This window comes from Zoogloea sp. GDB6 (assembly GCF_056724105.1).
Genome location: NZ_CM161497.1, coordinates 4,139,133 through 4,194,982, shown reverse-complemented (window position 1 = coordinate 4,194,982; position 55,850 = coordinate 4,139,133). Strand labels below are relative to the sequence as shown.

Genomic DNA, 55,850 nt, shown 5'->3' with positions numbered 1-55,850 from the left:
AGGGCCAGGAAGGCCAGGGATGGATGATGGGTGATGAAGCCGACCGCGTAGGCCGGATTGAGGGCGGTCAGCACCGCCGGGTGGCGGCTGATCTCGAGGATGCCGAGCAGGCCAAGGGTGGCGAACCACCCGATCATGACCGGCCCGAAGAACATGCCGACGGTGCCGGTGCCGCGCTTCTGGATGAAGAACAGCACGGTCAGGATCACCAGCGTCAGTGGTATCACATAGCGGGTGAAGTCCGGCGAGACGATCTCCAGCCCTTCCACGGCAGACAACACCGAGATGGCCGGCGTGATCATGCTGTCGCCGTAGAACAGTGCCGCGGCGAAGATGCCGAGAAGGGATACGGCCCAGGTCACGCCGCGGTGGCGGGAGTTCTCGGTGATCAGCGACAGCAGCGCAAGGGAACCGCCTTCGCCACGGTTGTCGGCGCGCATGATCACGCTGACGTACTTGACGGTGACCAGCGCCATGATCGACCAGAACACCAGCGACAGCACGCCGAGGATGTTGTCCGGCGTGACCGGGATGGGGTGATGCCCGTTGAAGATTTCCTTGAGGGCATACAGCGGGCTGGTGCCGATGTCGCCGAAGACGACGCCGATGGCACTGATGACGATGGGGGCGAGGGGCTTTCGGGAGTGTTCGGAGGACACGGCCGGGCTCTTTCTTTTTTGTTGATCGGGAATGTGCTGCTTGCGGTCGCCGGTCCATTGTCCGGGTCTGGCTCCCGCCGATATTGACCTGTCGCAAGCTGGTGCTCGCGGGCGGGGCCTCATCCACGCGTGTGCGTGGGTGCAAGGCGGGCGACAGATTACACCGTACGCCGTCGTGTGGTGCCCCTGCTGCAGCGGGGGATCGACGGGCAAAGAAAAAGGTGTGCCCGCCGGCGGCGGACAGGTTGATGGCGGGGGCGGCTTCTTGACGGAGAAGGTGACGGAGAGCGAGGGATTCGCCCTCCGTCACAGGGGCTGCTCAGGGTTTGAGGGCCGGGTGCTTGAGGGCGTGGGCTGCTTCCATCAGATAGTGGCGGCCTTCTTCCTCGTCCCGTTGCAGACCCAGTTCGCCGTTGAGGTAGGCCATGGCCAGGGTCTGGCAGGCTTCCGGGTGGTCCTGCTCAGCGGCGGCGGTGTACAGGCGCACTGCTTCGGCGTCGTTGCTGGGAACGCCGTCGCCTTCCCGGTAGGCGTTGGCGAGGAGGAACTGGGCGGCGGCGATGCCGGCGTCGGCAGCCCGGCGCAGCCAGCGGGCCGCTTCGGCGTGATCCGTCTTCACCCCGTAGCCATCCCGCCACGCGATGCCCAGGTAATAGGCCGCGCCGGCATGGCCGGCCTTGCCGGCCGCCGAGAGCCAGGCGAAGGCGCGCGCCGCGTCGGTGGAAACCCCGGCGGCGCCGGCCGAGTACAGCTTGCCGAGCTGGAAGCGGGCCTCCACGTCGCCGTCCTCAGCGGCCCGGCGCAGCGACCGCAGCCCTTTCCCGTCCTGGTCGCCACGGCTCAGCAGGGCCAGGCCTAGCGTGCGGCGGGCGTCGGCCGTTCCACCTTCGGCCAGGTTTGTCAGGCGGGCCAGCGCAGCATCCTGCCGGCCAGGGCCGGCGAGGATCTGCAGCTGGGTCAGCTCCGCCGCCGTCGGGGCCGGCGCGCGGCTGGCCCAGGCGATGCCGCCCAGGGCCGCCGCCCCGGCCAGCAGGGCGGCGGCGAGGCGCCCTTGGCGGGGCTTACTTCGAAAGGTCAATCGCATACAGGGCGAGGCTCTTGCCGCTGCCGTCGTCGGCCTGCAGCTGGGTGATACCGGTCAGGCCGGCGGCCTGGGTGAGGGGCAGCTTGCCCGGCGCCGAATGGAAGATCACCTGGCCAGCGGTTGTCACCGGCGTGAAGCGCCAGCTGCGGTCCGAACCGTTGGCGGCGCGGGTGATCGTCTTCGCCGTCTTGATGTACTGGATCAGCACGTCGCGGTTGGCATCCGGCGACGCGTAGATGGTCTTGCTGCCGTCGAGGCCGGGGAAGCTGCCGCCGCCGCTGGCCCGGTAGTTGTTGGTGGCGACGATGAACTCCTTGGCCGGGTCGATGGCTACACCCTTGTACTTGAGGTTGACGATGCGGCTGCCGACCGGTTTGGTCACGTCGATCTCGTAGCGGATGTCGGCGCTGGTGAACATGTCGAAGTTGTAGCCGGGGAAGCTGCTGACCAGTTCCTGCTGGACGGTGCTCGCCGGGTCGATCTGGTTGAAGCGCTTGGCGGCGGTCTCCAGCCAGTTCTTGATGTCGGCGCCGGTGACCTTCACCGCGTAGATGGTGTTGGGGTACAGGTAGAGGTCCGCGGCGTTGTTGATGGCCAGGTTGCCCTGCTGCACGTCCGTGTAGTCGGTGCCGCCGGCGAAGCCGCTCTTGAATGGGGCGCTGACCGACAGCACCGGCAGCGCGGCGTACTGGGGCAGGTTGGCGGCCACGTATTTGGCCACGTAGTCGGCCTGGGCCTGGTTCACCAGCTCGATGGCGCCGGGATCGCCGACGTCGGCGAAGTAGCTGGACATCTCGAAGTCGGTGCTGCCGATCGGCGTCTTCACGTAGTCGATGGTGGCTTGGTGCTCGGTCGCGATGGCGGCGGCAACGGTCGGGTCGACGGCTACGTAGCTCTTGTCGGCGTTCTGCGTGGAGCGGGCCTGCACGATGGTCTTGGTCTTGTCGATGGTCCAGGTCTTGCCGTCGTAGGTGAGGTCGAACTTGATGACGCCCAGGTGCTTGCCCCAGTAGTTGGCCATCACCGTCGGCACGCCGTTCACGGTGCCACCTGCCTTGTCCACGCCGGGCAGGTTGAACTGGGCGACGGTACTGGTGGCGTTGGGGAAGATCTGGTGGGAGTGGCCGATCAGCATGGCGTCCACGCCGGCTACCTTGGACAGGTGGTAGCTGCCGTTCTCCATCGTCGGCGAGTAGGCGCTGTCGTCGAGGCCCCCGTGGGAGATGACCACCACCAGGTCGGCGCCCTTGGCGCGCATTTCGGGGATGTACTTCTCGGCGGCTTCCTTGACGCCGACCGTATACACCTTGCCGTCCAGCCAGCGCTTGTCCCAGCTCATGATGGTGGGGGGCGTGAAGCCGATGATGCCGACCTTGACGATGCCGGTCACCGGCTTGCCGTCCGGGCCGGTGGCGGTGACGGTCTTGTTGATGATGGTGTAGGGCTGGAACAGCGGGGCGTTGGTCTTGACGCTGTTCACGTTGGCCAGCACCTGCGGAAAGCTCGGGCCCTTGCAGGTCGGCTGGGCGGCCGGGTCGGCCAGGCCGTCCACGTTGAAGCGGTTGCCGGTGACCTGGCTCAGGAAGGGCAGGCCATAGTTGAACTCGTGGTTGCCGATGCCGCCGCCTTCGAAGCCGGCGGCGTTCATCACCTTGTAGATGGCCAGCGGCTGGCTGCAGGACACCGGGTTGACCAGCGCCTGGTAATCGGACAACGCGGTGCCCTGGATGGTGTCGCCGTTGTCGAGCAGCAGGGTGTTGGGGAATTCCTGGCGGGCCTGGGTGATCAGTGTGGCGGTGCGCTCGAAACCGAGGGATTTGTCTTCGGCGAGCTTGAAGTAGTCATAGCTGACCACGTTGGTGTGCAGATCGGTGGTTTCCAGCAGGGCCAGCGTGGCCTTGGTGCCGGTGGGTACATTCTGGCTGTCGTGGTTGCTGCTGCCGCAGCCGTGCAGGAACAGGCTGGCCAGCAGGCAGCCGGTGGCCACTTCGAGGCGGGAATAGGTCGTGGAAGACATGGAACACCAGGCGGGCGAAGGAAAGCCAGGGAGGATCGCCGCTGCTGGTTGCGGAAGCATGACGATATTCTTGCGTCCATGCGTAAAGGGAGTGAAGTCGGTGCCGTGGGGCAGGTTGCGTGGAGAGCGCAGGTTGCCCCACGGCTCGAAATGACGGGTGGCGCAATGCTGACGGTCTGCAATATGACTTCGCAATGTGCAAAAATGATAGCCCTTTCGGCCCATGGGCCATTTTTGGAGATTCCCATGGGATTGCGACTGAAGTTCAACCTGGTGCTACTGGCAGTGTTTCTGGCTGGATTCGGGGTGGCTGGCTACATTTCCCACGATCTGCTGTACCGCCACGCCCGCGAGCAGGTGCTCGGCGAGGCGCGGTTGGTCATGGAGGCGGCGCTGGCGATCCGCGGCTATACGGTTGGCCAGGTCAAGCCACACCTCACCCCGCTGATGGACAAGCAGTTCCTGCCGCAGACGGTGCCCGCCTATGCGGCCACCGAAACCCTCAACGAGCTGCACAAGAAGTACCCCAACTACGCCTACAAGGAAGCCACCCTCAATCCGACCAACCCGCGCGACCGGGCGGCGGACTGGGAGGCCGACCTCGTCAACACCTTCCGCAACACGCCGGACAGCAAGGAGATCACCGGCCAGCGCGACACCCCCACCGGCCCCGCGCTGTACGTGGCGCATCCGATCCGCATCGAGACGGCGGCCTGTCTGCCCTGTCACAGCTCGCCGGAGGCGGCGCCGTCGAGCATGATCAAGGTGTATGGCAGCGCCAACGGCTTCGGCTGGAAGCTCAACGAGGTGGTCGGCGCCCAGGTGGTGTCGGTGCCGATGTCGGTGCCGCTGGACAACGCCGCGCAGGCTTTCCGCACCTTCATGATGTCCCTGGCGGCGGTTTTCGTGGCGGTCTTCGCGGTGCTCAACCTGATGCTGTCGTGGCTGATCATCCGCCCGGTGTCGCGCATGTCGGACGCGGCGGACAAGATCAGCACCGGCGACTTCAACCAGCCGGAGTTCCCGGAGGGGGGGAGCGACGAAGTGTCGGTGTTGGCCAGTTCCTTCAACCGCATGCGTCGCAGCCTCGAGAAGGCGATGCAGATGATCGACGCCTGATTCGTCTCTCATCGTGAGCGACGAGAACCTTCCGTCCGGGCCAGGCCAGGATGACCTGCTAGCCCTGCCGTCCGGCTATGTCATCAACGAGTACCGCATCGAGCGGGTGCTCGGCGGGGGCGGCTTCGGGATTACCTACCTGGCCCGTGACACCCACCTGGACTGCCAGGTGGCGATCAAGGAGTACCTGCCCAAGGATCTCGCCGTGCGGCGTGACGGCCTTGCCGTACGGCCGCGCTCCAGCGAGGCGGCCAAGGGCTTCGAGTGGGGCCTGCAGCGCTTCCTGCTCGAGTCACGGGCGCTGGCCAGTTTCCACCATCCGGGCATCGTGCGGGTACTGCGTTATTTCCGCGGCAACGATACCGCCTACATGGTGATGGAATACGAGACCGGTCAGCCGCTGCAGCGCTGGCTGGTGGGGCGCCTGCCCCTCGACCGGGCGAGCCTGGTGCGCATCGTGCGGCCGCTGCTCGACGGGCTGGAGGCGATCCACGCGGCGGGTTTCCTGCACCGGGACATCAAGCCCGGCAACATCTACATCCGCGCCGACGGTTCGCCGGTGCTGCTCGATTTCGGATCGGCCCGCCGGCTGGAGCTGGATGGCATCGACCAGACCCTCACCGCGGTGGTGACGCCGGGCTTCGCGCCGGCCGAGCAGTACCATCGCCACGGCAAGCAGGGGCCGTGGACCGACCTCTATGCGCTGGCCGGCGTCATGTACTGGATGGTCACCGGCAAGCTGCCGATGGAGGCCTTCGCGCGCCTGCGCGAGGATGCCATGCCGAAGGCGGCTGACATCGGCAATGCGGATGCCTTCGGCGCCGGTATGCTGAAGGCCATCGACTGGGCGCTCAACCCGGATGAGGACAAGCGCCCGCGCCAGGTGGCGGATTTCCGTCGGGCCTGTCTGGCGCCGCCGACCGGCGGCGAGGCGTCCGAACCACCGGTGGAAGCGCCGCTGCCCCTCGGGCTGTCGGCGTCGGAGGCACGCACCTTCATCGGTGCGGTGCTGTTCGCCGATGTGGCCGTGGCGGCCAGCGACGAGGCGGCCCAGCGGGAAGGGCGCTCGCGCCTGGTGCAGATGCTCACCCAGGCCATCGCGCCGGTGCCGCCTACCACGCGGCTGGCGGTCAATACCAAGGAAGGCTGCGCGGTCTGCTACGTCGGTGATCCGGAGGATGCGCTGCGTACCGCGGTGCAGCTGGGGGATGCCGCGGCGGGCGCCGGGATCGGTGTGCATATGGGCATCAACCTCGGCCCGGTGCGGGTTGCGCCCGATCCCAACGGGCGCTCACGCATCCTCGGTGACGGCATCACCACGGCTTTCCGGGTGATGCGCTTCTCCAGCCCCGGCCAGGTGCTGGTGGCGCGGGCCTACTACGAGGTCATTTACCAGCTTAAGAAGAACGCTGGCGACTACTTCCGGCACATCGGCGTGCGCCGCGATCCCCAGGCCCGCGACCATGAGCTTTACGCCTACAGCGGGGTCAGCCTGCTCGCCAGCGCGCGTGTGGCCGACCTGTCGATCCGCCAGGCGGCGGTGGGGGGCGACCTGAGCCCGGTGGCCATCGAAGCGGCCGAGCGCATCCTGGCGCTGCACATCGGGCCGATGGCGAAGATCCTGGTCCGCAAGACCCTGCCGCGGGCCGAGAATCTGTCGGGGCTGCATGAGTTGCTGGCGGCGATGATTCCCGATCCGGCGCCGCGCAGCGCTTTTCTGTCCAGCGTGGTGGCGGCGTCCGGGGCCGTGTCGGGGGCCGCTTCGTCGCGCAGCGTGCTTGGCACGGCTGCGCGCAGCTCGGCCAGCGTGTCGGCGGCGGCCGGGGCGGTCAGCGTGATTCCAGAGGCCGATCTGGCCCGGGTCGAGCAGATCTTCGCCCGCTACATCGGGCCGATGGCCAGGGTGCTGGTGCGCCGCGAATCCCGCACTGCCAACAGCGTGGCAACCCTGTGCCGGGCGCTGGCCAGCCATATCGACAAGGATGCCGAGCGCCGGCGTTTCATGAGCGAGGCCGGCCCGGCGGATTGAGTCCCGGTTCGGCGTGGAGAACAGCATGGACGCACAACCGATTCGCCTGACTCCTGGCCAGGATTTGCGCCGCGCGCTGGAGTGCGCGCTGTTCGCCGAGGGCGGTTCGGCGGCCTTCGTGCTGGCGGGCATCGGCGGCCTGAGCGGTGCGCATCTGCGCCTGGCCGGCGCGGACGAGTTGTGGGCGCTGGAGGGCGACATCGAGCTGCTGAGCCTCAGTGGCTCCATCGCCGCCAACGGTTCCCACCTGCACGGGGCGGTGGCGACGGCCTCCGGCACCGTGATCGGCGGGCACCTGGGCTACGGCTGCGTCGTGCGCACGACCGCTGAAATCCTGCTGATGCGCCTGCCCGGCTGGGATTTCCAGCGCGAGCCCGACCTGCAGACTGGCTACGCCGAACTGGTAGTGCGCCAGCGGGCCTCAGACTTGGGCTGAGGCTTCGGTATTGCCGTTGGCCAGCGTGGCCACGGCGTCGGCGAGGGTCTTGATCGCGGCCATCGGCGGCGCAGCGCGCAGGTAGGCGACGCCGGTCTGTACATGGCTGATCTGGGGCGGTACTTCACGGATAGTCAGGTCGGCCCGGTGCTGAGACTGTTCCACCACCCGGCGTGGCAGCAGGGTCCACCCGAGCCCCACCGACACGCAGCCGAGGATGCCTTCCAGCGTGCCGAACTCCATCGCGTCGGCCACCGCGTGGCCGCTGGCCCGTTGCCAGGCCAGTGCGCGGGTGCGGTAGGCGCAGCCCTCGCGGAACAGGATCACCGGCTGCAGCACCGGGTCGGCGCCGGCTGCACAGACCTGCACCAGTTCCTCCATCACCAGCTCATCGAAGGCCAGGTCCGGATGGATCACCGGCCCGCCGATGAAGGCGCAGTCGAGCTTGTGGTCGAGCAGACGGTCGATCAGCGCGGCGCTGGTGTCGGTGCTGACCCGCAGTTCGACGCGCGGATGGCGGGCTCGCACGGCCTTCAGCGCGCGGGGCAGGTGCACCGCGGCGAAGGTTTCCATTGCGCCGATGCGCAGCTCGCCGGCGCTCTCGCCGACCTGGCGGACGGCGGCGCTGGTTTCCCGCTCGAGCAGCAGCATGCGGCGGGCGTAGTCGAGGAGCACCCGCCCCGACGGCGCCAGCTCCAGCCCGCGGCCCTTGCGGTGGAACAGCTCGGTGCCGAGCTCCTCCTCCAGCCGGCGGATGCGGCCCGTCACGTTGGACTGGACGGTGTTCAGCTTGCGGGAGGCGGCGAGGATGCCGCCTTCCTCGACCACTGCCTGAAAAGTACGCAGCGCGACGAGTTCCATATTCATATCTCCATAAGAGAATTGAGCGTTCTTAATAAATCATTTGATGAGATAGTTTAGCCTGTTTATCGTGTCCCCTCCAACCGTAAGGAGGCTGCTGCCATGAGCGAACACAGTTCTGCTGCCGAACGTTTCCGCGTGCTCGGTGCCGGCATCTTCAGCCTGGTGCTGGCGCTGGGCGTCGCCCGTTTCGCCTACACACCGCTGTTGCCGCTGATGCAGCAGCAGGCCGGGCTGGGCGTGGCCGAAGGGGGCCTGCTGGCGGCGGTCAATTACGCCGGCTACCTGAGCGGCGCGCTGCTCGCGTCGCTGATCGGCGATCTGGTCCTGAAGGACCGCCTGTACCGCATCGGCATGGTGTTGGCAGTGGCGAGTACCGCGGTGATGGGGCTGACCACCGATCCGTTGGTGTGGGCGCTGTCGCGCTTCGTTGCCGGCCTGGCCAGCGCGGCGGGCATGCTGTTCGGTACCGGGCTGATCCTCAACTGGCTGATCCGCCATAATCACCGCAGCGAGCTGGGCATCCATTTCGCTGGTATCGGCATCGGCATCACCGCCTGCGCAGCGGCGGTGGCGCTGATGAGCCAGTGGCTGGACTGGCGCCAGCAATGGTTGGCGCTGACCGTCTTCGGTGCCGTGCTGCTGGTGCCGGCCTTGCGCTGGCTGCCGTCGCCGGGGCGCAACCCGGCCAGCCACAGCGCCGCACAGATGGCGGACCGGCCGCCGACGGCGGGCTTCCTGCGCCTGTTCATGGCAGCCTATTTCTGCGCCGGCATCGGCTACGTGGTCAGCGCGACCTTCATCGTCGCCATCGTGGACCGTCTGCCGGGCCTCGCTGGCAAGGGTTCGCTGGTGTTCCTGGCGATAGGCGTGGCGGCCGCGCCGGCCTGCATCCTGTGGGATCTGGTGGCGCGCCGCACCGGCGAGCTGAACGCGCTGATCGGCGCGGCGCTGCTGCAGATCGTCGGCATCGTGCTGCCGGTCACGGTGGGCGGGTTGGCCGCGGCGCTCGTCGGGGCGCTGCTGTTCGGCGCCACCTTCATCGGCATGGTGAGCCTGGTGCTGACGATGGCCGGCCGCTACTACCCGACCCGTCCGGCCAAGATGATGGGCAAGATGACGCTCTCCTACGGCGCCGCGCAGATCCTCGGCCCGGCTGTTACCGGCTGGCTGGCTACAGCGGTCGGCAGCTATACGGCGGGTGTGTACCTGGCGGCGGCGGTGATGGCGGTGGGCACGTTGTTGCTGGTGCTGTTGCGCAGCCTCGAAAAGCGGGAGATGACCACCGCCGGCCTGCAGCCCTGTGCGCAGGGCTGAAGGTTGCGCCGTTACTGATCGCGCGCTCAAATGCAAAGGCCCTGCCGGACTCCGGCAGGGCCTTTTGGCAATGAACGGGCGGCGCGTTCGGCTTACTTGCCCGATTCGTTGTTGTTGCCGGTGGTGTTGTCGAGGCGCTTGGCCTCGTCCTCGCTGATGTATTCGAAGACCCGCACGACCTTCTGCACGCCGCTGGTGGTGCGCGCGACTTCGGTAGCGGCGCTACCCTCCCTCTGCGTGACGAGGCCCATCAGATAGACCGTGGAGGCTTCGGTCACCACCTTGACCTGTTGCACGCGGAAGTCCTTCTGGGGCACGAAGCGGGCTTTTACCTGAGAGCTGATGTAGCTGTCGTTGCTGCGCGCCGACAGGGTGCTGGTGGGGGCCACGCGCAACTCATTGACCACTTCCTTGACGTTCTCGACGGCGGCAGCAATGCGTCCGGCCTCGTCGCGGCTGGCCTCGTTGAAGGCTTCACCGGTCAGCAGCAGCTTGCGGTTGAAGGCGGTGACGTTGACGTGGACCTTGTCGCCGAGGGCATCTTCGATGCGCTTGACGCTCTTCCACTCGATGCTCTCGTCTTCCACGTAGGCACCGGAACTGCGCCGGTCGGAAACCATGGCAACAGCCATGCCGGTGCCACCGACGATGACCGGGATGCAACCCTGGGCTGCAGCCAGGGTACCGAGGACCAGTGCGGTCCAGGCCAGGGGCTTGCGGGCAAAGCTCATTCTTCCACTCCGAGGAAAAGGCAATCGATGCCGTCGCACAGGCAATGCAGGGTGACCAGGTGGACTTCCTGGATGCGCGCGGTGCGGTCGGCCGGGACGCACAGATGGATGTCGCCGGGGCCGAGAAGTTCAGCCATCTGGCCGCCGCCCTTGCCGGTGAGGGCTACCACGAGCATTTCGCGCTCATGGGCCGCGTGGATGGCCTCGATCACGTTGGGCGAGTTGCCGCTGGTGGAGATCGCCAGCAGTACGTCACCGGGCTGACCGAGGGCGCGCACCTGCTTGGAGAAGATCTGGTTGTAGTCGTAGTCGTTGGCGATGGAGGTCAGCGTCGAGCTGTCGGTGGTCAGCGCCAGGCCGGCCAGCGGCGGGCGTTCCATCTCGAAGCGGTTCAGCAGCTCGGCGGCGAAGTGCTGGGCGTCGGCGGCCGAACCGCCGTTGCCGCAGGCCAGGATCTTGCCGTTGTTCATCAGGCTGTGGGTCATCGTTTCGATGGCCGCGGCGATGGGCTCGGCCATGAACTCGAGGGCGGCCAGCTTGGTCTGGGCGCTGTCGGTAAATTGCTGCGCGATACGGGCGACGAGATCCATCTTTGACTCCGGGAAAGTTGGCCGCGATTCTAGCATTTGCGCCGGTCGGCCAGCCGGAAGCGAGAAATCCGCTTACAAACCGACCAGCACGTCCACGCGCAGCCGCTTCCAGGGATTGGGATCCTTCGCCAGCTTGCCGATGCGGCCGCCGATGGCGCTGCCGCGGTCCATCTCCTCGGCCACTGCCTGGTTCTCGGCGCGGGGCAGGTAGCCGAGTTTCTGGCCGCGCCATTCCACGCGCACCGCGAAGCGGTCGTGGGGGTTATCGGGTTCGCGGATCAGCGTCAGCGTATCGCCTTCGTGCATCTCGTCCCACAGGATCTTGCCGCCGTAGTACTGGAAGCCGGCCAGCGGCGAACTCTGCACGAGGATGCGGACCTGCTGCGCTGTCGCTGGCGGGAGCATGCCACAGCCGAGCAGCAGGGCCAGCAGGACGCGCTTAATACGCATCGAAAGCGCCCTGTATCCATTCGATGCCGTCGCTGTCGAGGCGTTCGAGCAGCACCGCGTCGAAGCGGCAGGGCTGGTTGGCGTAACGCCGGCCGGCACCGTTCAGCCAGTAGCGGGCGGCGAGGATCACGCGCTGGCGCTTGGCTGCGGTGATGCTCGCCGCTGCGCCGCCGAAGCGGCTGCTGCTGCGCAGGCGCACCTCGACGAAGACCACGCTGGTCCGGTCGATGGCGATCAGGTCCACCTCGCCGCCGCGGCAGCGCACGTTGCGGGCCAGGATCGTCAGCCCGTGTTTTTCCAGATGGGCAGCGGCCAGTGCTTCGGCCGCTGCGCCGCGGCGCAGGTGTTCGGCTTGCATCGGCGGGGTGGCACGCCCACAATCTGCGTCCCCCGCCTCCTGTCCCCAGTCCTGCCATGCATCCTGCCCTTTCCGACGCATCGTCCGCCTCTCCGCTGAATAAGACGCCGTCATTGTATGTGGTGGCCACGCCCTTGGGTAATCTGCAGGACATGAGCCTGCGTGCGCTGGCCGTACTGAAGGCGGTGGATGCGGTGGCCGCCGAGGATACCCGCCACAGCCAGCGCCTGCTCGATGCCTTCGACATCCGCACGCGGCTGGTCGCGCTGCACGAGCACAACGAGCAGGAGGCCGCGGGATTGGTGATCCGTATGCTGGAGGAGGGCAAGCAGGTGGCGCTGATCACCGACGCCGGCACGCCGGCGGTGTCCGACCCCGGCGCACGGGCGGTGGCGCGGGTGCAGGACGCCGGTTTCCCGGTGGTGCCGGTGCCCGGCGCCTGTGCGGCCATTGCGGCACTGTCGGCCTCCGGCCTCGCCGACGGGCATTTCCATTTCCATGGCTTCCTGCCGACCAAGTCGGCGGCCCGCAAGACGGCGCTGGACAGCCTGCGCGGCGTGCCGGGCACGCTGGTGTTCTACGAGGCGCCGCATCGCATCGCCGAGACGCTGGACGACCTGGCTGCGACGCTCGAGCCGACGCGCCAGATCGTCGTCGCCCGCGAACTGACCAAGATGTTCGAGCAGATCGTGCGCATGCCGCTGGCCGACGCGCCGGCCTGGCTGGCTGCCGACGCCAACCGCGCCCGCGGCGAGTTCGTGCTGCTGGTGTCGGCGGCGCCGGCCAGTGAAGGCTTGTCGCCGGAGGCCGAGCGGGTGCTCGGCCTGCTGCTCGCCGAGCTGCCGGTGAAGCAGGCGGCCAAGCTGGCCGCGGCGATCACCGGGGCGTCGAAGAACGCGCTGTACGAGCGGGCGCTGGAACTGCGCGACAGCTGAGCCGCTGGGCGCCCCCAAGGGGCAAGGAAACCTGGGGCGGCCCGACGTTTCCTTGCGAGGCGCTGCCTGGTTTTCAGCGCAGGTGCTGGCCGTCGCGGCCGAGCAGGGTGACTTCGACGCGCTGGGAGCCGATGCGGTTGCCCTGGCCAAAGCGCACGCGGAAGCCGCCGAGATCCATGTCCAGGCTTTCGAGGGCCTGCATCACCGTGGCCGGGGTTGGCGTGCCCTTGGTGCGGCGGATCGCCTCGATCAGCACGCGGGCGCCGACGTATTCCTCGAAGCTCGTGTAGGACGGCTCCTCGCCCGGCGCGAAGCGCTGCAGCGCGGCGTTGTAGTCCCGCGCGATGCGCGTCACGCCGCTGAACGGCGAGGGCATGACCTGGGTGATGCCGACGCCGCGCGCCGCGTCGCCGCCGGCCAGCTGGTGCAGCTCGCGGCCATTCACCACCGAGATGCTGAACAGCTGGGTGCCGGGGCTGACTGGCTGGTAGGCCTTCACGAAGGCGGCGGTCGGCCGGACCACGCCGATCATGATCACCGCCTGCGGTGAGCCGGCGGCGATGTCGCGCACGGCGGCGGCGACGTCCTCGGTGTTCTTCTCGTAACTGCCCTTGCTGACGATCTTCAGCTTGTGCTTCTCCAGCGCCCGCTCGACACCGGCCAGGCCGGCCTGGCCGAAGGGGTCGTTCTGGTAGAACACCGCGATGCGCTGCAGACCGGAGGCGACGAACTGGCGCACCATCGCCTCGGTCTCGTCGCCGTAGCTGGCGCGGATGTGGAAGATCCACGGGTTGTAGGGCGAGCGCAGCGGCTCGCCGCCGGTATAGGGGGCGATCAGCGCGATGTTGCCGTCGGCCAGCACGCCATGCTTGAGCAGTTCGGCGATGTTGCCGGTGCCGGCGTAGCCGATCAGCGCCACCGCCTTGTCGCGGTTGATCAGTTCGTGGGTCAGGCGCACGGTTTCGGCGGTCTGGTAGCCGTCGTCCTTGACCACGTGGGTGAGGGTACGGCCACCGACCCCGCCGGCCGCGTTGGCGGCATCGATGGCGATCCGCACGCCGAGCGCCATCGCCTTGCCGGTGCTGGCCAGCACGCCGCTGAGCGGCACGCTCTGGCCGATCACCACCGCTTCGGCCTGCGCCGGGCGGCTCGCCGAAAGACCCAGAATGAGCGCCAGCAGACATCCGCCGAGCAGCCCTCGTCTCCATGTGTTCAGCATCTTCATGCCTTTCTTATATGAAAATGGCGTGAGTATGGAGGGCGTTCGGGGCTTGGCTTATGACCTGCTGAGGGGTGGGCGAGTGACGAATTCCCCGCATTGGGTGCGGAGGGCTGGCGGTGTGACGGGGGCTGCCCGGCTCAGAAGCGCTGGCTGAAGCCGACGGTGAAGCTGCGCGGCGCGGTCAGCTGGCCGGCCTGCGGATCCAGCGGGTCGGTCTTGGCGTACTGGCTGACGGCCAGCTGCAGCAGTCCATAGATCTGGGTGTGCGGCGCGACGGCGTAGCTGAGGCCGGGGCTGAGGTAGAAGGCGTGGCCGCCCGACGCCGGGTTGGCGGCGGCGCCGCCGTCCCGCGGACGGTGCAGGGCATTGAGCTGCAGCAGGCCGGTAAGCCTCGGTGCCAGCTCGTAGTGGGTACCCAGGTCGAGCTTGACCTCGGTGCCCGGGCGGTAGTCGCTGCGGGTGGCCAGGGCGGTCTGCAGCTGGGCGCTGGCGAACCAGCCCCAGCCGGTGCCCGGCAGGGTCTGGAAGTAGTAGGCGCCGAGGATGGCGTCGGTGCTGCCGCTGCCCGGCTGGGCGGAACGCTCCAGTGCGTAAGGCGTGCCCGGATCGGCCGGGTCGGGGGGGCTCATGATCTTGTTGGTGGAGCCGGTCGGCAGCTTGAGGCCGAAGCGCAGGCCGACGCCGGAGAACGGGTTGCCCGGATCGAGGCGATAGCGGCCGACGACCCGCATGTCGCCGATCTCGTGGAAGCTGGCCGACTGGGTGAAGGGGCCGTCGAGCGACGAGTCGAAGGTGTGGCGGTGGTCGCGCATCACCACCGGCAGGCTGAGCGTGGCGCTCCAGCGCGCATTGAAAGTGTATTCGGCGTCGAGGTTGAGGAGCCGGTTGAGGCTGCGCTGGTTCTCGATCTCCTCGTCGCTGCCGCTGGGGGTGGCCGCTGCGATGCGGGAATGGCCGGCGCGCAGGGTGTTGGCCTTGGCGTAGGAGTAGCGCGCGTCGAGGCGTAGGCCGTCGGCGCTGGAGAGGCCCTGGGTATCCCAGTTGGTGTCCACCGTGCAGAAGGACGAGCCGCAGGAGGCATGGGCGGCAGGGGCCAGCACGGCGGCCAGCAGGGTGCAGAGGTATCTTTTCATGGGGCGCGCTCACGGTTGCCACGGCCGGCTGGCCAAGCAGAACGCGGCAGAGCTTAGCCGAGGGCGCCGGCCCGGCCCTGCGACACGATGTCGCAGCACCGGGCCGGTGTGGTGCCTCTCAAGGAAACGCCGGGCCGCCCCAGGTTTTCTTGTTCCCCGCGGGGGGAGGGCTGGGCTACGCCCAGCCCAGGGGGCTCAGCTGTCGCCGCCCTGCAGGCCGTACTTGCGGATCTTGTCGTGCAGCGTGGTCTTGGGGACGCGCAGGGCCTCGGCGCTGCGTGCCAGGCTGCCGCCCTGGCGGCGCAGCTCGGCGGCGATCAGGCTGCGCTCGAAGCTTTCCACCGATTCGGCCAGCGACGCCGGCGGTGCGTCGCCGGGGGCGCCGCCGAGGACGTCCTTGCCGACGCCGAGGACCACGCAGTCGGCCACGTTGCGTAGTTCGCGCACGTTGCCGGGCCAGGTATGGGCCATCAGGCGGCGCATCTGTTCGGGCGGTACGGTGGGCAGCGGACGTTCATGGCGGTGGGCGGCTTGCAGCAGGAAGTGTTCGAGCAGCAGCGGGATGTCCTCGCGGCGTTCGCGCAGCGGCGGCAGATCGATGGTGACCACGTTGAGGCGGTAGTAGAGGTCGGCGCGGAAGGTCTGGCGTTCGGCGCGTTCCTTGAGGTCGTCCTTGGTGGCGGCGACCACCCGGCAGTCCACCGGCTGCAGCTGGTTGGAGCCGAGGCGCTCCACGACGCGCTCCTGCAGCACGCGCAGCAGCTTGATCTGCACGCCCAGCGGCATGCTTTCCAGTTCGTCGAGGAAGAGGGTGCCCTTGTTGGCATACTCGATCTTGCCGATGCGGCGTTTCTGGGCGCCGGTGAAGGCACCGGCCTCGTGGCCGAAGAGTTCGCTGTCGAGCAGGTTGTCGGGCAGGCCGCCGCAGTTGAGGGCCACGAAGGGGCCGCTCTTGCGCGGCGAGAGTTCGTGCAGGCACTGGGCGATGAGCTCCTTGCCGGTGCCGGTCTCGCCGCGCACCAGTACGTCCACGCTGGTGCCGGCCACGTCGCTGATCAGTTGGCGCACCCGCGCCATCTGCGGCGAGCGGCCGATCAGCTTGGTCTCGATGCCGTCGCGTTGTGCCAGGCGGCGGCGCAGGTCGAGCACTTCGAGGGTCAGCCCGCGCTTGTCGAGGGCGCGGCGCACCACGTCCACCAGCAGTTCCGGCGAGAAGGGTTTCTGGATGAAGTCGTAGGCGCCGTTGCGCATGGCCTCGACGGCGAGGGTCACGTCGCCGTGGCCGGTGATGATGATCACCGGCAGGTCGGCGTCCATGGACTGGCAGCGGCGCAGCACTTCCATGCCGTCGGCCTTGGGCAGGCGCATGTCGGTGACGACGATGCCGGGAAAGCCGGCGGACAGGCGCGCCAGGCCTTCCTCGGCGGAGCCGACGCCTTCCACCGGGATGTCGGCGAGCATCATGGCCTGCTCGCAGCCGAGGCGTACGTCGGGGTCGTCTTCGATGATGAGTACGCGGAGTTCGGGGGTCATGACGGTTCTTTCGGAGCAGCGGGGAGTTGCAGGATGAAGCGGGCGCCACCTTCCGGGCGGTTCTCGGCGCGCAGGTCGCCGCCGAACTCGCGGACGATGTCGCGGGAAATGGCCAGACCGAGGCCCAGGCCCTCGCCGGCCGGCTTGGTGGTGAAGAAGGGTTCGAACAGCGCGGCGCCGTCGGGCAGGCCACAGCCGCTGTCGGCGATGACGAGTTCCAGGTCGCCGTCGTTGCGGGCCTGGGCCTCGATGATGAGTTCCTTGCGTTCGCTGTCGGCCATTGCGTCGCCGGCGTTGCGGATCAGGTTGATGAGTACCTGTTCGAGGCGGTTCTGGTCGCACCAGGCGATGGCCTGGCCGGGTTCGCAATGGTTGATGACGGTGACGCCGGCCTTGGTGAGGCGCTGATCGAGCAGGAACAGCGCGGCGCTGACCGCATGGGCCAGGTCGGTGGCGGCGGGCACCGCTGGCGACTTGCGGGCGAAGGTCTTCAGCGGGGTGATGATGCGCCCCATCTGGTCGGCCAGGCGGGCGATGATGGTCAGGTTCTGCTCGACGGTCGGCAGGTTGCCGCGCTTCATGAATTCGACGGCGTTGCCCGACAGGGTGCGCATGGCGCCCAGCGGCTGGGCCAGCTCGTGGGTGATGCCGGCAGCCAGCTGACCGAGCACCGCCAGCTTGGCGGCCTGCACCAGCTCGTCCTGGGCGGCGCGCAGGGTCTGCTCGGCCTGCTGGCGTTCGGCCACTTCCTTGCGCAGACGGGCGTTGGTGTCGGTCAGCGCGCGGGTGCGGCGGGCCACCTTGCTCTCGAGCTGGGCGTTGGCCTGTTCGAGCAGCTCCTTGGCCTCCAGCTTCTGGCGCACGATGCGCCGACGCTGGGCCAGCACGAGGAGCAGCAACAGCACGAAGCCGGTGGCCACCGCGGCCAGCGCGCCGTGGCCGAGGGCCTGGGTGCGCACCGGGCGCAGGTCGGAGAAGATCAGCAGGCGCCAGCCTACGTCCTGCAGGCCGCGCCCATGCACCAGGTAGCTGCCGGCGAAGCCGGGGTGCGGCTTGGAGCGGGCGCCTTGAATCGACATATGCACGACCTGGCCTTCCGGGCTCGAGTCCTCCTCGATGCGTACCGGGAAGTCGCCGATCGGCCCTTCGTTGTAGAGGCGGCTCATCTTGACGTCCACCCGGGTGTCGAGGGGGAGTGGCTTGAGGGCGGTGTAGCGCCATTCGGGTACGGAAGACAGGATCACCACGCCGTTGCCGTCGGCGATCAGGGCCGGCGCGCCCAGCAGTTCCCAGGCCTGGTCGAGCTGCCCGAGGCTGATCTTGATGACGGCCACACCAACCACCCGCTCACCGTCGCGGATCGGCGTGGACACGAAGTAGCCCGGTTCGCCGCGGGTGGTGCCGATGGCGAAGTGGCGCCCGACGCGTCCGGCAAGGCCTTCGGCGAAATAGCTGCGGAAGGACAGGTCTTCGCCGACGAAGTTCTCGCTCGGGTGGTTCCAGTTGCTGGAGGCGAGCACGATGCCGCGCTGATCCACCACGAAGATTGCGATGCTGCCGATGTGCTCGTTGAGCTGCTGCAGGAAGCGGTTGGCGGCGTGTACGCTGGCCGGGCTGCGGGGGCTGCGCATTACGTTGAGGACTTCCTCGTTGAGCTGGATGGTGGCCGGGATGTGGGCGTAGCGATTGACGATGCCGTCCACGGCGGCGGCGAACAGGTCCAGCCGATGGCCAGCGTCGGTGCGCAGGGTCTGCATGCCCTGGTATTCGCTGGCCCGGTAGCCACCGATACCGATCAGGCCGATGACCAGCAGGAAGGCGGCGACGATCAGCGGGTTCGGCGACACGGTGCGCGAAGGCGGCAGCTTCTGCTGAGGGGCCGGGGCCGGGGCCGGAGGTGAGTCGGTCATCGCGTGTCGGTGTGCTTCCGTGGGTGGGGGCGGAACGGGGGCTGGATTGGGGCCAGCGCCCGTCTGCCGGGGGCGGCGGCGGACGAACGGAGGCGTTCCTGCTCAAGGATACAACCCCCGCAGCGCCCTTGCCGCTATGGCGGGGGAGGCGTTGCTCCCCCGGGCGTCTTCGCTCAGTACTCCATGAACATCCGCTGCAGCTCCTTGCTGTCCTGGGTCTTGGTCAGAGCCACGGAGGCGAGGATGCGCGCCTTCTGCGGGTTGAGGTCGTGGGCGACGACCCAGTCGTACTTGTCGTCGGGCTGCTCGGCATTGCGCAGCACGAAGCCGCCGCCGACGACGCGGGACGAGCGGATGATCTGCACGCCTTTGCTGCGCAGTTCCTGCAGGGCCGGCACGACGGCGCTGCTGACCGACCCGTTGCCGGTGCCGGCGTGGATGACGGCGCGGGCACCGCCTTCGGCGAAGGCCCTGTAGGCGGTGGGTGTGGCGTTGCCGTAGCCGTAGGCGATGTCCACCGGGGCCAGCTTGTCGAGCTTGTCGATGTCGAACTCGGTGCCGGTGGTGTGGCGTTTGGCGGGGGCACGGAACCAGTAGGTCTTGCCCTCGACGATCATGCCCAGCGGACCCCACGGGCTCTTGAAGGCTTCGGTCTTGATGTTGACCGCCTTGCTCACGTCGCGGCCGGTGTGGATCTCGTCGTTCATGGTGACCAGCACACCCTTGCCGGCAGCGTCCTTGGCCGCGGCGACGGCGACCGCGTTGTAGAGGTTGAGCATGCCGTCGGCGGACATGGCGGTGCCAGGCCGCATGGAGCCGACCACCACCACCGGCTTGTCGGTCTTCAGCACCAAGTTCAGGAAGTAGGCGGTTTCTTCCAGGGTGTCGGTGCCGTGGGTGATCACGATGCCGTCCACGTCCGGCTGGCGGGCGAGGGCCGCGACGCGCTTGCCGAGGGTCAGCAGGTTGTCGTTGGTGAAGCTCTCGGAGGCGATCTGGAAGACCTGCTCGCCGCGGACCTCGGCGACGTTGGCGAGCTCAGGCACGCCGGCGATGAGCTTGTCCACCGGGACCTTGGCGGCCTGGTAGGTGGCGCTGTTGGCGACGCTGGCGCCGGCGCCGGCAATGGTGCCGCCGGTGGCGAGGATCACCACATGCGGTTTGCCGTCGGCGTAGGCGGCGGGAAAGGCGCCGGCCAGGCTGGCGGCGAGGACGGACGACAGGACGAACGAGCGGGTGAGCAGACGGGTCATGGTGGGTCTCCTGGGGATGAGGGTTTGGGCGATCAGAAGTTGTGGCGGATGCCGGCGGCGATCGAGCGGTTGTCCAGCCCGGCGGCGGTGCCGAGGAAGCTGTACGCGCCGCCTCCACCGACGGTTTGCGCGCGGTCGTTGTCGATCCGGGTGTAATAAGCGTAGAGCTTGCTGCGCTTGGACAGGTTGTAGTTGTAGGCCACGGTGTATTGCTTGCCGGCGGTGTCGTGGGTGCCGCTGTAGTCGCCGGCCACGCCGACGTTGAGGTGGAATTCGTGGGCGCCCACCGGGGCCATCAGGGCGACCCGGTAGTAGTTGCGGCTGACCGTGTCGGTGAGGGTGTCGCGCCGGGAGCGTTCAAACAGCGCGCCGAGTACGAGGGGGCCGAAGTTGTAGCTGCCGCCGGCAGTGATCGCGCGGTCGTTGTTGAGGCGGACGGCGTCGCTGCCATCCAGGTCCTTGGTGTTCTGGGCGGACACGTAGGTGATGGCGGCGTGCAGGGGACCTTGGTCGTAGCTGCCGACCAGGCCGAGGTGGTGGGGCGTGCGCTTGGTGCCGGTGGTTACGGGGGCCTCGTCCAGCAGCGCGTAGTCGGCCTCGAAGGTGAAGCCGGCGATGGTCGGGCTGGTGTACCACACGGTGTTGTTCATGCGCCCACCCGCGGCGGTGGAGTTGCCGCTGACGGCCGGCGACAGCAGCGCATCGGCGGAATAGCCCGAGTCGTGGTTGTGCATGCTGATGTAGTCGTAGAGCGCGTAGTACGCCGGGCCGAGGGTGCGCCCGAGGCGCAGCGTGCCCTGGGGCGTGCGCAGGCCGACGAAGCTGTCGCGGCTGGCCAGGGACGTGGAGTCGCTGCCGTCGACGCGGATACGGCTTTCGACCTGGAAGAGCGCGGCCATGCCGCCGCCCAGTTCTTCGGTGCCGCGAAAGCCGATCCGTGAGGCGTTGTCATTGACGACGTTGTGGGCCGGGCCCTGTTCCGCCTTGACGTTTTCGAAGGTGGCGTTGATGCGTCCATAGAACACCACGCCGGAGTCGGCGTGGGCATTCAGCGCGGCGAGGCCTGCAAGCGTGGCCAGGGTGATGCGGGTCGTTTTCTTCATTTTTCTGGATTCAGGTGCGGGGTGGGCGGCGGGGCTCATTCAAAAGCCTTGTCGTTGGGGGCCTGGTAAAGCTTCTGCATGGCGTCGGAGAGCGGGAAGTTGAGGTTCAGGCCCTTGGGCGGGATGGGCTGGGTGAACCACTTCTTGTAGATGGCTTCGGCCTCGCCGGAAGTCATGGCCTTGGCGAGGGCGGCGTCGACGACCTTCTTGAAGCCGGGGTCGTCCTTCCTGAGCATGCAGCCGTAGGCCTCGAAGCTCTGCGGCGTGCCGGTGACGACCCAGTCGGCGGGGTGCTTGGCCTTGGCCATTTCGCCGTAGAGGAGGGCGTCGTCCATCATGAAGGCGACGGCGCGGCCGGTCTCGAGGGTGAGGAAGGCCTCGCCGTGGTCCTTGGCGGAGATGATGTTCATGCCGAGCTTCTTGTCCTCGTTCATCTTGCGGATGAGGCGCTCGGAGGTGGTGCCGGCGGTGGTGACGACGTTCTTGCCTGCGAGATTGGGGAAGTCCTTGATGCCGGACTCCTTCTTGGTGAGCAGGCGGGTGCCGATGATGAAGATGGTGTCGGAGAAGGCGACCTGGCGGGCGCGCTCGGCGTTATGGGTGGTGGAGCCGCACTCGATGTCGATGGTGCCGTTCTGGATGAGGGGGATGCGGTTCTGGGAGGTGACGGGGGTGAGCTTGACCTGCAGGGCGGGCAGCTTGAGGTTGGCCTTGACCGCGTCGACGACCTTGAGCATCAGCTCCTGGCTGTAGCCGACGACCTGCTGCTTGTCGTCGTAGTAGGAGAAGGGGATGGACGACTCCCGGTGGCCCAGGGAGATCGTTCCGCTGTCCTTGATCTTCTTGAGTGTCGGCGATTCCTGGGCGACGGCGGACTGGGCGAGTCCGCCGGCGAGCAGGCAGGTCAGGACTAACTTCGGTGGGGCGTGCATGGTCGGTGTCTCCAATGTTCTGTTTTATTGGCGCAGCAGCGCCGCGCTGACCTCTCTTTGCACGGGCTGTGCCAGCCGTCCGACCATGCAGGAGGCGTTGCAAGTGATTGATTCGAAATGGCATGGTGATACCGAACGGCGTGGATGCGTTCGGTTTTCCGGATGAAGCCTGAATGGGAGGTCGGAAATCCGGATGAGCCGGAGGTAGACAGGAAGGGCGGCGATGGAGATTAGTTTTGCTATTGAGAACCATTCGCGTTAATGCTAATGTCCGGACTGTTTCCCTCAACCCCGGCCCGGGCCGGCTCACGAAAGGTATCCGTCATGCGTTCCACCCTGTTCGCCCTCACCATCGCCCTGTTGCCGGCTGCCGCCTTTGCCGGTGCCAAGTGCGAGCCGCATCCCAAGTCCGAATGGATTCCCGAGGCAGAGGCGAAGGCACGCCTGGAGGCCCAGTACGAGGTCCGCAAGTTCAAGATCGACGGCTCCTGCTATGAGATCTATGGCAAGAACAAGGAAGGCAAGAAGGTCGAGATCTACTTCGACACCAAGACCCTGGCCATCGTGAAGGCCGAGATCGAGCAGTAAGTGCATCGCGAAGCGCGCCCACGCCCCGTGTGGGATCGCCTCGTCCGCCTGACCCACTGGGGCGTGGCGGGGCTGGTGCTGTTCAACTCCTTCAACGAGAGCGGAGAGGTTCACCGGCTTGCCGGCTACGTGGCGGTGGCGCTGGTGCTGCTGCGTCTCGTGCATGGGCTGCTGGCAGGAGGCGGTTCGACCGCAGCCCTGCCGTTGCCCGGCTGGCGGGCGATCCGCACGCACCTGGCCGATCTGCTGCACGGCAAAGGCCATGCCGGCATCGGCCACAATCCGGTCGGGCAGTGGATGGCCTACCTGTTGTGGGCGCTGATCATCGCCCTCGGCGTGACCGGCTGGATGGCCCGTCTGGACGCCTTCTGGGGCGACGACTGGCTGATCGAGCTCCACGAGGGGCTGGCCGGCGGGCTGCTGGGCTGCGTGGCGGTGCATCTGGCCGGCGTGGTAGTGATGAGCATCGTGCAGCGGGAGAACCTGGCCCGGGTCATGGTCACCGGGCGCAAGGGTGGCTGAAGCTGCAGGCGGCCGGGGTGCGCTGCTAAAATGGTGAATTAGTCATCTGCCGACGGAAATTCGCCATGCCGAACCTGACCCTCACCCGCCCCGACGACTGGCACCTGCACGTGCGCGACGGCGCCGCTCTGGCCGTGGTGGTGCCCGACACCGCCCGCCGCTTCGGCCGGGCGCTGATCATGCCCAACCTGAAGCCGCCGGTGACCAGCGTGGAGCAGGCCGCGGCCTACCGGGAGCGCATCCTCGCCGCGGTGCCGGCCGGCCTCAAGTTTGCGCCGCTGATGACGTTGTACCTCACTGACAGCCTTAAACCCGAAGAGATCGACAGGGCCGCCGCCAGCGGCTTCATCCCGGCCGCCAAGCTCTATCCGGCCGGCGCGACGACCAACTCGGACGCGGGCGTCACCGACATCGCCAAGGTCTACCCCGTGCTCGAACGGATGGCCGAGGCGGGCATTGTTCTCTGTGTTCATGGCGAGGTGACCCATGCTGACGTTGATATCTTTGATCGCGAGCGCGTCTTTATCGATCGCGTACTGGCGCCGCTTGCAGCGCGCTACCCGACCCTGCGCATCGTCTTCGAGCACATCACGACGGCCGACGCGGCGCAGTTTGTAACCGAGGCGGGCCCCAACGTGGGGGCGACCATCACCGCCCACCACCTGCTGCTCAACCGCAACGCGATCTTTGCCGGTGGCATCCGGCCGCATCACTATTGCCTGCCGGTTCTCAAGCGCGAGACCCATCGGGAGGCGCTGGTCAAGGTCGCCACGTCGGGCAGCAACAAGTTCTTCCTCGGCACCGACTCGGCGCCGCACGCCAAGAGCACCAAGGAGTCCGCTTGCGGGTGTGCGGGCTGCTACACCGCCCATGCCGGCATCGAGCTGTATGCCGAAGCCTTCGAACAGGCCGGTGCGCTGGACAAGCTGGAAGCCTTCGCCAGCTTCAACGGCCCCGATTTCTACCGCCTGCCGCGCAACACCGACACGATCACGCTGAGCAAGGAAAGCTGGGACGTGCCGGCCGGCCTCGACTATCTGCCGAGCGACCCGCTGGTGCCGCTGCGCGGTGGCGAGCAGATCCACTGGAAACTTCTCTGAGTTTCTCGACACGACGATGCGCGCGACCTCTGCCCTCAAGACGCTGCTGATCCTCGCCGCCGTTCCGCTGCTGTCCGCCTGCGAGAACGACGGCATCGCCTTCCTCATCGATGGCAAGGACCACTCCATCTCCCTGCTGCGTGAGCAGCGCTGGTTTTGGAGCGACGAGGTGGCCCAGTCCATCGTCGTGTCGCGCATGCCGCAGTGCATGCGCCGCTACGAGATCAAGCCGGGCGTCGCCGGCTCCGTGAAGATGGAAGTCTACGAAGCCGGCGACTACCTGTGGGCCCTCAAGCAGGGCAAAAACTGGTATCTGGCCGGCACCGAGAAGTGCCAGTTCCAGCGCTGGGACGAGCATCCGGAAGAGCCGCCAGGGCGGCTCGTCGGCACCTTCACGCGCAAGAACGACACGCTGGAGTTCATCGAGGCCGAGGCGGAGGCCGCGTCCAAGCCGATCAAGCCGTCTGCCGAATGAGCGCCGGTGCCGACCACGCACCGGCGGCGCTGGCTCACCGTCCGCTTTTCGATGGCATCTCCCCGCTGCTGATGCGTTTCCCGGCGCCGGAACTGCCCGGCCTGGCCGAACTCGACGTCTTGTATGCCGAGACCACCGCCGGCGCGGACGTCCGCCGCCTGCGCTTCGTGCCACCAGTGGCGGGCGCCGCTTACGAAGCTCACATCGCCCGCCACGACGCCGTGCCGACGCGGCCCGCCGACTGGCACGACTTCTTCAATGCGCTGGCCTGGTGCGTGTGGCCGCGAACCAAGTCCATCTGCAACCGGCTGCATCTGCAGGCTATCGAGGCGAATGCTGCGGCGGGCCTCAGCGGCCGTGGCCCGCTGCGCGACGCGCTGACCCAGTTCGACGAATGCGGCGTGCTGGTGGTCGGCTGTGATGCGGAAATCCTGCACCTGCTGGCAGCCCATGAATGGGAGGAGGCGTTGTGGACGCGCCGCTCGCGCCTCGTGGAGAGCACCCGCTTCCTCGTCTTCGGCCACGCCAGCTGGGATCAGCTCCGCGCGCCTTTCAGTGGGTTGTGCGCCAAGGCCATCTACCGCCAGGTGGATGAAGTCTGGTTTGCGCTGCCGGCTGCGCAGCGTCAGGCCGAAGCCGACGCCTGGCTGGCCGACCATCTCGCCGGCAGTGCCGCCGAATTGGCGCCGCGCACGCTGAGGCCCTTACCCTTGCTGGGTATCCCAGGCGTGACGCCGGCCAGCGAAAGCGCGGATTATTATCGCGATCGACGGCAGTTCCGTCCTCTCGCCCAGGAAGAGCGAGGCCGTGATCGACATGCTGATGCCTTGCCTCCGCTGGCGCGAAGGATGAGGCTGGATTCAGAATTTTCATCAAGGAAGTGAACATGCTCCAGAAGAACCCCGCCTTCCCCGGTGTGGCCGGGCCGGTCGTCGTGATCGTCATGGACGGTTACGGCCTGCCCAAGAATGACGCCGGCAGTGCTATTGCCGCTGCCCGCAAGCCGACCCTCGACCGCCTGTTCGCCGAGTATCCGAACATCTCCCTGCGCGCCCACGGTACCGCCGTCGGCATGCCGTCGGACGACGACATGGGCAACTCGGAAGTCGGCCACAACGCCATCGGCGCCGGCCAGGTGTATGCGCAGGGCGCGGCGCTGGTGGCCAACGCGATCGCCGACGGTGCGATCTGGGCCGGTGACGCGTGGAAGGAGATCGTCGCGGGCGCCAAGGCCGGCGCGAACGGGAAGGAGGGCACGATCCACTTCATCGGCCTGTTCTCCGACGGCAACGTGCACAGCCACATCGACCACCTGAAGGCGATGGTCGTGCAGGCCAAGGCCGAAGGCGTGAAGACCGTGCGCATCCACGCCCTCATCGATGGCCGCGACGTGCCCGAGACCAGCGCGCTGGAATACGTGGTGCCCTTTGAGGCCTTCCTGGCCGAGATCAGCGCCGACGGCTTCGACGCCCGCATCGCCTCCGGCGGCGGCCGCCAGTACATCACCATGGACCGCTACGACGCCAACTGGCCGATGGTGGACAAGGGCTGGAAGACCCACGTGCTTGGCGAAGGCACCCAGTTCGCCAACGCCACCGCAGCCATCAACGGCCTGCGCGAGCGCCACCCGGGCACCATCGACCAGGATCTGCCGGAGTTCGTCATCGCCGACGGCGGCAAGCCCATCGGCACCATCGAGGATGGCGATTCGGTCGTCTTCTACAACTTCCGCGGCGACCGGGCCATCGAGATCACCCGCGCCTTCGTCGAGGACGACTTCGACAAGTTCGACCGCGTGCGCCACCCCAAGGTCACCTACGCCGGCATGCTCCAGTACGACGGCGACCTGCAGCTGCCGAAGCGCTTCCTGGTGGCCCCGCCGGCCATCAAGGACACCTCCGGCGAATGGTTCAGCAAGGCCGGCCTGGCCCAGTTCGCGTGCTCCGAGACGCAGAAGTTCGGCCACGTGACCTACTTCTGGAACGGCAACCGCTCCGGCAAGTTCGAAGGCGAAACCTGGCAGGAAGTCCCCAGCGACGTGGTGCCCTTCGAGCAGCGTCCGTGGATGAAGGCCGCGGAGATCACCGACGCGCTGATCGCCGCGCTGCAGTCCGGCCAGTACAAGATCCTGCGCTGCAACTACGCCAACGGCGACATGGTCGGCCACACCGGCAATTTCCAGGCTGCGGCGATTGCCATCGAGGCCGTCAACCTGGCCCTGTCGCGCCTGCTGCCGGCCATCGACGCCGCCGGTGGCGTTGCGTTGATCACCGCCGACCACGGCAACGCCGACGAGATGTTCGAGCTGGACAAGAAGACCAAGCTGCCGGCCCAGAACGCGGACGGCTCCTTCAAGGCCAAGACCGCGCACACCCTCAACCCGGTGCCGCTGATCCTCTACGACAACGTCAGCGGCGGCAAGCTGGGCCTCAAGCAGACCCCGACCGCCGGCCTGTCGAGCATCGCCGCCACCGTCGCCAACCTGCTCGGGCTGGAAAAGCACGCCAAGTGGGACGAGGGCGTGCTGGAGGTGAAGTAAAGGTTTCATCCCGTGGGGGCGGTGCATTTGCCCCCACGGGCGCTTTGTCCCGACGGCCTGCCGCGGTGCCCGCCTGAGTTGCGGGTACGGCGGCAGGCCGCGTGCCATCAGGGCACGATCACGTAGTCGGGGTTGGCGATCGCGAAGACGGCCTGGCGGTCGGCGGCGGGTGGGTAGATCCACTGGGTAGTGATGTCCCGCTTCAGGTTCTTGGCGTCCTGCCGCGTCAGGCTGATCTGGCGATCCCAGCCTTCGGTGTACAGCGCGCCCCAGGCTCCGAGATCCAGGCAGGTCACGTACTTGGGTTGGCTGTAGGCGTGCAGCGGCAGGCCGAGCAGTTCGGCGGCGGCGTTGTGGCCGGCGACCCGCCCAAGGCTCAGCGCGTGCTGGCAGGACATGAGCGCCACGTTGCCCTGATCGTCCGTGGCCGCATGGGCGACGTCGCCGGTGACGAACACGTCGGCCGCCTTGCCGGCGCGCAGGTAGGGATCGACGTGGACGCGGCCCTGGGCGTCGTGCTCACCGGGAATCTGCGCGGCGAGCGGATTGGCGCGGGCGCCGGCGGTCCACACCACGGTGGCGGCTTCGATGCGTTGCCCTGCCGAGGTCGTGATCCCGCCCACGTCGATGGCTGCAACTGCGACGCCGGTGACGATCTCGACGCCGCACTCGGCCAGCGCCGCCTCGATGACCGGTCGCGGCACCGGGCCCAGGTCCGGGCCGATGCCTGGTGCCTGTTCGACCACCACGACGCGAACGTCGGCTTCCGTGCCCAGAATCCCGCGCAGGCGCTGCGGCATCTCCGCCGCCGTCTCGATGCCGGTGAGACCGCCGCCAACAACGACCACCGTATTGCGCGCCGCTGTTGCGGGGCGTGTCGCCAGGGCGGCGAGGTGCGCCGCGAGGGTCTTGGCGTTGGCCAGCTGGTCCACATTGAAGCTGAACTCCGCGATGCCGGGGATCGGGGGCTGGAACAGCGTGCTGCCGGTGGCAAGGACGAACTTGTCGTAATGCAGGGTGCTGCGCTCGCCATCGCCGCTCACGACCTCGACTTCATGACGGTCGCTGCGGATCGACGTGACCCGTCCGGCAATATGGCGGACGCCCGTCGCCGCGAACAGCGCCAGCAGGTCCGGATCGATGTTCTCGATAACGGCTTCGTAAAGGCGCGGGCGGACGACCAGCGTCGGGCTCGGCGAAACGACCACCACCTCGACATCCGTCCTGCTGACCAGCTCGACCGCACGGGCCGCCGACAGCGCTGCCCACAAACCGGCAAAGCCGGAACCCGCGATGACAATTTGCTGCGTCATTCCATGTACTCCTAGCAAACGCCGGACGTAGAGGGGCCTTGCGCAGGGGCGCAATAATTCGCTCGGCACATCCGGCAGGGGCCGAGGGCGATTGACCTAAGGGGAGGGCGGCGCGGGCGGAATGCCGCGCCGCGAAGTATCAGACAGGCGGTTTGGGCTTGCGGCCGGGCTTGCGGCTGCCGGCGCGCTCGCTGGTCCAGTCATGGACCTCGACGAAGAACTCGCCGGGCGCCTTGCGGCTGAAGCTGGCCGCGACTTCGGCGAGGGTGTGGGTTGCCAGTTCGTCGCGCATCGCCTTTTCCGCCTGCAGCATGATCCGATGGATGCCGCACACGCCGCTGGTCGCCCAGTCGGGCGGCGTTTCGCCGAACACCGCGCAGCGGCTGCGGATCTCCTGGCAATCGAAGAGCGGTTTGTCGCCTTCGATGGCATCGACGATCTGCAGGAAGTTGATCTCCTCCGGCGGCCGGGCCAGGCGGTAGCCGCCCCGCACGCCCTCGCTGGCGGCGACGATGCCGGCCTTTTCGAGCTTGGGAAAGATCTTGGCGACGAAGCTCGGCGAGATGCCCTGCAGCTCGGCCAGATCGCGGCTGCTCAACGCAGTGTCCCCCGAGCCGACGAGCCACAGGAGGCAGTGAATGCCGTATTCGACGCTAACGGTTAGATGTGCCATAACACAGACTATATTTGTCTTTGTTTAAGATGGCAAGAAAAACGTGGATTTTGTTTGTCTGAGTAAAGCGTCGGAAACGCTGAAAGCCGTGCTCATGGTGGGGTGAGTGAATGTTGGTGAAGTGCTCCGGAGCATGGACGTCGGCTATCGGGAAAGCGACCTGTACATCATCCTTGGGCTACGCGTTCCGCCCTGGCCGTCACGATGCCCTGCTGAGCGGCCCATAGCCCGACATCTTCGCGGCGAATGGCCGCGGCCATCAGGCCGGGAAAGTGGTTTGGCGTGCAGGCGAACGAGGGCACACCGAGGGCTGCCAGTTTGGCTGCCAGGTGACGGTCGTAGCTTGGCGCACCTTCGTCGCTGAGAGCCAGAAGCGTGATGACCTGGACGCCGGACTGGACGAGTTCGCTGGCCCGTTGCAAGAGGTTTTGCTCGACACCGCCCTCGTAGAGATCGGAAATCAACACCATGATGGTATTGCGTGGATCGCGGACCAGCGATTGGCAGTAGCCGACGGCCCGGTTGATGTCTGTGCCGCCGCCGAGTTGTACGCCGAACAGGACGTCGATCGGATCACTGAGTTGTTCGGTGAGATCAACGACGGCGGTGTCGAAGACCACCATATGCGTCCGGACGGCCGGCAGGGAGGCCATGACCGCGCCGAAAATGCTCGAATAAACGACGGATGCGGCCATGGACCCGCTCTGGTCGATACACAGGATGACCTCGCGTTGGGTACGCCGAGCCTTTCGGCCGTAGCCGACCAGGTTCTCCGGGACGATGCTGCGATAGGCTTCCTGCCAGTGCCTGAGGTTGGCGCGGATTGTGCGATTCCAATCGATTTCGGCATGCCGTGGACGACGGTTGCGGACTGCTCGGTTGAGGGCGCCCGTGACGGCGCTACGCATCGGCTCTTCGAGCTTATCCATGAGTGCGTCGACTACTTTCCTGACCACGGAGCGCGCTGTGTCCCGTGTCTTGCTCGGGATGATGCCGCGCAGTGACATCAGGGTGGCGACCAGATGTACGTCGGGTTGTACTGCGTCCAGCATTTCCGGCTGGAAGAGCATGCTCTTGAGGTCCAGGCGTTCCAAGGCGTCCTTCTGCATGACCTGCACGACCGAGGCTGGAAAATAACGACGGATGTCGCCCAACCAGCGGGCAACATGCGGCGAGGACGCACCGCTGCCGCCGCGCAGGCCACCCGGTTCGTCGGCGTCGTAAAGCGCGTGCAGCGCGTCGTCGATGCGCAGGTCATCGCCGGTCAGTAGGTCGTTGCAGGCGGTCTCGGCCGGTTTTCCAAGAACCAGGCGCCAGCGACGCTTGCGGGCGTCATCGGTGTGCGCAATGTGACTCATGCTTGGATTCCCAGAAGTTGGTGCAATAAGGGCAAGACCTGTTCAGCGCGGGCCGTATCCCAATCCGACGGGCTTGCCAGGGGCGAGGCGACTGTCGAACGGTTGACCCGTTCGCCGAGTTGCCGCCGTTCGGGTGTGCTGAACGCAGCAAAGGCGCGACGCAGCAGGGGCAATTCACGGATGAAGTCGTCTTCCCCCAGGCTGCCGAGCCAGCCATCAACCATGGCCCACAGCTGTGGATCGTGGAGCAGAACCATGCCGCTCTGGTTGAGGAAACCTTCGAGCCAAGCAGCAGCCGGTCCTGGGTCGTTGCCGACCGATAGGGCTTGGCTCATGCGCAGTGAAGTTTGTTCCAGGCTGGTGAGTTGCTCGTCGAAGAGCAGGCGGTTGGCAAGGCCGCAGATCAGCCCGTGGCAACTGCCGAGTTCGGAGAGCCTGTGCAGGGATTGTTGCCATTCTTCCTGAAGGTTATGGCGGGCGAGCAGGCCCAGCGCTTGATGTAGCGTAATAATGTGCGTGCGCATCGCTTGGGCGGCTTCATCGTCGAGGGTCGAGCAGGCGCCTGGCAGGCCGATGGCGGCGCGCGGTACGAGACTGTCGAGCAGGTGCTCAACCATGCCTGCATCGGTCTGACGGACATTGCCGTAGCGAGCGATATTGGCCAGGGACGGCACGGCAGCCATCAATTGCAGTATGTCGCTGGTGATCGCTGCATGGTTTTCCAGGGCTTGGGATACAGGAGCGACGGCTTCGTTCAGATCAGCCAGCAGGACTTGGTTCACCAGTTCGGAGAGTTCGGGCAGGCTGCCCGCCGTCCGGGCCCGATCCGTTGCCCGAGCAATGGCAGCCTGGCGCACGCTGTTGCCCCAGCGGCTGGCATTGATCACGGAAATAACCAGATCCGGCGCCCACTGGATAGTCCATAACTCGTGGAAGCTGCCCTTGGCATTGCGCCCGGTTCTGCTCAGGGAGCCCCAGTCGATGTCGAGAAGCCTGAGGCGATGCAGCAGGTGGCTACGAGCCAGATCGTTCTCCTGGCGCAGGTCGAGATCAATCGTCTTTTGCGTCGCTTCCGTTTTCAGGCGCAGGCTCTTCTGTTGCTGTTGCAGATCTCGTTGCAAAGGAACTGCCGGGGTCGTTTCCGGGGTATGACCGAGGTGGTCGCCGACGGTCATTTTTCGCCGGATAAGTTGCATCGGCACTTCATCGCCCATGCAGACGACGGTTCGCAAGGCCTCGTCGAGTTCGTCGAGACCCGGCTGCGGGCGGTCGCGCAGGGCGGCCAAGGCATCGGCCAGGCGGACGGTTTCGATGATGTGCGCTGAGGAGCAGTCCAGCCCGCTTTCGCGGAAAAGTCGGGCTGCGCGGGTCAGCCAGCCGACGGCCCGATCCTCCCTCGTGCTTTGCCAGAGGTGCTCGTACCAGCCGGGTGAAGCGACGCCTGCACCATAGCCGCTGGTGAAACTGAGGTTGTGGTAGGACCAGGGTACCCAGGTACTCGCGACCTTGATTTTCGGCAAGCCCTTGAGCAAATCGTTGTCGGCCCTGGCAGGGGGCATTTCGCTCAGGGCTGGTACGTGCCAGGCGCCGCAGACCACGGCAATACGCTGGAAACCTTCTTTCTGGGCCTGGCGCAGACATTTCCGCATGTGTGCCTCGCGCAGGGCTTCACGCCGTTCGACAGAAGCCGGGGAGGTGCGGGGGGGCGCTTCGTTGCGCATGCAGCTCATGGCTTCGCCAATGGCCGCAAACAATTCCAGGCTGTCTCCGCGTTCCTCGACCAGGTGATTCCACCAGGCTTCGCCATCGTCGTAGCCGGCGGCGCGGCCTAGCCAGTCGAGGGGATCACCGCTTGGCCCTGACGTGTCCACGGCGACTTCTGGGCCGTTTTCCACCCCGGCTTCGTCTTCCGGCAGTGCCGGTGCTTCTACCGCAACGTCGGGCGTCTGGCCGTCGTCCTCGTCAGCGGCTGGACGGTTCAATGCGAAGCGGTGCGCTGCCGGCAGATCGATGAAGCGAGCCGGGATCTGCCGTTCCAGTGCAAAGCGTAGGGCATTCCATTCCGGAGAGAAGGCAGCGAAGGGATAGAAGGCGGCTTCACGTGCATCGTCAGGGTTGTAGACGAGCAGCGCGACCGGCGGCACCAAGCCATCGGCCTGCATGAACGCCAGCATCTCCTCGCCATCGGGGGGGCCTTCGACGAGCAGGCAATCCGGTTGCAGTTCCTCGAGGGCACGTATCAGGCTGCGGGCGCAACCCGGCCCGTGGTGGCGAATGCCGAACAGGTGAAAAGGTGTTGCGGGTGAATCAGCCATGTGCGTAGCGCCTAGTCCAGTTCCCGGCAGGCGCGGTAGAGGTCTTTCCAGTCGCTGCGTTCCTTCATGACCGTCTCCTGGTATTCCCGCCAGACCACCGTATCCTGCACCGGATCCTTGACGATGGCGCCGACCAGGCTGGAGGCGATGTCGCCGGCGCGCAGCACGCCGTCACCGAAGTGGCCAGCCAGGGCCATGCCACTGTTGATTACGGAAATCGCTTCAGCCGTGCTCAGGGTGGCGCTCGAACTCTTCAGTTTGGTTCTGCCGTCTTCAGTCTGGCCGTTGCGCAGCTCTCGGAAAATCTGCACGACCCGGCGTACCTCCTTGAGGGCCGGAGGCTCGCTAGGTAGTTGCAGGGCTCGTCCGAGCTCGGCAACCCGCTTGCTGACAATGCTGACTTCTTCTTCGTCGCTGGCCGGTACCGGCAGGATGACCGTATTGAAGCGCCGTTTCAGCGCACTGGAGAGTTCATTGATGCCCTTGTCGCGATTATTGGCCGTCGCAATGACGTTGAAGCCGTGTATCGCCTGAGTCTCGATGCCGAGTTCAGGAACGGGCAGTGATTTTTCCGAAAGGATGGTGATCAGCGTGTCCTGCACGTCCGCAGGAATCCGGGTCAGCTCCTCGATACGTGCGGTTTTACCCTGCTCCATGGCGCGCATCAGTGGGCTGGCGACCAGCGCAGTCTTGGATGGCCCCTTGGCCAGCAACTCGGCATAGTTCCAGCCGTAGCGCAGTTGCTCCTCGCTGGTGCCTGCCGTGCCCTGGATGAGCAGGGTCGAATCGCCACTGACGGCGGCCGCCAGGTGCTCCGACACCCAGGACTTGGCGGTACCCGGCACACCGAAGAGGAGCAGGGCACGATCAGTGGCCAGCGTGGCGATGGCTGTTTCCATCAGGCGTCGGTTGCCGATGTACTTGGCGCTGACCTGAAAGCCGTTGGCGAGCGTGCTGCCCATCAGGTATTCGGCCACCGCCCATGGCGAAAGTGCCCAGTTTTCCGGCCGCTCGCGGTTGTCCGCCTTTTTCAGTTCCTCGAGTTCCTCGGCGAATTGTTGCTCGGCATGCTGGCGTAGGACGTGGCTCATGGTGATTTTCGCTATCTGAGAATTTGATGAAGGGTCTTGCGTTGTTCGACGATGGCCAGGAGCCTTGCCAAGGTCTTGCTGAAATACTCGATTTCCGGGCGGCCGACTGGCCAGCCTTCGCAGGCCGCGGCAAAACAGGCCGGAGGAATCAGGCTGGCCAGTTCGGGGAGAGCCTGGCTGATTTCGTAAACACCGCCGCCGGCATTGACTGGCAGCTCCACAAGTCGCTTGATCTCGACCAGGATGCGGTGGGAAAAGCTCTCTGACAGCCCCTCCTGGTAGCGCGCAAAGTCATTTACCAGTTGAGCCAGTAGTCCGCTGCGGGAACAGCCTTGCGATGTGCTTTCGAGCAGTCTTAGCCAGTGCTGTTCACGCGCTGGCGCCGGCAGAAAAGCGAGTACTTTGAAAAGATCGATCCTCAGTCCCGAACCATCAGTCTGGGTCACGAACTCGGCGGCCCAGTCTGCTTCGGGATTCCGCAGCAAGGCGTCGTACCAGGCGCGCAGGATGGCCTCGCTCCAGTCCGTGCTATTTGCCCATTCGATCAGACCGCCCGGCGACAGGCCGGTTGTTTTCGTCCACCAGGCGAGGGGTACGCAGCGGGCGATCTGGTACAGCCACCAAGCCCTTTCGCCCAAGCTCTCGTTCTTGGCCCGGTTTTCTTCAAGTGCATCGCTCTTCCAGTCGCTGGAGAAACCGGCCGGGGCCTCGAGGGGGAACACGGAGCCAGGCAGGGGGGCTTGGCCGAGACAGGCTGCCATTCGTTCAGTCATGCGCCGACTGAAACGGCTGTCGGGCAGCGCGGCCAGAAGGTTGGCTGCCCGTTGGCGCACTTCCTTGCTGCGGTCGGCCAGCAGGCTTTCAAGGAAGTCCTCGTCCTGCAAGCCCAGGCCCGCGCTCATCGTTTCCAACAGGCTGGCCCGCTCTCGTGCATCAAGTTGCGAAAAGCCGTCCTGCAGCAAGCTGCGCGCCTGCCCAGGATCGCTTTGCCGCAACCTGCCGAGCAGATGCTTCCGCTGGTCCTGGCTGCCGTTTTCCCACAGGGCCGGGTCGGTAGCCGGGGCAGCTTCACCCGCGGCGTAGGCCCACTCCGGATTGAGACCGGCCAGCCACTGGCCCCGTTGGCCGATTACGGGGAGAAGTGCCGGGCGCAATTCGTGGCTTTTTTGGCCCAGGGTCAGGGCATGCGGCAACAGGCTGGGGGCTAGGCAGTAGCCTTTGTCCGCCAAGCGGAAAAAAGCCTCGCAGCGCAATGTGTCAGGACCGTTGACGAGGATCTGCTGCAGGGCCGACAGGAGCTGTGGATCATCGACAAGCGCTAATCGTTCCTCCGGGCAGAGGGGGGAGGGGTTCCCTCCGCGACAGGGGGGACGTAGCCGGCTGCTGAACACAGTGCCAGGCTACCTGCGCAACGCAGAACGCGGATCTCCATGTCCTCACCTTGCGGGCAGGCTGCTTTGAGCAAGGTGCCGATGTTGCCAGGGGGCTCCGGGAGGTCCGGTGGGCGACGGCCGCTACCCAGCAGGACCTGGCTGGCAAGCTCGTGTAGTAGTTTCATGCGCTCTCCAGTTCCTCTCGCCAGACCAGTTTCCCTTGCCAGGCGGCAAGTGGGCGCAGGAGCTCTCCATCCCATTCGCCGAAAACGGTGAGTGGAGCCCCGCCGCTGGCCGCCAGCAATTGCCAGCCATCTTCGTGGCGTAGTTTCAGGGGGAGACGGCGTTGTTCGGCGCAGTGTAGTGACCAGCCCTGGGGACTGAAGTAGGGCACGCCGTCATCGATCAACATGGGGTGCGGTGATTGCCAGGGATTGGCGGCAATGCCTCCGGCCAGTACGTCCAGTGCGGCAGCAAGTTGACCAGTCGGCGGGGCGCTGTTGGGCAGCAGTTGGGGGGCGCCGGTGTTTAGTGCGCGCAGGGGCTGATTGCTTGGGAAGAAAGCCAGTTCCCCGTGCAGGCTGCTGGCGGTAATGTAATTTTGTTCGAAGCGTCGCCCGCCATGCGCAAAGTCGAGCAGCAGGGCCATGCGTCGTGACAGCCGGCCGAGCAGCCAGACACGGCGCAACCACAGGTTGCCTTCCTCGTCGAAGGCTTGGCCGACAATTTGCCAGTCGTCGCGTAGTCGCTCGCCGTCGGCCAACACGCTGTCCCGGTCGATGCTGATGCCGAGGGCACTGCGGATATCCTGCTGAATGGCTGGTGGCAGGTTGTCGAGGCGGCGAAAGGCATCGATCAGTACGCGTAGCTGGCCCAGTCCGCCCAGGACGTGTCCCGGCCAGGCTTCATTCCGGCCAACCTGGGCGCCGATCCGGCGTAGGCGGGAGGCGAGGCCCGGCAATTGGGCATCGATCATGCGCCGTGCCAGCTCGTCCCAGATTGCCGCCTGCCCCGGCAACTGCGCCAAGCCCTGGCGAAGTCGGTCGTTGAGCCAGCGTTCCAGCTCTTCCAGGCCGCCGGTCATGCGTTGGTGGCGGGCCTCCTCGCGACGGGCTGTGGTTTGCGGGTCAGGTGCTGCGTTGCGTTTCTCGACGATCTTGGCTTCCTGCTTTTCTGCCCGCTGCTGGCGCGAGGCCAGCCAGTCGGCGACCCAGGCGGGGGCCGTGGCCGCCGAGAAGCTGGTCGGGTTCTGCGCGAGGAGGAGCAATAGCGCCAAGCCATGTTTGCAGGGGAATTTGCGACTTGGGCAGGAACAACGAAAAGCCGGGCCGGATTTGTCGACCTGCACCTGATAAGGTTTGCTGCCGCTGCCCTGGCATTCGCCCCAGATCGCCTGCTCATCGTATTCAAGACGCGGCCATTTGCCCGGAATGACCAAACCCTTGGCTGCTTTGGCCGAAGCTTCGTCGGGCGAAAGCTCCAGAACTTCACCAGCGCTCAACGCTATCATTGAATGCTCATTGTTATGACGTCGGTGAATTTTAGGTTAATGGAATTCCCTGGGGCAAGTTCGACCCGAGTACTGCTCCGCGGCATCCCGCGTGAATTGGCATGCCGGCAACGAGCCAGATCCACTGAACGGTTGGCTCCACAGCGGACAGGCTGCTTTGGGCAACGCGCCTGTTTATCTCATAGGGTGGTCGATGATAATGTCATTGGATTCGGTGCCCGTCGCGCTGTTCCGATGACGGTCAGGCTGACGGGCACCGTTCCTCGGATCGCCTTGCGGCGATTGTTCCGGTGACCTGCCCATGCCTTTTCCCGTTGCGCTGCGTTGTGCGCTTGAACGACACGCGATGTCCCTCTCCCGGACGTGCCAGCGTGTCCGGCCGCCTGTTTTTGTCCTAGCGATCCTGCTGCTGGCACTGCTGTTGGGGTGGGCGTGGCGTGCGCAGCATCCCGTCGAGTACCGGGCCGTTGTACGGGTCAGGCTGCCGGTCGTGGCCGATCACCGCCAGCAGCAGCTCAGCGATCCCGCCGAGGAGCTTGCCGGCCAGGCCTTGCTGCACAAGGTGGCGGTGCGCCTGGGTCAGGGCGGCGGTGGGGTTCCGGACGTGTCCGGTTTGCAGGCGCTGCTGCGGGTCGAGATATTGCAGGCGAGCGGCATCATCGTGCTGCAGGCCACGGGCACCGACCCCGTGTATCTGACCGCCGTGCTCAATACCGTGCTGGATGTGTACCGGGAAGAAGGCCAGGCGGTGACGCGCATCCGGGCGGTGGCGGGGGCGCTGGAAGCGGCGGGGGCTGAGTTGAGCGAGGCCGAGGCGCGTCTGCAGGAGATCCGGGCCGCGCTGGCCTCGGGCAGGCGCGATGCATTGGGGGCGGATGACGCGCGGCTGACGCTGATTGCCGACCGGGTGGCCGAGCTGCGCGGCGAGATCCGCGATATGGAGCGGAGCTTCGCGCCGCCGCTGATCCGGCGCAATCCGCAGTTGCGGAAGCTGAACGGGCGCATTGCGGTGATGGAGCGGCAGATCAAGACGCAGCGCAGGGCGATCCAGCGCAATGCCGTGCAGGCCGCACAGCGTGAGGTGGGGCATGGTCGTGCCGAGCTGGAACGGCTGAAGACCGAGCTGATGACCTGGCGCGCCGAGTTGCTGACGGTGGTCGATGAGCTTGAGGTGTCGGCTGTGTCGGCGCCGCCCGAGCGGGGGCAGACGGCGTGGGTGGTGTTGGCCATGGCAGGCGGCTTGACCGCCATGGCCCTGGGCAGCTGCCGGCTCGCCCGGCGCCGCCGCGATCCCGTGCTGTTGCCGGGCTGACGCTGCCGCCGGAGGCGTTAACGAGAAAGGGGGCCGCAGCCCCCTTTCGATCCCTGCTCAGGGCAAGGCTTACTGGTTCTTGAATTCCGGCTTGCGCTTCTCGACGAAGGCGGCCATGCCTTCCTTCTGGTCGTCCAGCGCGAAGGCGGAATGGAACACGCGGCGCTCGAACAGCAGGCCTTCGTTGAGGCTGCTCTCGAAGGAACGGTTCACCGATTCCTTGATCATCATGACCACCGGCAGGGAGTAGCCGGCAATGGTCTCGGCGGCCTTGAGGGCCTCGTCGACCAGCTGGTCGGCGGGGATCACGCGGGCGACGAGGCCGGACTTCTCAGCTTCGACGGCGTCCATCATGCGGGCGGTCAGGCACAGGTCCATGGCCTTGCCCTTGCCGACGGCGCGGGGCAGGCGCTGGGTGCCGCCGGCGCCCGGCAGGATGCCCAGCTTGACTTCGGGCTGGCCGAACTTGGCGGTGTCGGCGGCGAAGATCATGTCGCAGCTCATCGCCAGTTCGCAGCCGCCGCCGAGGGCAAAGCCGGCCACCGCGGCGATGATCGGCTTGCGGCAGGTCTTCACGCGTTCCCAGTTGCGGGTGATGTAGTCGCCCTTGTAGGCGTCCATGTAGCTGAAGTTGGCCATCATCGTGATGTCGGCGCCGGCGGCAAAGGCCTTTTCGGAGCCGGTGATGACGATACAGCCGATGTTCTCGTCGGCCTCGAAGCCGTTGAGGGCCACGCCCAGTTCGTCCACCAGCGCGTCATTGAGGGCGTTGAGGGCCTTCGGACGGTTGAGGGTGATCAGGCCGACCTTGCCACGGGTCTCGACGAGAATGTTCTGATATTCCACTTGGTTCTCCTGTTGTCGCTGTTTTATTAGAGTGCCCCCGCCGTGCGCAGCCCGTCGATCTCCGCCGGGGTGAACCCCCAGTCGGCGAGCACGTCCTCACCGGCGCCATCGACGACCGGCGGACGGGGCTGCGCGGGAATGCTGCGGCTGAAGCGTGGGGCCGGGGCCGGCTGCACGACGCCGCCGACCTCGATGAAAGTGCCGCGAGCCCGATTGTGCGGGTGTTCGGGCGCTTCGTCCATGTCCAGAACGGGCGCCACGCAGGCATCGCTGCCTTCCAGCAGCGCACACCAGGCGTCGCGGCTGCGGCTTGCCAGATGGGTGGCGAGGCGCGTCTTGAGTTCCGGCCAGCGGCTGCGCTCCCATTGCTGGCTGAAGTCCGGGTCGTCGATGCCGGCCTTGTGCAGGAACAGCGCGTAGAACTGGGGTTCGATGGGGCCGATGGAAATGTACTTGCCGTCGGCGCAGCGGTAGGTGTCGTAGAAGGGCGCGCCGCCGTCGAGCAGGTTGGTGCCGCGCTGCTGCGACCACTGGCCCATGGACTTGAGGGTGTACATCATGCTCATCAGCAGCGCCGAACCGTCGGTCATCGCCGCGTCCACCACCTGGCCGTGGCCGGAGTTGCGTGCCTCGGTCAGCGCGGCGAGCACGCCGACCACCAGCAGCATCGCGCCGCCGCCGCAGTCGGCCACCAGGTTGAGGGGCACGACCGGCTTGCCACCGGCCTCGCCGATGGCATGCAGCGCGCCGGACAGGGACAGGTAGTTGATGTCGTGGCCGGCGCTCTGGGACAGGGGCCCGAATTGCCCCCAGCCGGTCATGCGTCCGTAGACGAGGCGCGGATTGGTGGCCAGGCTCTCGTCGGGGCCGAGGCCGAGACGCTCCATCACGCCGGGGCGGAAGCCTTCGATCAGGATGTCGGCGCCGGCGACGAGGCGCCGTGCGGCGTCGAGGCCCTCGGTCTTCTTGAGGTCGAGGCGCACGACGCGGCGGCTGCGGTTGAGGATGTCGCGCTGCGGATCGAAGATCTCGAAGCCGGGCTTGGCATTGGGCGGCGGTTTGCGTTCGATGCGTACCACCTCGGCGCCCAGGTCGGCGAGGATCATGGCACCCATCGGGGCCGGGCCGAGGGCGGCGAATTCGACGATTTTTACGCCGTGGAGAGGACCCATGCGTGTCTCCTTCCTGATTGGTTCTGGTGCAGGCATGCGCGGGAACGTGCGCTGCAATCGCAACGCGGCCCCCGAAATCGAGAGGCGGAACGCAACCGTAATCGAGTACGGGAGCGCTCCGCCCGCGCGAGAGCGGGGGCCGTGGCGGGTTAAGGCCTGGCTTTATTCAGCGGCGATGCTGCGGCCGATGACCAGGCGCTGGATGTCGTTGGCGCCTTCGTAGATCTGGCAGATGCGCACGTCGCGGTAGATCCGCTCGACCGGGAAGTCGCTGGTGTAGCCAACACCGCCGTGGATCTGGATGGCGTCGGAGGCGATCTTCTCGGCGGCTTCGGAGGCGAACATCTTGGCCATCGAGGCTTCCTTCAGGCAGGGCTTGCCGGCGTCCTTCAACTGGGCGGCGCGCCACACCATCAGGCGGGCGGCGTCGAGCAGGGTGTTCATGTCGGCCAGTTTGAAGTTGACCGCCTGGTGCTCGATGATCGGCACGCCGAAGGTGACGCGCTCCTTGGCGTAGCGAATGGCGGCCTCGAAGGCGGCGCGGGCCATGCCGATGCTCTGGGCTGCGATGCCGATGCGGCCGGCTTCCAGGTTGGAGAGGGCGATCTTGTAGCCTTCGCCTTCCTTGCCGAGCAGGGCGCTGGCCGGCACGCGGCAGTTCTCGAGGATGATCTGCACGGTATCGGAGGCGTGCTGGCCCATCTTGTCTTCGGTGCGGCCGACGATGAAGCCGGGCGTGGCGGTCGGCACCAGGAAGCAGGAGATGCCCTTCTTGCCGGCGGCCTTGTCGGTGACGGCGAAGACGATGGCCATCTGGGCATGCTTGCCGGTGGTGATGAACTGCTTGACGCCGTTCAGCACGAAGTCGTCGCCGTCACGGTCGGCACGGGTGGTGATGGCCGCCGCGTCGGAGCCGGTGTGCGGCTCGGTGAGGCAGAAGCAGCCGAGCTTCTCGCCGCGGGCCAGCGGCTTCAGCCATTCTTCCTTTTGCGCATCGGTGCCGTACTTCTGGGTGATGCCGCAGGCCAGGGAGTTCTGCACCGAGACGACGGTGGAGGTGGCGCCGTCGCCGGCGGCGATCTCTTCCAGCGTCAGCACCAGGCTCATGTAGTCCATGCCGGCGCCGCCCCATTCCTCGGGTACCACCATGCCCAGCGCGCCGAGTTCGCCGAGTTCCTTGAGGGCCTGGGCGGGGAAGGTGTGGTGCTTGTCCCATTCGGCGGCGAAGGGAGCGAGGCGCTCCTGCGCAAAGGCACGCATGGAGTCGCGGATCATTTCCTGTTCTTGGGTGAGGATCATCGTGTGTGTCCTTTCCTTACAGCATCTCGACGGCCAGGGCGGTCGCTTCGCCGCCGCCGATGCACAGGCTGGCAATGCCGCGCTTGCCGCCGGTCTTCTTCAGTGCGCCAAGGAGGGTGGCGATGATGCGGGCGCCTGAGGCGCCGATCGGGTGGCCGAGGGCGCAGGCGCCGCCATGGATGTTGACCTTGGCGTGGTCCAGCTTCAGATCGTGGATGGCTGCCATGGTGACGACGGCGAAGGCTTCGTTGATCTCCCACAGATCCACGTCGGCGGTGGTCCAGCCGGTCTTGGCGAGCAGCTTCTGCATGGCGCCGACCGGGGCGGTGGCGAACAGGTTGGGCTGGTGGGCGTGGGTGCTGTGGCCGACGATCTTGGCGATGGGCTTGAGGCCCTTGGCGGCGGCGGTCGATGCGCGCATCAGCACCAGCGCGGCGGCGCCGTCGGAGATGGAGCTGGAGTTGGCCGGGGTCACGGTGCCGTCCTTGCGGAAGGCCGGCTTCAGGCTGGGGATCTTCTCGATGTTGGCCTTCGGCGGCTGCTCGTCGCTGGTGATGGTCACGTCGCCCTTGCGGCCGGCAACGGTCACCGGGGTGATTTCCCACTCGAAGGAGCCGTCCTTGATGGCGGCCTGGGCGCGGGTCGTCGAGGCGATGGCGTAGGCGTCTTGCGCTTCGCGGGTGAAGCCGTAGTTGCCGGCGCAGTCCTCGGCGAAGGTGCCCATCAGGCGGCCCTTCTCGTAGGCGTCTTCAAGGCCGTCGAGGAACATGTGATCCATCACCTGGCCGTGGCCGAGGCGGTAGCCGCCGCGGGCCTTGGGCAGCAGGTAGGGGGCGTTGGTCATGGACTCCATGCCGCCGGCGATCATCACCTCGTTGGTGCCGGCCAGCAGCAGGTCGTGGGCGAGCATGGTGGCCTTCATGCCGGAGCCGCACATCTTGTTGACGGTGGTACAGCCGGTGGACAGCGGCAGGCCGGCGCCCAGCGCAGCCTGGCGGGCCGGGGCCTGGCCCTGGCCAGCGGGCAGCACGCAGCCGAAGATCACTTCTTCGACGGCTTCGGCGGAGATGCCGGCGCGCTCGACGGCGGCCTTGATGGCTGCGCTGCCGAGCTGGGCAGCGGTGAGGCTGGCGAAGTCGCCCTGGAAGCCACCCATCGGGGTACGGGCGGCGGAGACGATGACGATCGGGTCGTTGGTGCTCATGGTGTGCCTTTCGCGAATTCGGTGAGGGGGACTTACTTGGCGGCCATGCGGATGGCGCCGTCGAGGCGGATTACTTCGCCGTTCAGGTAGCTGTTGCTGAAGATGTGCTCCACCAGCGCGGCGTACTCGGCCGGCTTGCCCATGCGGGAGGGGAATGGAACCATCTTGCCGAGGGCTTCTTGCACGTCGGCGGGCATGCCGAGCAGCATCGGGGTTTCCATGATGCCGGGGGCGATGGTCATCACGCGGATGCCGGTGCGCGACAGCTCGCGGGCGATCGGCAGGGTCATGGCGACCACGCCGCCCTTGGAGGCGGCGTAGGCAGCCTGGCCGAGCTGGCCGTCGAAGGCGGCCACCGACGCGGTGCTGACGATCACGCCACGCTCGCCGCCGGCGTTGGGTTCGTTCTTGCTCATGATCTCCGCGGCGAGGCGGGTCATGTTGAAGGTGCCGATCAGGTTGATGTTGATGGTGCGGGCGAAGGACTCCAGCTTGTGGGCGCCTTCCTTGCCGACGACCTTCTCGGCCGGGGCGATGCCGGCACAGTTCACCAGGCCACGCAGGGTGCCCAGCTCGACGGCGGCGGCGAAGGCGGCCTTGGCGCTGTCCTCGCCGGTCACGTCGGTGGCGACGAAGCGCGCGTTGGCGCCCAGTTCGAGGGCCTTGGCTTCGCCGGCTTCCTTGTTCACATCGGCCAGCACGACCTTGCCGCCCTTGGCGACGATCATCTGCGCGGTCGCTGCACCCAGGCCCGAGCCGCCGCCGGTCACCACGAATACGTTGTTCTGGATATCCATCTATCTCTCTCCTCGTTGCTGTCGGCTGAAGGGTCCGCCGGGGCGGACACGATGTGGGGCGCAGTCTAGGCACAAGCCCCGCCGGCTTCCATGCCTAAAACGCTCAATGTGGATGATAGAATTTGCCACATCGAAGGGGCGCAAAGCCCCGTGTGGCGCGGCGAGGCGCGGTTCCGGCAAGCCGTCGGCGGTGTGCTTCCGGGGCTGCGTCCCGACCCCTTTCCTTGTTCCTGTTTCCGGCCGGATGTCCATGAGCGAACCCACGTCCGACAAGGGCACGATCTCCATCGGCTTCGTCCATGAAGCGCTGGTGGAAGTTCGCGCGCGCGGCATCGACGCGGACGCGCTGCTGAACCAGGCCGGCATCTCGCCGGAGCTCCTCAACGCGCCGCAGGCTCGGGTGTCGTCGGAGCATTTCGCGGTGCTATGGCATCTCATCGCCCAGTCGATGGACGACGAGTTCTTCGGCATGGACTCCCATCGCATGAAGGCTGGCAGCTTCACGCTGCTGTGTCACAGCGTGATCCATTGCGACACGCTGGAGCGGGCGCTGCGCCGGGCACTGCGCTTCTTCCGGCTGCTCCTCGACGACCTGGAAGGCGTGCTGGTGCGCGATGGCGAGACGGCCCGCGTCGAGATCATCGATCGCCAGGCCGAGCCGCGGCGGGCCTTTGCCTACGGCACCTTCCTGATCATCCTGCACGGCCTGGCCTGCTGGCTGATCGGGCGGCGCATCCCGTTGGGCCATGCGCGCTTCCGTTGCCTGGAGCCGGACTTCAGCGCCGAATGGCGGGTGCTGTTCTCGCCGGACCTGCGCTTCGGCGACGCATGCACCGAGATCGCCTTTCCGGCCGAATTCCTTGACATGCCCACCGTGCAGAGCGAGCGCACGATGAAGCTGTTCCTGCGCAGTGCGCCGGCCAACTTCCTGGTCAAGTATCGCAACAGCGAAGGGCTGGTGGCGCGTATCCGGCGCCGCTTGCGGCGGATGCCGCCGGATGCGTGGCCGGACTTCGAGACCCTCGCCCAGCAACTGCATTTTTCGGTGTCCACGCTGCGCCGGCACTTGCTCGACGAAGGCCAGTCCTATCAGTCGATCAAGGACGACCTGCGCCTTGACCTGGCGATCAGCCAGCTCAGCCATTCGGACAAATCGGTGCTCGACATCGCGCTGGAGCTGGGCTTCGCCGAGGCCAGCGCCTTTCACCGGGCGTTCAAGAAGTGGACCGGCGCACGGCCGGGCGAATACCGGCGCGCGCTCGCCGGACACTAGCGGAAAGGGAGCATCCCGATGACGGCCGAAACCTCACCCTCCAGGCCGGCACGTCGTTTCCGCTGGCCGCTGCACATCCATATTTCGACACTGTTCTTCGTGCTGGTGCTGCTCGCTGGCGGCAGCATCGCCTGGCTGTCCTACACGCGTAGCGCGCAGATGCTGGAGCGGGCCGCCGGCGATCTGCTGGGGCGTATTTCGCAGCAGACCGTAGGCGATACGGAGAGCCTGTTGCAGCCTGTCAATGCCAGCCTGCGCCTGCTGGCCCTGCAGCCGCTGGTGCGGGCCGGCACGCTGGCCGAGCGGCGCGAGAGCCTGGCTGTCCTGCAGGAGGCGCTGCTGGCCACGCCATCGGTGAGCTCCTTCTACGTCGGCTACGCAACGGGCGATTTCTTTCTGCTGATGCGTTTCACCAGCGACGAGGACCGACGCCAGCTCGGCGCGCCGCGGGAGGCGGCTTACGTGATCCAGAGCATCACTGGACAGGACGGGCGCTTCATCTTCCTCGACAATCAACTGGCCGAGCTGAAGTTGCGGGAGCGCCCCGAATATCCGCGCAATTACGATCCGCGCCGGCGCGGCTGGTTCACGCAGGCCATGGGCAGCCGCGACTCGATACTGACCGCGCCTTACCTGTTCGCAGCCACCGGCAAGCTCGGCGTGACGCTGGCACGCCGTGCCGAGTCTGGCCGCGCGGTGGTGGGGGCTGACATCCGCCTGGCCACGCTGGACGACACGCTGCGTCGCCAGCGCATTACGCCGGGCTCCCATCTGGTGCTGTTCGATGAGGACAAGCGGGTCATCGCCTACTCGGAGCTGGGCTGGCAGCCCCGTGCAGTCGGCGGCGTCGTCGAGCGGCCGCTGCTGTCGGCGCTGGATGGCGGCGGGTTGGCGGGGCTGGCGGCCCGCTTGCCGGCGCTCGACGGGGCTGGCGAGATGCCGTTGACCGCCTTCGAGTCTGGTGGGCGCAACTGGCACGGGGCGGTGGCGCGCCTTTCCATGCAGGGTGGGCGGCCGATTTATCTCGGCGTGGCGATCCCCGACGAAGAGTTGTTGGTCGAGGCGCGGGCCATTCGTGATAGCTCCATTGTGGCGACCTTGATCGTCGTGCTGCTGGCTTTGCCGCTGACCTACTGGACGGCCCGTCTGGTGGCACGGCCAATCCGCGAACTGGCCGTGGAGACGGCGGCGATCCGCCGTTTCGACTTCGCCGGGGCGGTGAAGACCTGCTCGGTAGTGCGTGAGGTGGACGATCTGGCAGCGGATCTGGGGGCGATGAAGGGCGCGGTCCGGCGCTTCCTCGACATCGCGTCGCTGATCGCCGAGGAGTCCGACTTCGACCGTCTGCTGCCGCGCCTGGTGGACGAGACGCTGGCGGTGGTCGGCGCACGGGCCGGGGTGCTCTACTTGGCGCGGGACGGTGACGGCGGTGACGGCCTGGATGCGGTGGCCTTGCGCGGCGCCGATGGCAATAGTCTGCCGATGCCCTTTGCGCCGCCGGGGGAGGCGATGGCCGAACTGGTGGCCCGGGGGGCCCGCTCTGCGGTCGGAGAGCTACGTTCCGGGCACGGTGCCGGGCGTAGTTGCACTGGTTTGTGTGAAGCCATCGGCGAGCACACGCTGGCCTATCTGGCGGTGCCGCTGCTGGACCGCAAGCAGCAGCGCCTGGGTTTGCTGGTGCTGTGGTTCCGGCAGGCGCCGGACCCGGAGCTGGTGCATTTCGTGGAGGCGCTGTCCGGTTCGGCGGCGGTGTCCGTCGAGACCCGGGGCCTGATCCACGCCCAGAAGCAGATGTTCGAATCCTTCGTCCGCCTGCTGGCCGGCGCCATCGACGCCAAGAGCCCTTACACCGGTGGCCACTGCGCGCGGGTGCCGGAGCTGTCGAAGATGCTGGCGCGGGCGGCCTGTGCGGCGACCGACGGGCCGTACCGCGACTTCTGCCTCAACGACGAGGAGTGGGAGGCGGTGCACATCGCGGCCTGGCTGCACGATTGCGGCAAGGTGACCACACCGGAATACGTGGTGGACAAGGCCACCAAGCTGGAGACGATCTACGACCGCATCCACGAGGTGCGAATGCGTTTCGAGGTGCTCAAGCGCGATGCGGAGGTGGCTTGCTGGCGGGCTATCGCCGATGGGGCAGATGCCGTCGAAGCCCGGGCACGGCTGACCGAAGCGTGGGCCCAGCTCGACGAGGAGTTCGCCTTCGTGGCGTCGTGCAATGAGGGCGGCGAGGCGATGGCGCCGGAGCGCGTCGGGCGCCTGCGCCAGATCGCCGGGCGGACCTGGTTGCGTACCCTCGATGATCGGCTCGGCGTTTCCGAGGACGAGCGGTGTCGCAAGCCGGTCACAATCCTGCCGGTGCAGGAGGCGCTGCTGGCCGACAAACCCGAGCATCGTATCGAGCGCCGGCCGGAGGAGCGCATTGCGGCGGACAACCCGTGGGGTTTTCGCATGGCGGTGCCGGAACTGCTCTACAACCGTGGCGAACTGGCCAACCTGTCGGTGGCGCGGGGCACCCTCACCGAGGAGGACCGCTACAAGATCAACGAACACATCGTGCAAACCATCCGCATGCTCGCCGCGCTGCCTTTCCCACGCCATCTGAAGGCGGTGCCGGAACTCGCCGGCGGGCACCACGAGAAGATGGACGGCACCGGCTACCCGCGCGGCCTGCGCCGGGACGAGATGAGCCCGGTGGCGCGGATGATCGCGATCGCCGACATCTTCGAGGCGCTGACCGCGGTGGACCGCCCCTACAAGCGCGGCAAGCGCCTGTCGGAGGCGATGGCGATCATGGCGCGCATGCGCGACGCGGCGCACATCGACGCGGAACTGTTCGCACTGTTCGTGCAGGCGGGGGTGTATCGGGACTACGCGCTGAGCTTCATGCAGCCCGAGTGCATCGACGAGGTCGACGAGGCGGTGCTGCTGGCGCAGGGCTGAGGCGGCGGGGCGTACTGCGGGAGAGCGGAGGAAGGGGGCCCGGCAGCGGATCGCGCCGCCGGGCGGGGTGTGGTACGGACGAAGATCAGTTCGTCAGGTTGGCGGCTGCCAGGGCGGTCAACCAGCCGCTGGCCACGACGCCGGCCGGGAACAGCAGGCGCATGCGGGTCGGGAAGGGATAGCTCTCGACCCAACGATAGAACACGGATCCGCCGGCGATGCTGACGGACAGTGCGACCAGCAGGCCAGCTGCATTGATGACCGGATTGGTCGGGAAGAAGTAGGTGATGGTGGCATTGACCAGCAGGCACAGCGGGAAATGCACCAGGAACACCGAATAGGAAATGCGGCTCAGGCGGGCCAGTGGGGCCGGCAGCGGCATGGTGTGCAGTACGTGGGTCCACCGGGCCAGGCCGAGAAAGACCGCGACGGTGCCGGCAATCGCGATACGACCGCGGAAGTCCACGCTCAGCGCAGCGATGGCCAACAGTGCCAGCAGGGCCAGCCAGCGGCCGGCGCGTTCGCGGCCGGAGGCCCACCAGGCCAGGATGCCCATGCCGAAGGCGCCGAAGAAGTAGAAGGCGCTCTCGTCCCACCAGGCGTCCCGGTTGAAGTAGAACAGGGACGCGATGGTCATGCCGCCGATCAGCAGCGGCGCGGCGGCGCGCAGGGCCGGCTGGCGGTGGGCCAGCTGGGTCGGCAGCCACAGCAGCAGGATGCCCAGCGCGAAGAGCTGGAAGTCGATGGCCACGTACCACACGCCGGCCGACAGGGCTTCCTGGTCGAGCAGATCATGCAGCAGCAGTACGTGGGCCAGCAGGCGGGGCAGGTCGGGGGCCGAGGAGATGGAGTGGTGGTCCATCACCAGGCCGGCCAGCGCCGAACAGCAGATGGCGATCAGCAGCGCGGCGGAATAGGGAACGACGAGGCGGGTATAGCGCTGCAGCAGCGCGTACAACGGCACGATCGGCGTCGGCAGCCCGGCGGGGGCGAACTTGGATGCGAACAGGAAACCGGAGACGACCAGGAAGATCTGCACCGCCATGCGGGCATAGACGTCCAGGCCTTCGATCAACGTCGGCATGAGGGGTTTGGCCACATCGGCCATCGGCCCGTAGAAGGCCAGGTGGTGCAGCACGATCAATACACAGGCGATGGCCTTGAGGGCATCTATCGCCGGCATTCTTAGAGCTTCACTGCGCATGGGTTCGCGTGTCCTCCGGAAGGCAGGAATCGATGCTCAACATGCGGGCACGAGCGGGCTCGGTGGCCTGCTCGGGCGGACAGGATCTGCGGGAAGAAAAGGTGGCCGATGCAGTTCCGGCAAAGTGTGCCGGATGCTCGACGAAGCTGGGACAGAAACAGATCAATCCGGAAAATCGCCGGTTGGGGCGATGTTGCTCGGCGTGTTGAACGCTAAGCCGTAATTATACGGACCGTACGGCGGGGTGTGGTCAAAATTCGCCCAAAATGGGCATATCCTGAAAGATATGCCCATTCGTCCGGCGGGAGGCGCGGGCGCGCCCCCGGTGGGCTTACGGCTTGTAGGCTTCGACGGCGATGGTCAGCTTGACCTCGTCGCCCACGTAGGGCGCGTACTTGCCGGCGTTGAACTCGGTGCGCTTGATGGTGGCGGTGGCGTTGGCGCCACAGGCCGGCTTCTTCAGCATCGGGTGGTCCATGCAGTGGAAGGAGGTGACGGTCAGGGTCACCGGCTTGGTGATGCCTTTGACGGTCAGGTTGCCTTCGATGGTGGCCGGCTTGTCACCGTCGAAGTTCACCTTGGTGGACTTGTAGGTGATGGTCGGGTACTTGGCGGTGTCGAAGAAGTCTTCGCCCTGGATGTGCTGGTTGAACAGCGGGTAGCCCGTATCCACCGAGGTGGTGTCGATGGTCACGTTGACGGAGCCGGTCTTGGTGGCCTTGTCCAGCGTGATTGTGCCGCTGGTCTTGTCGAAGCGCGACAGCTGGGTGGAGTAGCCGAAGTGGCTGTACTCGAAGCGCGGGTAGGTGTGGGTGCCTTCGATGGTGTAGGTTTCCGGCGCGGCGAAGGCGGCGGACGACAGGGCGGCGGCGATGGCCAGGGTGACGAGTTTCTTCATGCTGAATCTCCGTTTTACGTTGAGGTTTGGGGTTGGGGATTGTTGGGGATTACTTCTTGGCCACGGCCACCGGGGCAGCCACGACGTGGAACTTGATCTCGATTTCGTTGGCGACGGCGCTGACATCGGACCACGGGCCTTCGCCGATGTTGAAGTCCATGCGCTTGAGCACGAAGGCGCCGTCGAAGACGCCGTTGGCGCCGTCCTGCTTGAAGGTGAAGGGGGCGGTGACATCGCGGGTCTGGCCCTTGATGGTCATCTTGCCGACGGCCTCGAAGCGGTTGCCGCCGAGGGCCTTGACGCCGGTGGACACGAACTTGGCGGTCGGGAAGGCCTTGACGTTGAACCACTGCTTACCGACCACTTCGTCGTTGGCGTCCTTGGAGCCGGCGTCGATGCTGGCCAGGTCGATCTCCAGCGTGGTGCTGGCGGCGGTCGGCTTGGCCGGGTCGAAGGCCAGCTGGGCGGTGAACTTCTTGAAGCTGCCGGGCACCGGCACGCCCATCTGCTTGGACGTGAAGGCGAGGCTGCTCTTGGCGGTATCCACCTGCTTGAACTCGGCGGCGTGGGCGGCGCCGGCCAGCAGCAGGGCGGCGGCGGACAGGGCGATGTGATTGATCTTCATGGTGTCTCTCCTTGTATTGGGGGGCGGCTTACTTGCCGAAGGGCAGCATGCGGCGCAGCGTGCTGTCCTTGTCGATGATGTGGTGCTTGAGGGCGCCGGCCAGGTGCAGGCCGACCAGGGTGATCAGCGACCAGCTGAGGACTTCGTGCATCTCCTCGAGCAGCTCACCCAGCTCCTTGTCCTTGCCGATCAGGTCGGGGATCGGCAGCACGCCGAAATACACCACCTGGAAGCCCTTGGCCGAGCTCATCAGCCAGCCCGACAGCGGTACCAGGAACATCAGCAGGTACAGCAGGTGATGGGTGCCCTCGGCGATCTTGTGCTGCCAGGCCGGCATCGGCAGCGGTGCCGGCGGGCGGTGGGTGAGGCGCCACAGGATGCGCGGCACGAACAGCAGCAGCACCGTCATGCCGATCCACTTGTGATACGAGTACAGCTTGAGCTTGGTGGGCGACAGGGTCAGCTCATGCATGTAGAGACCCAGCGGGAAGGCCGCCAGGATCAGGATGGCGATCAGCCAGTGGGCCGCGATGGCGGGGCCGGTATAGCGTTCGGTGGGTTTGTTCATTCTTATTGCTCCGTGCGGAAAGGGGACGCACTGCCTGTTTGCCACAGGTAAGCGTCCATCGCCAGACCGCCGTAGGTGTATTCCGGTTCCAGGCGGAGGGGGATTTCGTCCTTTTCTGCGGCGCCGAGGGCGACGAACAACGGCAGCAGGTGCTCCTCGCTGGGATGGGCATCGGCGCCATGAGGGGCGACGCGGCGGTAGTCCAGCAGGGTCGGGCGGTCGTCGCGGGACAGGGCTTCGCCGAGCCAGTCGGAGAAGATCCGCGCCTGCGGGACGGGCTGGCTGTTGGTGCCCCAGGTGAGCCAGCCGAAGTTGTGGGTCACGGCGCCGGAGGCGAGGATCAGCACGCCTTCGTCGCGCAGCGGACGCAGCGCGACGCCGAGGCGGCGGTGCCAGTCGGTGCCGGCGTAGGGCTGCAGCGCGAGCTGGACGACCGGGATGTCGGCTTGCGGGTACATGGCTTTCAGCGGAATCCAGGCGCCGTGGTCGAGGCCGCGGTCGGGCACTTCTTCGATCGGCAGGCCGGCGCCGGCGAGGAGTTCGCAGACCCGCGCGGCCACATCCGGCGCGCCGGGGGCCGGGTATTCCATCGCGTACAGGGCCGGCGGAAAACCGCCGAAGTCGTGGATGGTCTCCGGTGTCGCGGCGGTGCTGACGGTCGGCTGGCGGGCCGCCCAGTGGGCGGAGATCACCAGTACCGCGCGGGGCCGCGGCAGGTCCGCGCCGAGGCGTTCCCACAGGTGGACCGTGGCACCTGGGTTGAGCAGCACGTCGGGCGCGCCGTGGGACACGAAGAGGACGGGTTGGCGGGCGGTCATGAGGTGCTCCTCGGGGTGAAGTATTCGTGGATCATGCAGTCGAGGGACTTGGGCGGGTGGCCGACCAAGGCCGCGAAATCATTGCTGGTGCGCGCAAAGCGCCCCTCGGCGACGGCACGGAACAGGCTGCCGAGGGCGCTGGCCTGCCATGCCGGCAGGCCGGCCTGCTGCTGGGCGGCGACGTAATCGGCCTCGGCGATCGCCGTGTAGCGCAGCGGCCGGCCGCCGACCCGGGCGATCTTGCCGGCGATTGCCGCGTAGCCGCTGGCGACCTGGCCGGTGAGTTCATACACATGTTTCTCCAGGCGCGGGGCAAGGGCGGCGGCGGCCATGGCCTGGGCCAGCTCGTCGCGGGACACCAGGCTGACGATCCCTTCGCCGGCCGGCAGCGCCAGGATGCCGTCGTTCAGCGCCGGTCCGGCCAGTTGGGGCAGGTCGTCGGCGTACAGCGTGTTGCGCAGCACCGTGTGGGCGAGGCCGCTGTCGGCCAGGGCATTTTCGGCCTCCCGGTGCACCGCGGCACATTCGGCTGGCGAATCGGCGGCCACGTCCAGCAGGCTGACGTAGAAGACGTGCTGCACGCCGGCGTCGCGGGCGGCGGCGATGGCCTGGCGATGGCGGGCGATGCGCTGCGGCCGCGGGCCGTCGGTGGTGATCAGGATCAGCCGCTCGATGCCGGCGAAAGCGTCGGCGAGCGTGGCCGGCTGGTCGAAGTCCCCGTGGCGGATCTCCACGCCGCGGCTCGCCAGGTCGGCGGCCCGGGCGGGCTCGCGGACGCTCACCGCCAGCCGGCCGGTCACGGGGGCCGGGGAGCGGGCGATGAGGTGCTGGACGATGCGCCGGCCGAATCGGCCATTGGCGCCGCTGACGAGGATCACGGCAGTTCTCTCTTGTTGGTTGTTGGTTTGTGGAGCGAACTTTATGCTTCCGATTGGAACGGAAATAGCCTTTAATGGTGAAATGTTTGTTGCCTGATTTGAAACAATGGATCGTCTGCATGCCATGGAGGTGTTCGTCCGCGTGGCCGAGGCCGGCAGCTTTACGGCCGCCGCCGATCACCTGGGCCTGGCCCGTTCGGCGGTAACGCGCCAGATCGCTGCGCTGGAGGCCCACCTGGGCGTCAAGCTGATCGCCCGCAGCACGCGCAGCCTCAAGCTCACCTCGGCGGGGCTGGCCTACTTGGAACGCAGCCGGGAGATCCTCGATCTGGTCGGCGTCGCCGAGAGCGACCTGGCCGGTGGCGACCGCCGCCCGCGCGGGCCGATCCGCGTCAGCGTGCCGATGAGCTTCGGGGTACGCCATCTGGTGCCGCTGGTCGCCGATTTCGCGACCACTTATCCGGAGGTCAGCCTGGACATGGACTTCGACGACCGCCAGGTGAACCTCATCGAGAGCGGCCTGGACCTGGCCATCCGCATCACCACGCAGCTCGACCCGACCCAGGTGGCGCGGCGCCTGTCGGTGGCGCGGATGGTCACACTGGCCTCGCCGGCCTACCTGGAGCGGCACGGCTGCCCCCAGAAGCCGGAGGATCTGCTGGCCCACCAGTGCCTCGGTTACACCGGCACCGCCAAGGTCAGCTGGCCTTATCTGGTGGACGAGGAGTTGATCTGGGTGCCGGTGCGCTGCCGCCTGCAGGCCAACAGCGGCGATGCGCTGGTGGACATGGCCCAGCGCGGCCTCGGCATCTGCCGGCAGCCGAGCTTCATCGCCGCGCCCGCGATCCAGGCCGGTTTGCTGACGCGCATCCTGGCGGACTTCCCGGGGCCCGAGCTGGGGATCTATGCGGTCTTCCCGAGTAACCGCTATGTACCCAGCCGGGTACGTGCGCTGGCGGACTACCTTGCCGAGCGCATCGGCCCCGTGCCGTACTGGGACCAAAGCCTGCCGTAAGCGTCAAGCGCACGCGGATTGCCGCTCTCGGGAACTCTGCTATAACACCATCATGACCGGCCCCGACAGAGAGAATACGCATCCGCTTCAGGGGCGCTAGCGCCCATCCGCGGCCACCATGAGCGCCGGCCATGCTCCCTTCAGGGAAGGAGACGCATCCATGAAGCGCGCATATGTGGCCGCGTTTGCGGCTGTCGTGGCTGTTCTCGGTGGTTCTTATCTGGCATCCCGCGCCCCGGTTTTAGAGACCGGCTGGCCGCAGGCCCATGCGGACAATCCGGCTGCCGCAGCGCCGGCCGCGCCGGTTGCCGCCGTAGCCCCGCAACCCGATGCGGGCAGCGTGGATCAGGATGCGCCGTACCGGGAATCCTGTGCCCGCGAGGGGCTCAACGAGTCCGAATGCGTCGGTCGCCTGATCTGGTTCAAGGCCACAGCCGGCAACGACCGCTTCCACACCTATACCTTCCAGCAGCGCATTGGCGTGCTGGTGGACTGGTTCCGGGTGCTGCGCTCAGACCAGCGCGACGATCGCTTCTGGGCCTGGGGCATCATCAACGATCCTGCCTGTTGCAAGCCCGGCGATCCCAACTGTCCGGCCAAGTCGATGGAAGAGACTTACGGTTTCGACTGGTGTCCCGGCGACGACGTCCTGCTCAAGCATGTCGGCAAGGCGGATTACGTGGACCCGGCCTGCGGCCTGAAGGACGCCGCCCTCGACCCGGATGACCCGCACACCAAGGGGGGCACTCTCGACCAGCGCCACAGCGCCTGCGACCTGAAGTTCGGCACTTCGACTGGCGCGCTGGGCATCCGCAAGTTTCCCAACCCGCGCTTCGATGCGGCCAAGTGGAAGGCCGTCAACGGTGGCGTCGGCAGCTGGGCCGGCTTCGACCGCAAGATGGATGCGACCACCGGCATCGAGTCCGACAGCCGGGTCAGCAAGCTGGCCGATGCGTCCGTCGAGCCGCCCTTCCTGATCGGCACCTCCTGCGGCTCCTGTCATATCGCCTTCGATCCGCTCAACCCGCCGGCCGACCCGGCTCATCCGAAGTGGGAGAACATCAAGGGCCTGATCGGCAACCAGTACACCCGCATGTCCGAACTGCTCGGCTCGGGCATGCCCAAGTCGGCGCTCGAATACCAGATGTTCGCCCACGCCCGGCCTGGGGTGACGGACACCTCGGCGATCTCCCACGACCAGGTTAACAACCCGGGCACCATCAATGCGCTGATCAATGTGGCCCAGCGTCCGGTGTTCAAGGGCGACACCGTCACCAAGTGGCGCAAGGTGGCCGACTGCGGCGTGGAGAAGGATGAGTCCAAGTGCTGGTGTGAGCCCGGCCGGCAGGGCAAATGCTGGCAGTTCTCGACGCGCAAGGACGACACGACCACCGTACACCTGGGCGGACAGAAGGTCGTGCTGCCCGGCGTGCATCACATTCTGAAAGGCGGGGAAGACTCCATCGGTGCACTGGAGGCGATCCAGCGGGTGTATTTCAATATCGGTTCCTGCTCGGAGCAGTGCTGGGTCAATCACTTCAGCGACATGCGCCAGGTGGACCCCGAGCAGCGCGGTTTTGGCCAGACGCCCTTCAACATCGGCCAGTGCCGGCGCGATTGCCCGAACTTCCGGGCGGTGGAGGACCGTCTGCAGAACGTGTTGGACTTCTTCACGTCGGCCGAGTCGGATGAAATGGATCTCTTCGCGGCCCGCGCCAACGCACGCAAGCTGAAGAGCCCAGGCGCCGCCTATACCCGCGCCGACCTGACGGCCGACCTTGAAAAGGAGTTCGGCAAGGGCGCTGTGGCCCGCGGCCAGACGGTGTTCGCCGAGAACTGCGCACGCTGCCACTCCAGCATTCCCGAGGCGGACGGTGGGCCGTTCAAGAGCCGGGATTTCGCGGCGACCAACGACGCCCACCCGCGCAAGGTGCGCGCCGATTTCCTCGGTAACGACCAGGCTACGCCGGTGACCGAAGTCGGCACCTTCCCGTGCCGCGCGCTGCATTCCAACCATATGGCCGGCCATCTCTACCAGGAATACGCGTCGGAAACCCTGCGTGGCCGGCCCTCGGTGGCCGACCTGCCCCAGCGGGAAGACCTCAAGAACGGCGGGCGCGGCTACATGCGCAACATCTCGCTGGTGAATGTGTGGGCCACTGCGCCCTTCATGCACAACAACGCCATCGGGCCCGAGGTGTGCGGCAATCCGGCCAACAAGGACAACGACTTCCACCGCGCCCGTTATGCGGGGCCGGACAACAAACTGCTGGCCGAGCAGCCCGCCTGCGTGCGCTACGACCCCAGCGTGGAAGGGCGCTTCGATCTCTACAGGCGCTCCATGTTCGAGCTGTTGCACCCGAAGGAGCGGGGCCGCAAGGTGACGCTGACCAATGCCGATCTGATCGTCGATGTGGGTATCCGGCCGCTGGAGGGCAAGACCGAGAAGCCGCTGGGCGGCTTCGG

The 55,850-nt window shown here is 66.8% G+C and carries 50 protein-coding genes (2 of these 50 cut by a window edge); 16 read left to right on the top strand and 34 right to left on the bottom strand.

The window, feature by feature from the left end; translation table 11 throughout:
* The 3 genes from AC1PQG_RS19090 to AC1PQG_RS19080 all read right to left on the bottom strand — a co-directional run.
* A protein-coding gene (locus tag AC1PQG_RS19090; protein WP_481119377.1) for a potassium transporter Kup crosses the window boundary here: on the bottom strand, nucleotides 1-659 show its 5' portion. Its footprint begins 1,213 nt before the window's first position; the window shows 659 of its 1,872 coding nt (coding positions 1-659); it begins with the start codon at nucleotides 657-659; its stop codon lies beyond the left edge, outside the window.
* Nucleotides 660-978: 319 nt separating this feature from the next.
* Nucleotides 979-1,743, bottom strand: a complete 765-nt coding sequence (locus AC1PQG_RS19085; protein WP_481119376.1) for a tetratricopeptide repeat protein — start codon at nucleotides 1,741-1,743, stop codon at nucleotides 979-981.
* Entirely contained in the window at nucleotides 1,721-3,760 is a 2,040-nt protein-coding gene (locus tag AC1PQG_RS19080; protein WP_481119375.1) for a bifunctional 2',3'-cyclic-nucleotide 2'-phosphodiesterase/3'-nucleotidase, read from the bottom strand. The genes AC1PQG_RS19085 and AC1PQG_RS19080 overlap by 23 nt, the downstream gene beginning before the upstream one ends.
* Nucleotides 3,761-4,006: 246 nt before the next feature.
* Here AC1PQG_RS19080 and AC1PQG_RS19075 point away from each other — a divergent pair, with 246 nt between their 5' ends.
* The 3 genes from AC1PQG_RS19075 to AC1PQG_RS19065 are packed head-to-tail and all read left to right on the top strand — an operon-like array spanning nucleotide 4,007 to nucleotide 7,344.
* A complete protein-coding gene (locus AC1PQG_RS19075) occupies nucleotides 4,007-4,879 on the top strand; it encodes a c-type heme family protein (protein ID WP_481119374.1) in 873 nt (290 codons plus the stop codon).
* A gap of 13 nt (nucleotides 4,880-4,892) precedes the next feature.
* Nucleotides 4,893-6,908 (top strand): protein kinase domain-containing protein, encoded by a 2,016-nt coding sequence (locus AC1PQG_RS19070; RefSeq protein WP_481119373.1) that lies wholly within the window; start codon nucleotides 4,893-4,895, stop codon nucleotides 6,906-6,908.
* Nucleotides 6,909-6,933: 25 nt separating this feature from the next.
* Nucleotides 6,934-7,344: a PPC domain-containing DNA-binding protein gene (locus tag AC1PQG_RS19065; RefSeq protein ID WP_481119372.1), complete on the top strand. Its 411-nt coding sequence runs from the start codon at nucleotides 6,934-6,936 to the stop codon at nucleotides 7,342-7,344.
* Here the strand turns inward: AC1PQG_RS19065 and AC1PQG_RS19060 are convergent.
* A complete protein-coding gene (locus AC1PQG_RS19060) occupies nucleotides 7,330-8,205 on the bottom strand; it encodes a LysR family transcriptional regulator (protein ID WP_481119371.1) in 876 nt (291 codons plus the stop codon). The genes AC1PQG_RS19065 and AC1PQG_RS19060 overlap by 15 nt on opposite strands.
* A gap of 102 nt (nucleotides 8,206-8,307) precedes the next feature.
* Here AC1PQG_RS19060 and AC1PQG_RS19055 point away from each other — a divergent pair, with 102 nt between their 5' ends.
* Nucleotides 8,308-9,522 (top strand): YbfB/YjiJ family MFS transporter, encoded by a 1,215-nt coding sequence (locus AC1PQG_RS19055; protein WP_481119370.1) that lies wholly within the window; start codon nucleotides 8,308-8,310, stop codon nucleotides 9,520-9,522.
* Between the two features lie 92 nt (nucleotides 9,523-9,614).
* On the opposite strand, the gene AC1PQG_RS19050 is transcribed toward AC1PQG_RS19055, so the two are convergent.
* The 4 genes from AC1PQG_RS19050 to AC1PQG_RS19035 all read right to left on the bottom strand — a co-directional run bounded on the left by AC1PQG_RS19050 (nucleotide 9,615) and on the right by AC1PQG_RS19035 (nucleotide 11,651).
* Nucleotides 9,615-10,253 carry a BON domain-containing protein gene (locus tag AC1PQG_RS19050; RefSeq protein WP_481119369.1) on the bottom strand — a complete coding sequence of 213 codons (639 nt, stop codon included), beginning with the start codon at nucleotides 10,251-10,253 and terminating at the stop codon, nucleotides 9,615-9,617.
* Entirely contained in the window at nucleotides 10,250-10,843 is a 594-nt protein-coding gene (locus tag AC1PQG_RS19045; protein ID WP_079432773.1) for a phosphoheptose isomerase, read from the bottom strand. The genes AC1PQG_RS19050 and AC1PQG_RS19045 overlap by 4 nt, the downstream gene beginning before the upstream one ends.
* 72 nt (nucleotides 10,844-10,915) lie before the next feature.
* Nucleotides 10,916-11,293: an HIRAN domain-containing protein gene (locus tag AC1PQG_RS19040; protein WP_481119368.1), complete on the bottom strand. Its 378-nt coding sequence runs from the start codon at nucleotides 11,291-11,293 to the stop codon at nucleotides 10,916-10,918.
* Complete coding sequence (locus tag AC1PQG_RS19035) at nucleotides 11,283-11,651, bottom strand: YraN family protein (protein WP_481119367.1); 369 nt, start codon at nucleotides 11,649-11,651, stop codon at nucleotides 11,283-11,285. Before AC1PQG_RS19035 ends, AC1PQG_RS19040 begins: the two co-directional genes overlap by 11 nt.
* 56 nt (nucleotides 11,652-11,707) lie before the next feature.
* On the opposite strand from AC1PQG_RS19035, the gene rsmI reads away from it, so the two are divergent.
* Nucleotides 11,708-12,586, top strand: a complete 879-nt coding sequence (gene rsmI / locus AC1PQG_RS19030) for a 16S rRNA (cytidine(1402)-2'-O)-methyltransferase (RefSeq protein ID WP_481119366.1) — start codon at nucleotides 11,708-11,710, stop codon at nucleotides 12,584-12,586.
* Nucleotides 12,587-12,659: 73 nt separating this feature from the next.
* Here the strand turns inward: rsmI and AC1PQG_RS19025 are convergent, their stop codons facing one another.
* From AC1PQG_RS19025 to AC1PQG_RS18995, 7 genes are all read right to left on the bottom strand, one after another.
* Nucleotides 12,660-13,811, bottom strand: a complete 1,152-nt coding sequence (locus AC1PQG_RS19025; protein WP_481119365.1) for an ABC transporter substrate-binding protein — start codon at nucleotides 13,809-13,811, stop codon at nucleotides 12,660-12,662.
* 134 nt (nucleotides 13,812-13,945) lie between these two features.
* Nucleotides 13,946-14,941 (bottom strand): transporter, encoded by a 996-nt coding sequence (locus tag AC1PQG_RS19020; protein ID WP_481119363.1) that lies wholly within the window; start codon nucleotides 14,939-14,941, stop codon nucleotides 13,946-13,948.
* A 195-nt stretch (nucleotides 14,942-15,136) separates the two neighbouring features.
* On the bottom strand, nucleotides 15,137-16,474 hold the full coding sequence (locus AC1PQG_RS19015) for a sigma-54-dependent transcriptional regulator (protein WP_481119362.1): 1,338 nt from the start codon (nucleotides 16,472-16,474) through the stop codon (nucleotides 15,137-15,139).
* The gene (locus AC1PQG_RS19010; RefSeq protein WP_481119361.1) at nucleotides 16,471-18,384 is read right to left on the bottom strand and encodes a sensor histidine kinase; all 1,914 of its coding nucleotides are present in this window, start codon (nucleotides 18,382-18,384) and stop codon (nucleotides 16,471-16,473) included. The genes AC1PQG_RS19015 and AC1PQG_RS19010 overlap by 4 nt, the downstream gene beginning before the upstream one ends.
* 173 nt (nucleotides 18,385-18,557) lie before the next feature.
* On the bottom strand, nucleotides 18,558-19,637 hold the full coding sequence (locus tag AC1PQG_RS19005; protein WP_481119360.1) for an asparaginase: 1,080 nt from the start codon (nucleotides 19,635-19,637) through the stop codon (nucleotides 18,558-18,560).
* A 32-nt stretch (nucleotides 19,638-19,669) separates the two neighbouring features.
* Nucleotides 19,670-20,740 carry a porin gene (locus AC1PQG_RS19000; RefSeq protein ID WP_481119359.1) on the bottom strand — a complete coding sequence of 357 codons (1,071 nt, stop codon included), beginning with the start codon at nucleotides 20,738-20,740 and terminating at the stop codon, nucleotides 19,670-19,672.
* Between the two features lie 35 nt (nucleotides 20,741-20,775).
* Nucleotides 20,776-21,672: a glutamate/aspartate ABC transporter substrate-binding protein gene (locus tag AC1PQG_RS18995; protein WP_481119358.1), complete on the bottom strand. Its 897-nt coding sequence runs from the start codon at nucleotides 21,670-21,672 to the stop codon at nucleotides 20,776-20,778.
* A gap of 324 nt (nucleotides 21,673-21,996) precedes the next feature.
* Between AC1PQG_RS18995 and AC1PQG_RS18990 the strand changes: the two genes are divergently transcribed.
* From AC1PQG_RS18990 to gpmI, 6 genes are all read left to right on the top strand, one after another.
* The gene (locus AC1PQG_RS18990; RefSeq protein ID WP_481119357.1) at nucleotides 21,997-22,260 is read left to right on the top strand and encodes a PepSY domain-containing protein; all 264 of its coding nucleotides are present in this window, start codon (nucleotides 21,997-21,999) and stop codon (nucleotides 22,258-22,260) included.
* Complete coding sequence (locus AC1PQG_RS18985; RefSeq protein WP_481119356.1) at nucleotides 22,261-22,782, top strand: cytochrome b/b6 domain-containing protein; 522 nt, start codon at nucleotides 22,261-22,263, stop codon at nucleotides 22,780-22,782. It abuts the gene before it with no gap.
* A gap of 65 nt (nucleotides 22,783-22,847) precedes the next feature.
* A complete protein-coding gene (pyrC, locus tag AC1PQG_RS18980; RefSeq protein WP_481119355.1) occupies nucleotides 22,848-23,882 on the top strand; it encodes a dihydroorotase in 1,035 nt (344 codons plus the stop codon).
* A 16-nt stretch (nucleotides 23,883-23,898) separates the two neighbouring features.
* Nucleotides 23,899-24,357 carry a hypothetical protein gene (locus tag AC1PQG_RS18975; protein WP_481119354.1) on the top strand — a complete coding sequence of 153 codons (459 nt, stop codon included), beginning with the start codon at nucleotides 23,899-23,901 and terminating at the stop codon, nucleotides 24,355-24,357.
* Nucleotides 24,354-25,241 (top strand): DUF3025 domain-containing protein, encoded by an 888-nt coding sequence (locus AC1PQG_RS18970; protein ID WP_481119353.1) that lies wholly within the window; start codon nucleotides 24,354-24,356, stop codon nucleotides 25,239-25,241. Before AC1PQG_RS18975 ends, AC1PQG_RS18970 begins: the two co-directional genes overlap by 4 nt.
* A gap of 2 nt (nucleotides 25,242-25,243) precedes the next feature.
* Nucleotides 25,244-26,896, top strand: a complete 1,653-nt coding sequence (gpmI, locus tag AC1PQG_RS18965) for a 2,3-bisphosphoglycerate-independent phosphoglycerate mutase (protein ID WP_481119352.1) — start codon at nucleotides 25,244-25,246, stop codon at nucleotides 26,894-26,896.
* 107 nt (nucleotides 26,897-27,003) lie between these two features.
* Here gpmI and AC1PQG_RS18960 read toward each other — a convergent pair whose 3' ends face one another.
* The 8 genes from AC1PQG_RS18960 to AC1PQG_RS18925 all read right to left on the bottom strand — a co-directional run bounded on the left by AC1PQG_RS18960 (nucleotide 27,004) and on the right by AC1PQG_RS18925 (nucleotide 36,529).
* Nucleotides 27,004-28,209 carry an NAD(P)/FAD-dependent oxidoreductase gene (locus tag AC1PQG_RS18960; RefSeq protein ID WP_481119351.1) on the bottom strand — a complete coding sequence of 402 codons (1,206 nt, stop codon included), beginning with the start codon at nucleotides 28,207-28,209 and terminating at the stop codon, nucleotides 27,004-27,006.
* A 139-nt stretch (nucleotides 28,210-28,348) separates the two neighbouring features.
* On the bottom strand, nucleotides 28,349-28,882 hold the full coding sequence (locus AC1PQG_RS18955) for an RrF2 family transcriptional regulator (protein WP_481119350.1): 534 nt from the start codon (nucleotides 28,880-28,882) through the stop codon (nucleotides 28,349-28,351).
* 167 nt (nucleotides 28,883-29,049) lie between these two features.
* Nucleotides 29,050-30,240, bottom strand: coding sequence for a VWA domain-containing protein (locus AC1PQG_RS18950; protein WP_481119349.1), 1,191 nt, complete (start codon nucleotides 30,238-30,240; stop codon nucleotides 29,050-29,052).
* Nucleotides 30,237-32,555: a DUF5682 family protein gene (locus AC1PQG_RS18945; RefSeq protein ID WP_481119348.1), complete on the bottom strand. Its 2,319-nt coding sequence runs from the start codon at nucleotides 32,553-32,555 to the stop codon at nucleotides 30,237-30,239. The genes AC1PQG_RS18950 and AC1PQG_RS18945 overlap by 4 nt, the downstream gene beginning before the upstream one ends.
* 11 nt (nucleotides 32,556-32,566) lie before the next feature.
* Nucleotides 32,567-33,646: an ATP-binding protein gene (locus tag AC1PQG_RS18940; protein ID WP_481119347.1), complete on the bottom strand. Its 1,080-nt coding sequence runs from the start codon at nucleotides 33,644-33,646 to the stop codon at nucleotides 32,567-32,569.
* An 11-nt stretch (nucleotides 33,647-33,657) separates the two neighbouring features.
* Complete coding sequence (locus AC1PQG_RS18935; protein ID WP_481119346.1) at nucleotides 33,658-35,037, bottom strand: DUF5691 domain-containing protein; 1,380 nt, start codon at nucleotides 35,035-35,037, stop codon at nucleotides 33,658-33,660.
* Complete coding sequence (locus AC1PQG_RS18930; RefSeq protein ID WP_481119345.1) at nucleotides 34,965-35,204, bottom strand: DUF5691 domain-containing protein; 240 nt, start codon at nucleotides 35,202-35,204, stop codon at nucleotides 34,965-34,967. Before AC1PQG_RS18930 ends, AC1PQG_RS18935 begins: the two co-directional genes overlap by 73 nt.
* Nucleotides 35,201-36,529 carry an SWIM zinc finger family protein gene (locus tag AC1PQG_RS18925; protein ID WP_481119344.1) on the bottom strand — a complete coding sequence of 443 codons (1,329 nt, stop codon included), beginning with the start codon at nucleotides 36,527-36,529 and terminating at the stop codon, nucleotides 35,201-35,203. Before AC1PQG_RS18925 ends, AC1PQG_RS18930 begins: the two co-directional genes overlap by 4 nt.
* Before the next feature lie 301 nt (nucleotides 36,530-36,830).
* Between AC1PQG_RS18925 and AC1PQG_RS18920 the strand changes: the two genes are divergently transcribed.
* Nucleotides 36,831-37,841: a hypothetical protein gene (locus AC1PQG_RS18920; protein ID WP_481119343.1), complete on the top strand. Its 1,011-nt coding sequence runs from the start codon at nucleotides 36,831-36,833 to the stop codon at nucleotides 37,839-37,841.
* 69 nt (nucleotides 37,842-37,910) lie between these two features.
* Here AC1PQG_RS18920 and AC1PQG_RS18915 read toward each other — a convergent pair whose 3' ends face one another.
* From AC1PQG_RS18915 to AC1PQG_RS18895, 5 genes are all read right to left on the bottom strand, one after another.
* Complete coding sequence (locus AC1PQG_RS18915) at nucleotides 37,911-38,687, bottom strand: enoyl-CoA hydratase (protein ID WP_481119342.1); 777 nt, start codon at nucleotides 38,685-38,687, stop codon at nucleotides 37,911-37,913.
* Nucleotides 38,688-38,713: 26 nt separating this feature from the next.
* Complete coding sequence (locus tag AC1PQG_RS18910) at nucleotides 38,714-39,859, bottom strand: CaiB/BaiF CoA transferase family protein (RefSeq protein ID WP_481119341.1); 1,146 nt, start codon at nucleotides 39,857-39,859, stop codon at nucleotides 38,714-38,716.
* A 162-nt stretch (nucleotides 39,860-40,021) separates the two neighbouring features.
* Nucleotides 40,022-41,158: an acyl-CoA dehydrogenase gene (locus tag AC1PQG_RS18905; protein ID WP_481119340.1), complete on the bottom strand. Its 1,137-nt coding sequence runs from the start codon at nucleotides 41,156-41,158 to the stop codon at nucleotides 40,022-40,024.
* A 16-nt stretch (nucleotides 41,159-41,174) separates the two neighbouring features.
* The gene (locus AC1PQG_RS18900) at nucleotides 41,175-42,362 is read right to left on the bottom strand and encodes an acetyl-CoA C-acetyltransferase (RefSeq protein ID WP_481119339.1); all 1,188 of its coding nucleotides are present in this window, start codon (nucleotides 42,360-42,362) and stop codon (nucleotides 41,175-41,177) included.
* A 32-nt stretch (nucleotides 42,363-42,394) separates the two neighbouring features.
* A complete protein-coding gene (locus AC1PQG_RS18895; RefSeq protein WP_481119338.1) occupies nucleotides 42,395-43,159 on the bottom strand; it encodes a 3-hydroxyacyl-CoA dehydrogenase in 765 nt (254 codons plus the stop codon).
* Between the two features lie 250 nt (nucleotides 43,160-43,409).
* On the opposite strand from AC1PQG_RS18895, the gene AC1PQG_RS18890 reads away from it, so the two are divergent.
* Together AC1PQG_RS18890 and AC1PQG_RS18885 are read left to right on the top strand one after the other, a co-directional pair.
* Entirely contained in the window at nucleotides 43,410-44,432 is a 1,023-nt protein-coding gene (locus AC1PQG_RS18890) for an AraC family transcriptional regulator (protein WP_481119337.1), read from the top strand.
* 18 nt (nucleotides 44,433-44,450) lie between these two features.
* Entirely contained in the window at nucleotides 44,451-47,378 is a 2,928-nt protein-coding gene (locus AC1PQG_RS18885) for an HD domain-containing phosphohydrolase (protein WP_481119336.1), read from the top strand.
* Between the two features lie 85 nt (nucleotides 47,379-47,463).
* Here AC1PQG_RS18885 and AC1PQG_RS18880 read toward each other — a convergent pair whose 3' ends face one another.
* The 6 genes from AC1PQG_RS18880 to AC1PQG_RS18855 all read right to left on the bottom strand — a co-directional run bounded on the left by AC1PQG_RS18880 (nucleotide 47,464) and on the right by AC1PQG_RS18855 (nucleotide 52,369).
* Complete coding sequence (locus AC1PQG_RS18880) at nucleotides 47,464-48,582, bottom strand: acyltransferase family protein (protein ID WP_481119335.1); 1,119 nt, start codon at nucleotides 48,580-48,582, stop codon at nucleotides 47,464-47,466.
* Nucleotides 48,583-48,913: 331 nt separating this feature from the next.
* Complete coding sequence (locus AC1PQG_RS18875; protein ID WP_481119334.1) at nucleotides 48,914-49,480, bottom strand: YceI family protein; 567 nt, start codon at nucleotides 49,478-49,480, stop codon at nucleotides 48,914-48,916.
* 49 nt (nucleotides 49,481-49,529) lie between these two features.
* A complete protein-coding gene (locus tag AC1PQG_RS18870; protein ID WP_481119333.1) occupies nucleotides 49,530-50,105 on the bottom strand; it encodes a YceI family protein in 576 nt (191 codons plus the stop codon).
* A 28-nt stretch (nucleotides 50,106-50,133) separates the two neighbouring features.
* Nucleotides 50,134-50,673 carry a cytochrome b gene (locus AC1PQG_RS18865; RefSeq protein ID WP_481119332.1) on the bottom strand — a complete coding sequence of 180 codons (540 nt, stop codon included), beginning with the start codon at nucleotides 50,671-50,673 and terminating at the stop codon, nucleotides 50,134-50,136.
* A gap of 2 nt (nucleotides 50,674-50,675) precedes the next feature.
* A complete protein-coding gene (locus AC1PQG_RS18860; protein ID WP_481119331.1) occupies nucleotides 50,676-51,491 on the bottom strand; it encodes a DODA-type extradiol aromatic ring-opening family dioxygenase in 816 nt (271 codons plus the stop codon).
* Nucleotides 51,488-52,369: an SDR family oxidoreductase gene (locus AC1PQG_RS18855; protein WP_481119330.1), complete on the bottom strand. Its 882-nt coding sequence runs from the start codon at nucleotides 52,367-52,369 to the stop codon at nucleotides 51,488-51,490. Before AC1PQG_RS18855 ends, AC1PQG_RS18860 begins: the two co-directional genes overlap by 4 nt.
* A 106-nt stretch (nucleotides 52,370-52,475) precedes the next feature.
* On the opposite strand from AC1PQG_RS18855, the gene AC1PQG_RS18850 reads away from it, so the two are divergent.
* Both AC1PQG_RS18850 and AC1PQG_RS18845 read left to right on the top strand, forming a co-directional pair.
* A complete protein-coding gene (locus AC1PQG_RS18850) occupies nucleotides 52,476-53,384 on the top strand; it encodes a LysR family transcriptional regulator (protein ID WP_481119329.1) in 909 nt (302 codons plus the stop codon).
* 160 nt (nucleotides 53,385-53,544) lie between these two features.
* Nucleotides 53,545-55,850, top strand: partial view of a cytochrome c gene (locus AC1PQG_RS18845; protein WP_481119328.1) — the 5' portion only. 331 nt of this gene lie beyond the right edge of the window; 2,306 of the gene's 2,637 nt are visible here — the first part of the coding sequence; the start codon lies at nucleotides 53,545-53,547; its stop codon lies beyond the right edge, outside the window.

Coding starts and splice junctions, on each gene's coding strand:
- AC1PQG_RS19085 (WP_481119376.1), bottom strand. CDS start 1,743: ATGCGATTGACCTTTCGAAGTAAGCCCCGCCAAGGGCGCCTCGCCGCC.
- AC1PQG_RS19080 (WP_481119375.1), bottom strand. CDS start 3,760: ATGTCTTCCACGACCTATTCCCGCCTCGAAGTGGCCACCGGCTGCCTG.
- AC1PQG_RS19075 (WP_481119374.1), top strand. CDS start 4,007: ATGGGATTGCGACTGAAGTTCAACCTGGTGCTACTGGCAGTGTTTCTG.
- AC1PQG_RS19065 (WP_481119372.1), top strand. CDS start 6,934: ATGGACGCACAACCGATTCGCCTGACTCCTGGCCAGGATTTGCGCCGC.
- AC1PQG_RS19060 (WP_481119371.1), bottom strand. CDS start 8,205: ATGGAACTCGTCGCGCTGCGTACTTTTCAGGCAGTGGTCGAGGAAGGC.
- AC1PQG_RS19055 (WP_481119370.1), top strand. CDS start 8,308: ATGAGCGAACACAGTTCTGCTGCCGAACGTTTCCGCGTGCTCGGTGCC.
- AC1PQG_RS19050 (WP_481119369.1), bottom strand. CDS start 10,253: ATGAGCTTTGCCCGCAAGCCCCTGGCCTGGACCGCACTGGTCCTCGGT.
- AC1PQG_RS19045 (WP_079432773.1), bottom strand. CDS start 10,843: ATGGATCTCGTCGCCCGTATCGCGCAGCAATTTACCGACAGCGCCCAG.
- AC1PQG_RS19040 (WP_481119368.1), bottom strand. CDS start 11,293: ATGCGTATTAAGCGCGTCCTGCTGGCCCTGCTGCTCGGCTGTGGCATG.
- AC1PQG_RS19035 (WP_481119367.1), bottom strand. CDS start 11,651: ATGCAAGCCGAACACCTGCGCCGCGGCGCAGCGGCCGAAGCACTGGCC.
- rsmI (WP_481119366.1), top strand. CDS start 11,708: ATGCATCCTGCCCTTTCCGACGCATCGTCCGCCTCTCCGCTGAATAAG.
- AC1PQG_RS19025 (WP_481119365.1), bottom strand. CDS start 13,811: ATGAAGATGCTGAACACATGGAGACGAGGGCTGCTCGGCGGATGTCTG.
- AC1PQG_RS19020 (WP_481119363.1), bottom strand. CDS start 14,941: ATGAAAAGATACCTCTGCACCCTGCTGGCCGCCGTGCTGGCCCCTGCC.
- AC1PQG_RS19015 (WP_481119362.1), bottom strand. CDS start 16,474: ATGACCCCCGAACTCCGCGTACTCATCATCGAAGACGACCCCGACGTA.
- AC1PQG_RS19010 (WP_481119361.1), bottom strand. CDS start 18,384: ATGACCGACTCACCTCCGGCCCCGGCCCCGGCCCCTCAGCAGAAGCTG.
- AC1PQG_RS19005 (WP_481119360.1), bottom strand. CDS start 19,637: ATGACCCGTCTGCTCACCCGCTCGTTCGTCCTGTCGTCCGTCCTCGCC.
- AC1PQG_RS19000 (WP_481119359.1), bottom strand. CDS start 20,740: ATGAAGAAAACGACCCGCATCACCCTGGCCACGCTTGCAGGCCTCGCC.
- AC1PQG_RS18995 (WP_481119358.1), bottom strand. CDS start 21,672: ATGCACGCCCCACCGAAGTTAGTCCTGACCTGCCTGCTCGCCGGCGGA.
- AC1PQG_RS18990 (WP_481119357.1), top strand. CDS start 21,997: ATGCGTTCCACCCTGTTCGCCCTCACCATCGCCCTGTTGCCGGCTGCC.
- pyrC (WP_481119355.1), top strand. CDS start 22,848: ATGCCGAACCTGACCCTCACCCGCCCCGACGACTGGCACCTGCACGTG.
- AC1PQG_RS18975 (WP_481119354.1), top strand. CDS start 23,899: ATGCGCGCGACCTCTGCCCTCAAGACGCTGCTGATCCTCGCCGCCGTT.
- AC1PQG_RS18970 (WP_481119353.1), top strand. CDS start 24,354: ATGAGCGCCGGTGCCGACCACGCACCGGCGGCGCTGGCTCACCGTCCG.
- gpmI (WP_481119352.1), top strand. CDS start 25,244: ATGCTCCAGAAGAACCCCGCCTTCCCCGGTGTGGCCGGGCCGGTCGTC.
- AC1PQG_RS18960 (WP_481119351.1), bottom strand. CDS start 28,209: ATGACGCAGCAAATTGTCATCGCGGGTTCCGGCTTTGCCGGTTTGTGG.
- AC1PQG_RS18955 (WP_481119350.1), bottom strand. CDS start 28,882: ATGGCACATCTAACCGTTAGCGTCGAATACGGCATTCACTGCCTCCTG.
- AC1PQG_RS18950 (WP_481119349.1), bottom strand. CDS start 30,240: ATGAGTCACATTGCGCACACCGATGACGCCCGCAAGCGTCGCTGGCGC.
- AC1PQG_RS18945 (WP_481119348.1), bottom strand. CDS start 32,555: ATGGCTGATTCACCCGCAACACCTTTTCACCTGTTCGGCATTCGCCAC.
- AC1PQG_RS18940 (WP_481119347.1), bottom strand. CDS start 33,646: ATGAGCCACGTCCTACGCCAGCATGCCGAGCAACAATTCGCCGAGGAA.
- AC1PQG_RS18930 (WP_481119345.1), bottom strand. CDS start 35,204: ATGAAACTACTACACGAGCTTGCCAGCCAGGTCCTGCTGGGTAGCGGC.
- AC1PQG_RS18925 (WP_481119344.1), bottom strand. CDS start 36,529: ATGATAGCGTTGAGCGCTGGTGAAGTTCTGGAGCTTTCGCCCGACGAA.
- AC1PQG_RS18920 (WP_481119343.1), top strand. CDS start 36,831: ATGCCTTTTCCCGTTGCGCTGCGTTGTGCGCTTGAACGACACGCGATG.
- AC1PQG_RS18910 (WP_481119341.1), bottom strand. CDS start 39,859: ATGGGTCCTCTCCACGGCGTAAAAATCGTCGAATTCGCCGCCCTCGGC.
- AC1PQG_RS18905 (WP_481119340.1), bottom strand. CDS start 41,158: ATGATCCTCACCCAAGAACAGGAAATGATCCGCGACTCCATGCGTGCC.
- AC1PQG_RS18900 (WP_481119339.1), bottom strand. CDS start 42,362: ATGAGCACCAACGACCCGATCGTCATCGTCTCCGCCGCCCGTACCCCG.
- AC1PQG_RS18895 (WP_481119338.1), bottom strand. CDS start 43,159: ATGGATATCCAGAACAACGTATTCGTGGTGACCGGCGGCGGCTCGGGC.
- AC1PQG_RS18890 (WP_481119337.1), top strand. CDS start 43,410: ATGAGCGAACCCACGTCCGACAAGGGCACGATCTCCATCGGCTTCGTC.
- AC1PQG_RS18885 (WP_481119336.1), top strand. CDS start 44,451: ATGACGGCCGAAACCTCACCCTCCAGGCCGGCACGTCGTTTCCGCTGG.
- AC1PQG_RS18880 (WP_481119335.1), bottom strand. CDS start 48,582: ATGCGCAGTGAAGCTCTAAGAATGCCGGCGATAGATGCCCTCAAGGCC.
- AC1PQG_RS18875 (WP_481119334.1), bottom strand. CDS start 49,480: ATGAAGAAACTCGTCACCCTGGCCATCGCCGCCGCCCTGTCGTCCGCC.
- AC1PQG_RS18870 (WP_481119333.1), bottom strand. CDS start 50,105: ATGAAGATCAATCACATCGCCCTGTCCGCCGCCGCCCTGCTGCTGGCC.
- AC1PQG_RS18865 (WP_481119332.1), bottom strand. CDS start 50,673: ATGAACAAACCCACCGAACGCTATACCGGCCCCGCCATCGCGGCCCAC.
- AC1PQG_RS18860 (WP_481119331.1), bottom strand. CDS start 51,491: ATGACCGCCCGCCAACCCGTCCTCTTCGTGTCCCACGGCGCGCCCGAC.
- AC1PQG_RS18850 (WP_481119329.1), top strand. CDS start 52,476: ATGGATCGTCTGCATGCCATGGAGGTGTTCGTCCGCGTGGCCGAGGCC.